Below are 57,671 nucleotides of genomic sequence, written 5' to 3'. Positions count from 1 at the left end.
CGGTTCCCGTACATCCAGCACGACTGCACCATTGGCCAGCAGTCCTTCAGCTTCCTCTGCGTTGACCGGGTTAACGGACACTGAGGCTTCAGACAATAAATCTTCTTTTTTGAGTACCATTGGGTTTCCTCTCGATGATCGATCGTATCAGAACAACATGCCTGCATGGCTATATTGACAGTGTGCCACGTAACGTCAATCGTCACCAACTGGCGTGTGACCCGCTGGCCCAATCTGAGCATGGTTTATCAGTCGTGACATCGTCAGCTGCTCAGAGCAGCCACAGGCCAGCACAGAGACTCATCAATGGCCAACCCGCATAAGGACTGAATAGATAACGCCAAATGCGCAGCACAGGGACATAACCAATACCGTGAACCAAACCCGCCGCAATACCCCACAACCCGAGCGGTAGTAATATGTGCGTCTGTTCATCCGGTGCAACAGCCACCAGTTGCGGCATGGCCAGCCATAATCCAGCCAGTCCCAGCGCTCCCAGGAAGGATAACCCTCGCGCCCAAAAAGCATACAGCGGCCCGTAGGCCGCATAATCCACTGGAGGTTTGTCTGGAACAGGCATTGCCTTACTCCGCATCCCGATCCATATCTTCGTAAAACTCCAGCCACATAGCGTTTATCAGGCCAAATGAGCAGGCCAGTAATACACCGAGAATCCAGGCAAAATACCACATACTATTTTCCTCGTAGTGCGAGCCAGACGTCTGTGTCTGGCTACCTGTTTGGGTTTTGCTGTTTCCGTTTACCGGGTGTGGCCAGGCCAGATCATCCGAGCACTGCTCGGCTGATCTGGACGCTGCCAGCAACAGCCTTGATTCATTAATACGTGCTGTATTTGTTGTCTTCAATAAACTGGTTGGTCAGGCGACCCCACATTTTGTAGTAGCCCCAGATGGTGTAGCTCAACACAATCGGTACAAACACCATGGCGACCCAGAACATGATATTCAGCGTCATTTCACTGGATACCACATCCCATACGGTCAGGCTGTGAGACGGCTCCAGACTGGATGGCATAATGAACGGGAACAGTGAGAACCCAGCAGTCAGAATAATGCCAGTAATCGCCAGCGAGCTGGAGACAAAAGCCATCACACCACGATTCATCATCGACATCAGTACCGTCAGTGCCAGTCCGGCAAAACCCAACAAGGGTGCGATCATCATCCAGGGATGCTGGCCATAGTTGCTCAGCCAGGCCCCTTCTTGCGTTGTCACCACTTTATCCAGAGGGGTCACTGCCGCAGCGGTGCTTTTGATATCCATGATCACATAGCCATCAATACCCATCCAGATCCAGACACCGGCGAGGGCAAACAGCGCCGCCACCAGTACTGCCAGCGCAACTGTAATCCGGCGGGCGCGCTCATGGAGTGCTCCGTCAGTCCGCATTTGCAACCAGGTGCCACCGTGCATCATCAACATTCCCAGACTCACCAGACCGGCCACCAGACCAAAGGGATTCAGCAAGGCCCAAAAAGAACCGGTATAGGTAGAACGCATAAACTCATCCAGACTGAATGGCACTCCCAGAATCAGGTTGCCAAACGCCACACCAAACACCAGGGCAGGCACTGCACCGCCGATGGTCAGGCCCCAGTCCCACAGGCTGCGCCAGCGGGGATCATCCACTTTGGCGCGGTATTCAAACCCGACCGGGCGAAAAAACATGGCAAACAACACCAGTAACATTGCCCAGTAAAAGCCCGAAAATGCCACCGCATAAACCACAGGCCAAGCGGCAAAAATGGCCCCACCGGCAGTAATAAACCAGACCTGGTTACCATCCCAGTGCGGCCCGATGGTGTTCAGCATCACCCGGCGCTCGGTATCGGTACGGCCGATGATTCGCAGCAGCGCACCAACCCCCATATCAAAGCCATCGGTAACAGCAAAGCCGACCAGCAATACGCCAATCAGTACCCACCACACCAGTTTCAATACTTCGTAATCCATAATTCCCCCTTACGCCTGTTCGTTACGGGCTTGCAACGGCTGCGCTTTTGGCCCAGCTGTTGTACCGCCTGTCATGGAGTGACTTGCCTCTTTCTCGAAATGATAACGACCAGTATGCAGAGCAGATGGCCCCAGACGGGCAAACTTGAACATCAGATACACTTCGGCAACCAACAAGGCGGTATAGAACAGTACAAAACCGGCAATACTCATCCACAGCTCTTCAACCGACCGGGTTGAGGTGGATAAATGAGTTGGCAGGACTTCACCAATAGACCAGGGCTGACGACCGTATTCCGCTACAAACCAACCCATTTCACAGGCCAGGAAAGGTAATGGGATCGCCCATAACAAGGCTTTTTGCAGCCAGGTCTGCTTATCGATGGTTTGACGGGCAGAATGCCAGAACGCCAACGCCACCAGCAGGAACATGGTAAAGCCAATAGCCACCATGATACGGAAGGTAAAGAACATGGGGGCAACGCCCGGAATAGTGTCCCGTGCGGCCGACTTGATCTGGTCTTCTGTAGCGTCAATAACGTCCGGAGTATATTTTTTCAGCAGCAGGCCGTACCCCAGATCGTCCTTGACCTCATCGAATGCCGCCATGGTTGCAGGTGATTCATCCCCGGCTTTCAGTTGCGTAAAGAGGTCGTAAGCGCCCATACCATTACGCACGCGCTCCTCGTGTTCGACTAGCAGGTCCTTGATACCCACCACTTGTTCGTCCGTTGATCGGGTCGCAATCAGGCCCAGCACCCAGGGAATCCGAATCGCGTAGTCGGTCTCCATGGTTTCTTCATTAGGCAAACCAAACAGGGTAAAGGCAGCAGGAGCCGGATGGGTTTCCCATTCCGCTTCAATGGCAGCCAGCTTGGTTTTTTGTACATCGCCAATTTCGTAACCCGATTCATCACCCAGCAGAATCACACTCAGAATGGCCGCCAAACCAAAGCTGGAGGCAATGGCAAACGAGCGACGGGCAAAGGGCAGGTCACGTTTTTTCAGCAAATAATAAGAGGAAATCCCCAGTACAAACATGGCACCGGTGACATAACCAGCCGACACGGTATGCACAAATTTGACCTGGGCAACCGGGTTAAACAACACCTCAACAAAGCTGGTCATCTCCATACGCATGGTGTTGTAGTTGAATTCAGCGCCGACCGGGTTTTGCATCCAGCCATTGGCAATCAGAATCCACAAGGCCGACAGGTTCGAACCCAGTGCCACCAGCCAGGTGACGATCATATGCTGTATCCGTGTCAGGCGATCCCAGCCGAAGAAAAACAGGCCGATAAACGTACTTTCAAGGAAGAAAGCCATCAGACCTTCAATCGCCAGCGGTGCGCCAAAAATGTCACCGACATAATGGGAGTAGTAAGCCCAGTTGGTACCGAACTGGAATTCCATCGTCAGGCCTGTCGTCACACCCAAGGCGAAGTTAATACCAAACAGCTTGCCCCAGAACTTCACCATGTCCTGATAGACCTGCTTGCCTGTCATCACATAAGCCGATTCCATGATGGCAAGAATAAACGATAACCCCAACGTCAGGGGTACAAACAAAAAGTGGTACAGCGCGGTCATAGCAAATTGCAGCCGCGACAAGTCCACCATACTTTCACTGATCATGGTTGATCCTCCAAAGGCAGTGCCGTGGAACGTTCAGTTGAGTGTTGTGAAACGAAAATTCAGCGACTGAACCTGGCGGAAATACAACGCTCCGCCATCGCTCAGCGACTGTAACAAAACAGCTTGTGGATCACGCAGATCTCCAAGCTGAGACAAAACCGGTCTTACAAAACAATGATCAATCTGCCCCGCAAACAACCACCAGTACCAGAGATATTCCGGCAGCAGCGAAGCAGCTGTACTAACCCGATGGAGCGCCAGCACAAGCCGGAAGCGGGTCGTAACACAGGGCTTTTTCCTGTGCCACCGAACTGATACACAAAGACCCGATCGCCCGGCCGGGATACAGTACATAGTCATCGGGAAGTTGGAGAAGCGGCAATTTATCAACGTCAGCTTCCGGCTCAGATGCAACAAAGGGACGTAACCCACCGGGAAGCCACCACATACCGCTAAAAATCAGTCCATCACACACATAGGCAACCCGCAGCGCCGCAGGGTCCACCACCACCCGGATGTAGCTTTCCCCCAGTGCCAGTGTGTCTGGAGCGGCCGAGCCTGACAGGGCGCCAGCATCCAACATCTGACCCGGTATATTCATGATCTGGGTCATTTCTCCAGTAAACAGTAAATAGGCATTGGCGACCCCCAACTGCTCCAATGTCTGGATGTAGCAAGACACCAATGCAGGTTGCGGATCAATCAGCGCACCACGGCGAGAAATAGGATCAAACAATAAATAACTAAGCTGTTGGTTAACCCGCCACTGCTTTACTCTAGCCATAGCCTTCCTGCCAATTCCGCCGAATTTGTCACCACAGACATCCGTCTGTACCCCATCAGGGTGAAATAGCAATTCACGGGCCAGTCCGTCCCCACCAGCAAGAATTCATATTAAAAACCCCGAAGTCTTGCCACCAGCCACAACAATCGCGGCTATCATCAGCGTTTCAGGGGTGGCTAACAAGATCACTGCGACAGTTTGCCCCGCCGCCAGTCCTTTGCAAAACGGCCGACATCCACTAATATCATGTCAATATTGACAGCCTGGTGACACCAATGTCAGATCCCCGCAGCTACAACCACTTGCCTGGTATCTCCTCTTTACTGGACGCCATTGCTGCTCCCGCCATTCTGATGGATCGCGAGTATCGTATTTGTGCTGCCAACCAGGCATACCGGGAACACTTTTCCGGCAACAGCGCCCTGCTCGGTCGGCATTGCTACGAGGTCTCCCATGGCTACAAAGTCCCTTGTGACCAGGCCGGAGAAACCTGCCCGCTACAGGGCTGTCTGCGTACCGGCCAGCGCCAGCGTATCCTGCATATTCATAACACCTGCCAGGGCAAGGAACACGTTGATGTGGAGCTGAGCCCGGTACGTAATGACGATGGCCAGATTGAGTTTTTTGTTGAAATCATGTCGCCCGTACGCACTCCGGACACCCCAGGGTCGCGGCCCATGCTGGGGTTCAGTCAGGCCTATACCGACATGCTGGCCATGCTCAGCCGAGCGGCTCCGACCGAGATCAATGTACTGCTGCTGGGTGAATCCGGCACCGGCAAAGAGCTCGCCGCCCGACACATTCATCAGCACAGCAGCCGCGCCAACAAGCCATTTGTAACGGTGGAATGTTCTGGTCTGACCGAAAGCCTGTTTGAAAGTGAACTGTTTGGTCACGAAAAAGGCGCCTTTACCGGAGCCACCCAACGCAAGCCAGGCCTGGTCGAAGCCGCCCGGGGCGGAACGTTGTTTCTGGATGAAGTGGGAGATATTCCGCTTGCCATGCAGGTCAAGCTGCTGCGTCTGATCGAAACCGGCAGCTACCGCCCGGTGGGCAGCGTAACGCTGCAACAGGCCGACTTCCGGTTGGTGTGTGCCACCCATCGGCAACTGACCCAGATGGTTGATGCCGGCACTTTCCGGCAAGATCTCTACTACCGGATATCACCCTTTCCGATTCTGTTGCCCTCGCTGGCAGAGCGGCGGGCCGATATTGTTCCACTGGCCCGCAAACTGCTGCAACAACTGAGTCAGGAACGGCCACACGTACTGTCTGCTGCCGCCTGCGACTGGCTCGAACAACAGCAGTTTCCCGGTAATATTCGCGAACTGAGAAACCGCCTCGAACGAGCCACTATCTTATGTGATGATCGCGAAATCGAACCACGTCACCTGACGTTACCCGATGCCCTGAGACCGGAAGCCACGGAGACTCCCAGCCATTCCGCCACCCGGATACCAACAAAACGGATCACCGGTCTGGCCACCGATCCAGATCAGGCCATGCCACTGGACCAACTCGAAGCCCGCTACCTGCTTGCCATTACCCAACAATTTGATGGCGACAACACCCGTTTAGCCAAACAACTGGGCATCAGTGAGCGTACCCTGTACCGCAAGCTGGCCAATGCCCGAGCCAGTCAAACCAACAACGCCAGTGATTCGTCAACCGACTGAGCCATCAGCAGCAGCAAAACACTGAATTTTGCTGCAATAATGACCACTTCAGGGCGGTTATGACTATTGTTCATTAGATACCAGCGTTCAGGTGTGTACAATTGCGCCAAATTTTTACAAGCACCCGTGACTATGAAACGACTCACTATTGCACTGGCCGCTTTGGCACTGAGTGCCTGCTCGGTTGGCAACCTGCCCAAGAACCTCTCACGCTCGATGATGAACAACGACAATCCGGAAGTCGTGGCCGCGGGAGCACCGGCATATCTGCTTTTGCTCGACGCGCTGGTACTCACCTATCCTCATGACGAAGACTTCTTGCTGTCTGCGTCCCAGCTGTATGGCGCTTACTCAGGTGTCTTTTCCCGCGACCCAAGCCAGGCACAACGGATGGCCGACAAGGCACTGGAATACGCCACCCGCGGCTTGTGTGAATACGATGACGACGCCTGTGAAGCCGTCGAGTTACCGCAGGACGACATGCTGACGGCGCTCGACCGGCACTTTGATGAAGGCGATATTCACGTCTTCTATGCCTATGCCGCCGCCAAGGCCGGCTGGATTCAGGCCAACAGCAGCGACTGGGGTGCCATTGCCGAACTGGGTAAAACCAAGGCTTTGATGCAGTGGGTCGCCAATATCCAGCCGGACTACGACCAGGGAACCTTGCAGGTATATCTCGGCGTCATGGAAACCCAGCTGCCACCATCTCTGGGTGGTCGCCCGGAAATCGGCCGCGAGCATTTTGAAAAGGCCCTGCAATACAGTGATGGCAAACATCTGATGGCCAAGGTGCTGTACGCCAAACAATATGCCCGCTTGATGTTTGATCAGGAACTTCACGACCGTCTGCTCAACGAAGCTATTGCGGCCGACCCGGAAGCCGAAGGTCTGACCCTGATTAATCATCTGGCCCAGAGCCAGGCCACTGAACTGTTGGCAGAATCTGCCGATTTTTTTGAATAATCGCCTTTTGAATACCAGCCAAGAGTAACCACACATGAAAAACAAACTGATTGCCCTGGGTCTGATGCTGCTATGCCTGAGCCCGCTGTCCCAGGCTGCAACATTAAAAATAGCCACCCTCGCTCCCGATGGCACCAACTGGATGAAGCAGATGCGTTCCGCCGCAGCTAACATCAAAAAAGCTACCGATGGCCGCGTCAAAATCAAATACTTTCCTGGCGGTGTGCAAGGCAGTGACAAAAGTGTGCTGCGCAAAATGAAAATCGGCCAGCTGCAAGGTGGCGCCGTTTCGGCAGGGGCGCTCGCGAATATCGCCAACGAAGTGCAGCTGTACAGCTTGCCATTTACCTTTCAGAACCCGGCAGAACTGAGTGCTGTTCGCCCGGAATTTGACCACTACATTATTGATGCGCTGGAAGCCAAGGGTTACGTCGTCCTCGGTCTGACCGAAGGTGGCTTTGCCTATGTCATGGGCAACAAACCCCTGAAAACCACGGCCGACTTCAGTGGCCAGAAAGTCTGGACTCCTGAAGGTGACCTGGTCACCCAGACCGTATTCCAGAAAGCCGGTGTCGAGCCGATTTCGCTGCCGATTTCGGATGTCTACACCAGCTTGCAAACCGGCCTGATCGATACTGTTGGTGTTAACCTGACGGCCTCTATCGCGCTGCAATGGCACAGCAAACTGAGCCACGCAACCGACCTGCCATTACTCTCGCTACTGGGCATGATGGTGGTCGATCAAAAAGCCTTTAACAAACTGTCGGCGGAAGACCAGACCACCGTGCGCAGCATTATGAAATCCACCTACGCCCAGATGGACAAACAGAATCTTGTTGATGAAGCCGGCGCACGTCAGGCACTGGAAAACAGCGGCATGACATTTGTACAACTGACCGATGCCGAAAAAGCTACCTGGCAACAACTGGCCAATGACAGCCTGACCGAACTGGCCAGCCAAGGTGTTTACCCGGTTGAATTGTATCGTCAACTACAGGCACATATTGCCGGAATCCGTGCAGGTCAATAACCTTGAAACACTCCCCTTTGCGGCGTCTGCTCGGCGCCATTCACACCCTGGAAGATGGCATTCTGGTGCTGGTGCTGATGGTCATGGTGTTGCTGGCCGGTATTGATATTGTCGCCCGCAGTGTCTTCGGCGGCGGTATCATGTGGATTCCTCCCGCCCTGAGGGTGATGGTGCTGTGGCTTGGTCTGATCGGAGGCATGGTCGCCACCCGTGGCCGTGAGCATATCGCCATCGACCTGGTTAACCGACTGGCTCCCAAGGTTGTCGCTGACACCATCGCGATTATCACCTCGGCCTTTGCCGCCTTTATTTGCGCAGTTATCGCCTGGTACGGCTATGCCTATATCGAACTGGCCATTGAATTTGGTGATATCGCCTTCGCCAATATTCCTGCCTGGCCCTTACAGTTGATTATCCCCTTCAGCTTTGCCGTGATGGCGTTGCGCTTTGCCATTCAAAGTATTGAATCCTTGCTCAACATACTGGGTAACCATGCTGTAGCCGACGAGGCCCACTCATGAGCGTTCTGGTTCCACTGATTTTATTGGTATTGGCGCTGTCCGGTACGCCGCTGTTTGTGGTTATTGCTGCCAGCGCTATCTGGGGGTTTTACCAGACTGACGTTGATCTGATGGTTATGGCCATCGAGATTTACCGGATTGCCGAAATGCCGGTACTGATCGCCATCCCATTGTTTACCTTTGCCGGTTATTTGCTCGGGGAAAGCAAGGCACCGCAGCGGCTGGTACGTATTACCGATGCCTTCCTTGGCTGGATGCCCGGCGGACTGGCGATCGTTGCCCTGGTGACCTGTGCCCTGTTTACTGCCTTTACCGGTGCCTCCGGCGTTACCATTGTCGCCCTGGGCGCCCTGCTGGTACCAGCGTTACAGAAGTCCGGTTATCCGGAGCGCTTTAATCTTGGTCTGGTCACCACCTCTGGCTCCCTCGGGTTGCTGTTTGCACCGTCGCTGCCCTTGATCCTGTACGGCGTTGTAGCGCAGCAAATGTCGCTCGACATCGCAGTCAGTATCGATGACCTGTTTCTGGCTGGGTTACTGCCCGGCGGCCTGATGCTGGTTGCGCTGTCGCTGTACAGTGGCTGGGTATCCCGTAATGCTGAACGTAATCACCACCCGTTCGACAAGGCCGAGGCCTGGGCTGCACTAAAGGATACCAAGTGGGAAATGCCGCTACCCTTTCTGGTACTGGGAGGTATTTATGGTGGCTGGTTTGCGGTTTCAGAAGCGGCGGCCATTACTGCGTTTTACGTACTGATTGTTTCCACTCTGATTCGACGTGAAATTCCGTTCAAGCAGCTAGTGACCGTGATGCGGGATTCCATGAAGCTGGTTGGCGCAATCTTGCTGATTCTGGCGGTTTCCATGGCATCCACCAATTACATGATTGATGCCGGTGTGCCGGAAAAAATCTTTGGTTTTATTCAGCAGCACGTCAGTGACAGCTTTACCTTCCTGCTGTTACTCACCCTGTTCCTGCTGATACTGGGCATGATGCTGGATATCTTCTCCGCGATTGTGATCATGATTCCCATTATTCTGCCGATTGCGGTGGAATACGGTATTCATCCGATTCATCTGGGGATTTTATTCCTCGCCAATATGCAGCTGGGGTACTTTACTCCACCGGTCGGGATGAACCTGTTTATTGCCAGCTTCCGCTTTAACAAACCGGTGATGGAGTTGTATCGCGCTACCTTGCCGTTCTTCTTTATCCTGCTGGCAACAGTGCTGATCATTACCTTCTGGCCCGGCCTGAGCCTGGCCTTTATCGGGGAATAAACGCCACTCCCGGAGAGTCGTCGAGAATGGCGGCTCTCTTTTTTCTCTCCTCGCTACAAAACCTCTACTCTCTTATCCATACCTTCTGATTCGCACCCTGTTCCCTATCGGCTTGTTATCCGCGTTAGCCAGTCCAGAACCAACGGTCAGGTCGAGATCGACGCCCTTGTTTGTGTACAGAACATCAGCTGCAATCAATCACAACCAGACCTGGCAACCACAAGCAATAGCCGACAGCACTGGCTTGACTGCTGTCTCTGTCTATATTGGTGCGGGTGCGGGTAGCGGAGCAGTTGGTGCAGGGTTAATCCCCACACCAAAACAATTTAATGCGCGTGGCCCCGGCTTTTGCGAATCAGGGCATAGGAGGTTTGGATCTGCTGGGTTTTTTCCTTGGCCAGTCGCAGCATTTCTTCAGGCATACCGCTGGCAGAGAGTTTGTCAGGATGGTTCTGGCTCATTAATCGCCGATAGGTTTTTTTCAGGGTATCGTCATCCACATCGGCCGGGACACCCAGCGTGGCGTAGGCTTGTTCCAGCTGATCACTTTGGCTGACACCGCCGTTACGGGCCTGGAACATGGCTGCTTCAATACGATCCCGTACCCGCTCAATCTGGGTCTGACTGATCCCCAGCACATTACTGAGGCGTTCGATCATCGCCCACTCCAAAGGCGACAACTCACCATCGGAATAACCGATGGTCATCACTACCTCAAGAAACATTTGCGCCATCGGCAAACTCAGTTGTGGTCGTAGCTGTTCCAGGTCGGCATTAAAGTCACAGTCCATATCCTTGCCTTCCTGAAACCAGGCAATCGCCCGTTGGCGGTCATCGCCCTTGAGCTGCATGCGGTCCATCACAAAATTGGCGGCGGCGATTTCTTCTTCGCTGACGCGGCCATCGGCTTTGGCTATCCGCCCCATGCAACGGCATAACGATGAAATATAAAGCAGTCGCACGTTATTGGCTGTACTGGTACGAACCAGAACAGGAAATTGACCGCTCCAGATATTTTCAAGATTCTGGTCAAACATATGACCAACAAATGCGCCTATCATCATGCCAAACGGGCCACCGGTCATCAATCCGACCATGCCGCCCATGGCTTTTCCCATCCATAGCATCAGAACGTCTCTCTGGTGAGTTGCTGTTCCAGTTCAGCCAGACGTTGTGGCGTCCCCACATCCGTCCAGCGGCCATCCAGCAGGCAACCCTTGACTCGCCCACTGTCCATTGCCTGTCGCAGTATCGGAGCCAGTGGCAGCTTTGCCACCGGCAAGGCTGCCAGCAGATCCGGGTGGATCAGGCTGATCCCGGTAAAGGTGAAACCGGGGCCATCAGCCTCTGCCGCAACGTCGGTACCGTCAAGGAAAAAATCACCCGTCGGGTTATGATCAGGATTATCGGTTAACCAAAGCCAGGCCAATGTGTTCCCCGTCACCATTTCGGAAGATGCCACTTGCACAGCTTCCCGGTAATCCCAATCAGTCCAGACATCGCCATTGATCACTAAAAACGGCTGATCACCTAACAATGGTAACGCCTTGCGAATACCACCAGCGGTTTCCAGTGCATCGGTTTCGGCGGAGTAGCGAATGTTGGCGCCAAACTGATGGCCATCCTGCAACCGGGCCTCGATCATCTCCCCCAGCCAGGCGTGGTTGATGACCAGATCGGTCATGCCGGCGGCAACCAGTTTGTCAATATGGTGTTCAATCAGAGGCTTGCCGGCCAGCGCCAGCAGCGGCTTCGGGCAGTGATCCGTGAGCGGCGCCATACGTTGACCTCGCCCGGCTGCCAGTATCATGGCTTTCATCGTGATAACTGCACCAATTCTGGCATCAAACGCTGGTTCAGCCAGTGACTGAAGTCACTCAACTCGTCATACCGTCTGGCGATATCGATCAGGTACTGGCAGGTATTGGGAATATCCGCCAGGTAGGTCGGCTTGTGATCGCGCAGGTTCAGACGGGCAAAAATACCCGCGGCCTTGAGGTGTCGCTGCAATCCCATCCAGTCGACGTCACGCACACACTGTTGCCAGTCGCCGAGGTAATAACCACAGGGCCGCGCCAGCTCCCAATAATAGGCCACCAGCTCATCCACCAGCCCCTGTGGCCAGCGTACGTAACAATCCCGCACCAATGACACCAGATCGTAAGTGGACGGGCCTGCCAGAGCGTCCTGGAAATCAATGATGCCCAACATGCCATCCGGCTTCAGCATCAGGTTGCGGGAATGGTAATCCCGGTGCACGGTGACAACCGGTTGCGCCAAGGCCTGCCGAGCCAGCAAATCAAACACGCGGTCAAACATGGCCCGTTCAACGTCCGTCAACGTCATTTGCAGCTGCTGTTCACATAACCAGTCACGGAACAGCGCCATCTCCTGCAGCAGGAGAGCGTTAGCGTAAGCAGGCAGGTCGCGACAGCTGACACCCTGAAGCTGCACCAGCTGCTCTATCGCCTGGCGATACAGGCCCAGTATCTGTTTTTCGGTCACATCCGGCTCATGCAGGGCAGTCCATAACAGCTGGTCACCAAAGTCTTCCAGTAGCATAAAGCCCTGATCAAGATCGGCGGCCAGCACCTGTGGCACCTCGACCTGCTGGTGACGCCACTGTTTGGCGATACGGATAAAACGCGGATTATCTTCCTTGTCTGGTGGAGCATCGACAAGAATCCAGCTCTTGCCCAGACCGCGCAGGCGGAAGTAACGACGGAAACTGGCATCACCGGATACCGTTTCCAGGCTGGCATTGACGTCCAGATTCGCTTTGCGGCGAATGGTGCTGGACGCCCAGTTGATCAGGTGATCAAGGCGCGGGTCCATGTTGGCCTCACATTTGTTATCGATCTAAAATTGCGCGCATTGAGCGCCCCCCGTATCATCTGCGCGCTAAGATACCACACTTCACTGTACAGGCACCCACGCTCAGCCATGGCGGATCACAGACATTCAGATGCAATATCCCTCCAGCGGCTCCCCATCCGGGTGTCGTTTCTGCCAGCGCGTCTGGCGCTTTTGGGCAGCTCCGAGCGGTTCCTGGCGGTGCTGTGCCTGACCGCGACCAGTATGATCACCAGTGTCTCCGTCCAGGCGGACACACCGGCATTGAACTGGTACCCGCGGGCATTGCTGAGCGATGCCGAGCAGGCCGACCTGCCATCGTTTTGCTCCGGGCGTTATTTGCCCAATACCTTGCAACCTGTACCTGATGGCCGTCTCGAAGCAGAATCCGAGCAAGCCTTTGTTGATCGTCTTGGCAACGCAGAGTTTACTGGCGACGTCATCATGCAGCGGGAAGATTACGTTTTAAAGAGCCGGTCAGCGTACTGGGATGCGGACTTGCGTCAGGCCGAATTTGAAGGCGATGTCAGCTTTTTGAATAATGAAGTGACCGTCCACAGTGACAGCGCCCGTTTTCGCGAGCGTCTGAACGATACGGCAACAAGCCCAGACAGCACCGACAGCACGAATAGCAGCGAGCTGGTCCTGCAAAACGCCCGCTATGCTCTGCCCGCTCGCCATATGCGCGGCACCGCCACCCGCATGATCACCCGCTCGGAAGGGACTATTGAGCTGAATGAAGCCACCGTCACCTGGTGCGAACCCGGGCAGAACGACTGGCGTATTGCCGCCAGCAATATTTATCTGGATCAGGAACGCGGTGTCGGCAGCGCCTGGAATACCCGTCTGGAAGTGATGGACGTACCGGTTTTTTATATTCCCTACTACCGCTTTCCGATTGATGACCGCCGCACCACAGGTTTTCTCGACCCCAGTTTCTCTCTTGGTGGCGACGCCGGGCTGGACGAGCTGAAAATGCCGTTCTACCTGAATCTGGCCAGCAACCTGGATGCCACCATTACGCCCCATTACTTCAATCAGCGTGGCTGGTTGTGGGAAAGCCAGCTGCGTCATAAAACCGGGTTATTCGGCGATGGTGAGCTGAACTACGCCTATATCGATCAGGATGCCACGGAAGATAGTGAACGCTGGCTGATCAATTACCAGCAATCCGGCAAGTTTGGCCAACACTGGCAACATCGCTGGATCTACAACCATGTCAGCGATGACGACTACCTGTCCGACCTGAACTCCTCGGCCACCATCGACCGCACCACCCACTTGCCGCGAATGGGGCTACTGAGCTACCAGAAAGACGCCTGGCAGCTGGATCTCCTGGTCGAAGGGTTCCAGACCATTGACGACAGCATTGACCTCGAAGACCGGCCCTACAAACGCCTGCCGCAAGCCACACTCGATTACCGGCAACAATACGACCGCTGGCAGGTCAGCAGCCGTTTGCAAGCGACCCGTTTTGAGCGGGATAACAGCGCCGTAATCGATGGCACGGAACAAACCCTGACGGATTTCGATTCACTGAATGGCCGTCGACTGGTCAGTGACAACACCATCGCCTGGCGTTTCGAACAGCCGTACAGCTATCTTCAGCCAGAAGCCAGTTATCGCTACCGCTATTACCGTCTCAGCAGTCAAGACAGCTTTGATTACGATGACACGATCAACTACGGCGTTCCCCGTTACAGCCTTGATTCCGGCCTGTTTTTCGAACGGTCGTTACACTGGTTTAATGAACATCAGACACAAACGCTGGAGCCTCGACTGTTTTGGGTCAAAAGCCCTTACCAGTCCGGTCAGGATGACATTCCGGCCTTTGATACCAAGGTCACCAGCGTCACCTACGACAGCCTGTTTGTCGGCGATCGTTTTATCGGCTCTGACCGGCTTGCCGACTTGGAACAGGTCAGCCTCGGCATCACCAGCCGGATTATCGATCAAAGTGGCGACGAATGGCTGCGCTTCAGTCTTGGCCGGGTCTACTTCGGTGACGAACGCCAGGTGCTGCTCGACAGTGACGAAGTCAATGACAGCAATAATACATCCAGCACTATCGCCGAAGTGGAATGGCGGCCCGGTGATCACTGGCGGCTCAATCAGACGCTGGAGTGGGACGCCTACGGCGATTATGCTCGTCAGCACCGTTTTGGCGCAGGCTATACACCGGGCAACAACCGCATGCTGAACCTTTCAGTCAACAAGGTTCAAAGTGAGGATTCCGACAGCGGTGACATTGAAACCGATCTCTATCAGGCCGATGTCAGTGCTTACTGGGCACTGAATGACAGCTGGGCCTTGACCGGGCGCGTACTCAAGGACATGAAAGACTATCCTGCAGACGAGCGTCGCCCGGTCAGCTCCGTACTCGAAGCACTGGCCGGATTTGAATATCAGAATTGTTGCTGGCGTCTGCAAGTGCTGTACAAGGAGTATTCTCCGACAGCCGACGACGACAGCAGCTATAGTACCGAAAAGACCGAGAGTCTGATGTTCAGTATTCAGCTCAAAGGTCTCAGCACGCTGGGGGGTGGCACCGACGCCACCATAAGCAACAGCATCAAGGGTTACTCCAAACGGCAATACCATGACTATTAACAAGCTGATTTTTTTGTTTTTTCTTACCCTCGGCAGCACGCTGAGCCAGGCCCAGCCAGTACTGATTGACCATGTGGTGGCGATTGTCGACGATGACGTCATTATGGCGTCCCAGTTGCAGCAACGTATCCAGAATGTCCGCAACCAGAACCGGGGCGCCAACCTGCCGGAAGACGCCGTGCTGGGCAAACAGGTACTGGATCGCCTGATTGAGGAAAGCATCCAGCTGCAACTGGCCAAGCGGATTGGTATCCGTATCAGCGATGCCCAGTTGAACGACTCCCTGCAACGTATTGCCGCCCAGAACAAGATGAATCTGGAGCAGTTCCGGGTGGCGATGGAAGCCGAAGGTATTCCCTTTGCCACTGCCCGGGCGCAGATTGAAACCGAGATGATCACCAGCCGTTTGCAGCGCATCCGGGTCGGCGAAACCATCCAGATTACCGATCAGGATGTGGATTATTTCCTCGCCTCCGAAGTGGGCAAAATGGCCTCCGCTGCCGAATACCGTCTTGGCCACATACTGGTATCCATCCCTGCTGACGCCAACGCCAGCGACCTGCAAAAAGCCGAGTTGAAAGCCCGCAGCCTGGCGTCCCGCATTCGTGGCGGTGCCAACTTCAGCGATGTCGCCATTGCCGATTCCGACGGCCGCAATGCCCTCAAGGGTGGTGATCTCGGCTGGCGTAAAGAAGGCCAGTTACCCGGTATTTTTGCACCCGTCGTACCAGACCTGGCTATTGGTGATGTCTCCGATCCAATCCGCAGCTCCAGTGGTTATCACCTGGTTGCAGTGCTGGAAAAACGCGGTGGTAACAGCCAGATGATCACCCAGTATCAAGTGCGCCATATTCTCGTCAGCCCGAACGAATTACGCAGTGAAAGCGACACTGAAACCCTGATCAACCAGCTTTATCAGCGCCTGCAACAAGGGCAGGACTTCGCCGTGTTGGCCAAGGAGTTCAGTGATGACCCTGGCAGCGGTGCCGCAGGCGGAGACCTTGGCTGGGTCAGCCCGGGTGCCATGGTGCCAGAGTTCGATACCACCATGCAGCAATCCCAGGTTGGCCATATCAGCGCACCGTTTGAAACCCAGTTCGGCTGGCACATTCTGCAAGTACAGGATCAACGCCAAAGTGATATCGGCAAGGAAATGCAGCGTAATCAGGTACGTCAGTTACTGTACTCGCGCCGCTTTGAAGAAGAGCTGCCCTTGTGGCTACGTAAAATCCGCACCGAAGCGTACGTCGATATCAAGGAGCCGGCATGACCCTGCGCCTGGCTATCACCGCCGGTGAACCCGGTGGCATTGGCCCTGACCTTTGTATTCAGCTGGCCCAACAAGGCAGTGAGCACCAACTGGTCGTGATCGCCGACCCGCAGCTATTGGCCGAACGGGCACAGTTGCTCGGTTTGCCACTGACGCTGGCAACCTTTGATCCGGCCACCGCGGCCACTCCAACGCCCGCGGGCACCCTGTACGTACAGGCCGTTGCCCTGCAACAACCTGCCGTGGCCGGTGAACTTGACCCGGCCAATGCCGCGTACGTTCTGGCCACCCTGACCATGGCCGCACAAGGCTGCCAGCAAGGTCATTGGGACGGCATCGTCACCGCGCCGGTACACAAGGGCATCATCAACGATGCCGGTATTCCGTTCAGTGGCCATACCGAATATTTCCGGGATTTTGCCGGCGTTGAAGAAGTCGTCATGATGTTGGCCACCACCGATTTACGCGTCGCACTGGTGACCACTCACTTGCCGCTGCGCCAAGTGGCGGATGCCATTACCCCGGAACGCCTGAGCCGGGTGATCCATATCCTGGATCATGACCTGAAAACCTTTTTTGGCTGCGTGCGACCTCGTATCCTGGTCGCGGGCCTCAACCCCCATGCCGGAGAAAACGGTCACCTCGGTCACGAAGAGCAAGATATTATCGAGCCAACGCTGGCCCAACTTCGAGCGCAAGGTATCGATCTGGTTGGGCCACTGCCCGCCGATACCCTGTACACCCCCAAACATCTGGCTGGCGCCGATGCCACCCTCGCCATGTATCATGACCAGGGCCTGCCGGTGCTGAAGTTTCATGGCTTTGGCCGCGCCGCCAACATTACGCTGGGCCTGCCCTTTATTCGTACTTCTGTTGACCATGGCACCGCCCTCGACCTGGCCGCCACCGGCAAGGCAGACAGCGGCAGCTTGCACACGGCCATCGCCGTGGCAGCCCACATGGCCAACAGCCGCCACACCGCTGGAGCCAAACCCGCATGAGCCGTCATCCCAAACCCAATAACATGCACGGCCACAAGGCCCGTAAACGCTTTGGGCAGAATTTCCTCCATGATCCTTACGTCATTGGCAAAATCGTTGATGCCATCTACCCCAAGGATGATGACTGCCTGGTCGAAATCGGTCCCGGAATGGGAGCCATTACCGAGCCGTTACTGGAAGCCACAGGCAAGCTGAACGTGGTCGAGCTGGATCGCGACCTGATTCCAATCCTGCGCACCAAGTTTTTCAACTACCCCGGTTTTCAGATTCATGAAGGCGATGCGTTAAAATTCGACTTCAGTCAATTGGTCAACGATGGCCAGCGCCTGCGCATTATTGGCAACCTGCCCTACAATATATCGACGCCTTTGATTTTTCATTTGCTCAGCCACCACACCTTGGTGCAAGACATGCATTTCATGTTGCAAAAGGAAGTCGTCGAGCGTTTGGCAGCCCGACCAGGTACGTCGGACTATGGCCGCTTGAGCATCATGACGCAGTACTACTGCAAGGTAGAACTGCTGTTTGTGGTGGGGCCGGGATCATTTAACCCGCCCCCCAAAGTGGATTCAGCCATTGTCAGAATGACGCCCTACAAAGAACTGCCTCTCGTTGCAAAAGATACAAAAATGCTACAGCGCGTTGTACGTGAAGCCTTTAGCATGCGCCGTAAAACCATACGAAATACATTAAAAAAGCTCATCAGTGCCGAACAGCTTCAAGCACTGGGTATCGACACACAGCTGCGCCCGGAAGTACTGACACTGGAAGAGTACGTTCGTATTTCTGATGCCGTATCGCAGCTGACAGAGCAAGCGGAGAAAGACAATGGAATTGAATGAAACCATCATGGTGAATGTACTGCCAGAATACCTGGAAGAGCAATCCGACCCGGAAGATGAACGTTTTGTCTTCTCCTACAAGGTTTATATCAGCAATATTGGAAAGCAGGGTGCCACGTTAAAAACCCGCCACTGGTTTATTACCAATGGCAATGGTGATGTGCAGGAAGTCAAAGGCGAAGGAGTCATCGGCGAGCAGCCCAACATCGCCCCTGGACAACAGTTCGACTACATATCCGGAGCAGTATTAAGCACTCCGGTGGGGAGCATGCGAGGCTATTACGTTATGGAAGCGGATGATGGCACCCTGTTTCATGCCAATATTCCGGTGTTCACCCTGGCGACCACCTTTGCCCTGAATTAACCCTCTTGGCCCAAACCTGCAGTGATGGACGGCAATACAGGTTGTTTATGCCGTCCCGAATACCGATACAGCACCTGAGACAACACCAGCGACAGCAACCGATACAATCGACAGATATTGAACACAGATTCTGATACCGACCAATAACCAGCCCGGGCAAGACAGGCACACAACACCGGCCAATGCCCACAGACAAGCAGAGAGGCAAATCGTGACCACTTACGCCATTGGTGATATCCAGGGCTGCTATGAACCCCTTCAGCGCTTGCTCGATCGTATTGAGTTTGACCCTCAGCACGATCAGCTCTGGCTCGCCGGAGATCTGGTCAATCGTGGCCCGCAAAGTCTGGAAGTGCTGCGCTGGGCCAAATCCCTCGGCGACCGTGTAGTCGCCGTACTTGGCAACCACGACCTGCACCTGCTGGCGCGTTATTACGGCAACAACCACAAAAGCAAAAAAGACACCCTCGACGCGGTACTGACGGCCCCGGATCGCGACGAACTGATGTACTGGCTCCGGCACCGCCCACTGGTACACCTGAGTGCAGACAAGCAATGGTGCATGAGCCACGCGGGTATTCCACCGCTCTGGTCCGCCGCACACGCCAAGACACTGGCCAGTGAGGTCGAACAGATATTACAGGGCGACCAGTATTCGCAATTGCTGAATTCCTTGTACGGTAACAAGCCAGATCAGTGGGATGAACACCTCACCGGCACGAATCGCTGGCGTGCAATTGTCAATTATTTGACACGTATGCGCTTTATCGATGCCCATAACCGCCTGGATTTCAGCGCCAAAGAAGGACTCGACAGTGCTCCCGCCGGTTTTATGCCCTGGTTTGAGGCAAGCAAGACCCAAACACGCCTTGTTTTTGGTCACTGGGCGGCCCTTAACGGCGAAGTCAACCATACTCGAATTGATGCCCTTGACACCGGCTGTGTCTGGGGTGGTTCTCTTACAGCCATGCGCCTGGACAACCGGCAGCGTTATGCCGTGCCGGCTCACCCCTGAGCCTGATGACAGCAACCACCGATAAAAAGGAGTAACAGATGAGCGGTTTTACCCAAATCAGCGCGGAAGACGCCAAAACCATGATCGCCAATAACGATGTCCAGATTGCCGACATTCGTGACGCAATGAGCTACGAAGTCGGTCATATGACCGCGGCACAGCGGGTCGACAACCAGAACCTCAACGAGTTTATTGCCGCCACCAGCAAGCAGAAACCCCTGATCGTCTGTTGCTACCATGGCAACTCCAGCCAAGGCGTGGCGCAGTTTTTTTCTGAACAAGGCTACGAAGCGGTATACAGCCTGAAAGGCGGTTACGAAATGTGGAAAATCGCCTGCCCGGAATTGTGCCAGCGCAGTTAGTTCGCCACTGCCAATCATGATATGACAACAACAGGCGTTGCCCATGGTCAGCGTCTGCTTGCTCTCGCCTTTTGAATTTGCCGTCCCTCTGTTCTTTACCTCCCTGACCTTCCTGCTCTCTCGCCAACGCTGCTGAAACGCTGTTGTCTCTGCCCTGACGACCGTTTTATTACCACTTGCAGAGCCACCCCTGCCTGCTTGTCAGACGCTTTTTTATGGTCGCAAACCGGCCTGCCGTTCGTGTCAGACCACGCATTTTCAAACAAGTCCACGCTGTTACGGCACACTCGATGCATGACATTTTCTGTATCAACACATCATTCATCAGCCACCACCGCCGGACTGAACCAATCGATTACTGTCTGGCCAAAGTAAAAGATAACCCGTTTTAAAGGCCTGTTTACACGGGTCTTTGCATCTGAAAACCGAATCAAAAAGAGGAACGCCGCCGTTCTGGACATCAACTGAACAACGATATTTATCAGCCGAAGAGGTGCCAAATGAGTGTATTCAGCCGCTATCAAGATCGTTACCAGGCCACTCAGCAAGAAGTCATGAGCCTGCAAGACTACCTCGATCTCTGCAAACAAGACCCGAGTGTGTATGCCACCGCCGCCGAACGTTTGTTATTAGCCATCGGTGAGCCACAACTGGTAGACACGTCCAAGGACCTGCGGCTCAGCCGCATCTTCTCCAACAAGATCATCAAGCGTTATCCAGCCTTTAACGAGTTTTACGGCATGGAAGAAGCGGTCGAAAGCATCGTGTCCTACTTCCGTCATGCCGCCCAGGGCCTCGAAGAACGCAAACAGGTATTGTATTTACTGGGGCCGGTGGGCGGAGGTAAATCCTCGCTGGCAGAACGTCTGAAACTGTTGATCCAGAATGTACCGTTTTACGCCATCAAGGGCTCACCGGTATTTGAATCACCACTGGGGCTGTTCGACCCGGCCGAAGACGCCGAGATTCTGGAAGAAGACTTTGGCATTCCACGTCGCTATCTCGGTCGCGTCATGTCGCCCTGGGCAGTCAAACGCCTGCATGAAATGGGCGGCGACATCAGCAAGTTCGAAGTCGTCAAACTCTACCCCTCCAGCCTCGACCAGGTTGGTGTGGCCAAAACCGAACCCGGCGATGAAAACAACCAGGATATTTCCTCACTGGTCGGCAAGGTCGATATTCGTAAACTGGAAGATTTTCCCCAGGACGATCCAGACGCCTATTCCTACTCCGGCTCCTTGTGCCGCGCCAACCAGGGGATGATGGAATTTGTCGAAATGTTCAAGGCTCCCATCAAGGTGCTGCACCCGCTGCTGACGGCCACCCAGGAAGGTAACTATAACGGCACTGAAGGCATGGGCGCGATTCCCTTCGAAGGCGTGATTCTGGCGCACTCCAACGAATCCGAATGGCAGACCTTCAAGAACAACAAGAACAACGAGGCCTTCCTCGACCGGGTCTATATCGTCAAGGTACCGTACTGCCTGCGCGTCGATGAAGAAGTCAAGATTTACGAAAAACTGCTCGAACACAGCTCTCTGGCCAGCGCTCCCTGCGCCCCCGACACCTTGAAAATGCTGGCCAAATTCACCGTATTGTCACGACTGAAAGAGCCTGAGAATTCCAGCGTCTACTCCAAGATGCGTATCTATAACGGCGAGAATCTCAAGGACACCGATCCGAAAGCCAAGTCGCTGCAGGAATACCGGGATGCCGCGGGTGTCGACGAAGGCATGAACGGCATATCCACCCGTTTTGCCTTCAAGATTTTATCCAAGGTGTTCAACTTCGATGCCACCGAAGTGGCCGCCAATCCGGTGCACCTGATGTATATCCTCGAACAGGCGATAGAACAGGAGCAATACCCGGAAGAAACCCACAACCGCTACCTTAACTACCTGAAAGAATACCTGGCCCAGGATTATGTCGAGTTTATCGGCAAGGAAATCCAGACCGCCTATCTCGAATCCTATTCCGAATACGGCCAGAATATTTTTGACCGTTACGTCACCTACGCCGACTTCTGGATTCAGGATCAGGAGTACCGCGACCCGGAAACAGGTGAAATTCTGGATCGGGTCTCGATCAACGAAGAACTGGAAAAAATCGAGAAATCTGCAGGTATCAGCAATCCAAAAGATTTCCGTAACGAGATCGTCAATTTCGTCTTGCGCGCCAGAGCCAACCATAATGGCAATAATCCATCCTGGCAGTCGTACGAGAAAATGCGCTCGGTGATTGAGAAAAAAATGTTCTCCAACACCGAAGATCTGCTGCCGGTTATTTCCTTTTCTGCCAAATCTTCCCATCAGGATCAGAAAAAGCACAACGACTTTGTCGCCCGCATGACCGAACGAGGCTATACCGAGAAACAGGTTCGCCTGTTATCCGAATGGTACTTGCGTGTACGCAAGTCCCAGTAACCGGTGAACCCCGTGCAGCAGCATAAACGGTTGCTGCGCGGCTGAGTGCCGCAAACGCAGGGCCACGCTTCACGGGGAAGCTTCTGACGAGTGGAGACACTGTATGTCTTATATTATCGATCGACGCCTGAACGGCAAAAACAAGAGCATGGTGAACCGGCAACGGTTTTTACGGCGCTATAACCAGCACATCAAGGAAGCGGTTGCAGATGCAGTAACGCGCCGTTCCATCACCGATATGGAACGCGGCGAGCAGATCAGCATCCCGACCCGCAACACCCACGAACCGGTTATCAGCCATGGTCAGGGCGGCAAGCAGCACCGGGTATTTCCGGGCAACAAGGAATTCAACACCGGCGACCAGCTGGAAAAACCCAAAGGTGGTGGTGGCGGCTCCGGCTCAGGAAAAGCCAGCAATCAGGGGGAAGGTGAAGACGACTTCCGCTTCTTTATTACCAAGGAGGAGTTTCTCAAATACCTGTTCGATGACCTCGAACTGCCCAACATGATCAAGAAAACCCTGTCGCAGTCAAAAGAGTTCAAGACCCGGCGCGGCGGCTTTGTTTCCGAAGGTACCCCCAACAACCTCTCGGTAGTACGGTCACTGCGTAATGCCCACGCCCGTCGTATTGGCATGGGCGCAGGCAAACGCCGCCGGATTCGTGAACTGACCGCCACCATCGATGCCTTGCTGGCCGACGGCGCAGGCGACAGCAACGCCGATCAGATCAACGCCCTGCGAGAAGAAATTCTCTCGCTGGAGAAAAAACTCAAACGGCTGCCGTTTATCGACCAGCTCGACTTGCGCTATCGCAACCAGATCAAGGTGCCCACCCCCACCAGCAAGGCCGTTATGTTTTGCCTGATGGATGTTTCCGGCTCCATGACTCAGGACGTCAAGGATCTGGCCAAGCGTTTTTACCTGCTGCTGTATCTGTTTCTGGAAAAGAACTACGAACACATCGAGATTGTTTTTATTCGTCACCACACCAGCGCCAAGGAAGTCACCGAAGAAGAGTTTTTCTACTCCAGAGAAACCGGCGGCACCATTGTCTCCAGCGCACTGAAGCTGATGAATAACATTGTCCAGGAACGCTACCTCAGTGGCGGCTGGAATATCTATGGCGCCCAGGCATCCGACGGCGACAACTGGGATGACGACTCACCGCTGTGCGCCAGTATTCTTGCCGAACAGCTGTTACCCGCCATTCAGCACTTTGCCTATATCGAAATCACGCCCCATGAACACCAGGCACTCTGGTACGCCTATCAGAGCGTCGCCAAAGCCTATAGCCAACAGTTTGCAACAGCCCAGATCCGCAATCCCGGCGATATTTTTCCGGTCTTCCGGGAGCTGTTCGCCAAAGAGCGTTATAAGGAGGCGGTATGACCCCAAAACCAGCGACAGACCAGCGTGAGTACCTGTCGACCGATTCCGACTGGAGCTTTGCCCTGCTGGAAGACTACGATCGGGAAATCGCCCGCATTGCCAAAAGCTACGGTCTCGATACCTACCCCAACCAGATTGAAATCATCAGTGCCGAACAAATGATGGATGCCTATTCCTCGGTGGGTATGCCGATTGGCTACAACCACTGGTCTTACGGCAAACAGTTTCTCGCCACCCAGAAAAGCTATCAGCGCGGACAAATGGGTCTGGCCTACGAGATCGTTATCAACTCCGATCCTTGTATCGCCTACCTGATGGAAGAAAACACCATGCCGATGCAAGCGCTGGTGATTGCCCACGCCTGTTACGGTCACAACTCCTTTTTCAAGGGTAATTACCTGTTCCAGACCTGGACAGATGCCAGCTCCATTATTGACTACCTGATGTTTGCCAAGCACTACGTCCGCAAGTGTGAAGAACGTTACGGCAACGAAGAAGTCGAACGAGTGTTAGATGCCTGTCATTCCCTGCAAAACTACGGCGTCGATCGTTATCGTCGGCCACGGCCGATCTCCGCCGCCGAAGAAAAGTTGCGCCAGGAAGAACGGGAAGACCAGATGCAACGGCAAATCAACGACCTCTGGCGTACCTTGCCGACCCACAGCACTGATGAAGTCAAAAACAAACCGCGTAAATTCCCGGAAGAACCACAGGAAAACCTGCTGTATTTCCTCGAAAAAAACGCCCCTCTGCTCGCCCCCTGGCAGCGTGAGCTGGTGCGTATCGTACGCAAGATTTCGCAGTACTTTTACCCGCAACGCCAGACTCAGGTGATGAACGAAGGGTGGGCCACCTTCTGGCACTACACATTGCTGAATCACCTGTACGATGAAGGCAAGGTCACCGACGGCTTTATGATGGAAGTGCTGGCGTCACACGCCAATGTGGTGCATCAACCGAGCTTCGATTCTCCACACTATTCCGGCATCAACCCCTACGCCCTCGGCTTCAATATGTTCCGGGACATCAAGCGCATTTGCGAAAACCCCACCGCAGAAGATCGCGACTGGTTTCCGGATATCGCCGGTAAAGACTGGCTGGAAACCCTGCACTTTGCCATGCACAACTTCAAGGATGAAAGTTTTGTCCAGCAGTTCCTGTCGCCGCACTTGATGCGGGAGTTTCATCTCTTCAGTATTTACGACGACGATGAACGAGCCCACTACGAGGTTGAAGCCATTCATAACGACAGCGGCTATCGCAAGGTTCGGGAAATGCTGGCGCGGCAGTACGACTTGTCAGTCCGGGAACCCAATATCCAGGTCTGGGCAGTCGATTTGCAAGGGGATCGCTCGATGACATTACGCCACACCATGCAGGATGGCACCCCACTGTCTGAGGATGTACATGAAGTACTCAAACATCTGAATTATTTATGGGGATTTGATATTCACCTGGAAACCTACAAGGACGGCAAACAAGTCAACAAACAAAGTTGCCCAGCCATGACCGTGGCGCACTGATCCCCACAGCCACTCCACGGGCAGCGTCTCAGCAGAGACGCTGCCCGGTTCCCGCCTACGCACTCTTCTTTGAATAAGTGTCATTTACAAATCACATCTCCGTAATGGTAAATTCATCAAATTTACTTACATTTCTATGCTTTCGACGACCCCTATATACTATTCAGAGGAAAAGGACATGAACCTGTTCAGATTATCCACGCTGGCATTGGCCATTTCATTGGCAGCCTGTGGTAGCGATGGCAGTGATGGCAAAGATGGTGTCGACGGTATCGATGGCACCAATGGTGTTAACGGCGTAGACGGCCAGGATGGTACTGATGGTGTTGACGGCCAGGACGGTACTGATGGTGTTGACGGCCAGGACGGTACTGACGGCCAAGACGGTCAAGATGGTGCCGATGCATCAACTGCCAAAGCCATCGACCTGACCATTCTGCATATGAATGATCACCACTCACACATCGCCGCCGACACCTTTGACTTTGATGTCTCCGGCCTGACTCTGGACACCAGCCTGACAGACGGTTCGGACATTGCCGAAGTAGAGGTCACTTACGGCGGTTTCCCGATGATGGTGACCCTGTTCGACACCCTTGCCAGCCAAAGTGACAATGTCCTGAAGCTGCATGCTGGTGATGCCGTCACCGGAACACTTTACTACTCGCTGTTTAATGGTCTGGCCGATGCCGAAATGATGAACCAGGTGTGCTTCGACGCTTTCGCACTGGGTAATCACGAGTTCGACAATGGTGATGATGGCCTTGCAGTCTTTATCGATGCCTTGAACGCCTCTGCTTGCGAAACCCCGACGCTGGCAGCCAACGTCGTGCCTCACGATGACTCAGCCATCAAGGACAAGATCCAGCCTTACCAGATCTTTGAACGTGACGGCGAGCAAATTGGTGTTATCGGTATCGATATTGCCAATAAAACCAAAAACTCCTCATTCCCTGATGACGGCACCGAATTCCTCGACGAAACCACTACCGCACAGCAATATATTGATGAGCTGGAAGGTATGGGCGTTAACAAAATCGTGCTGATGACCCACTACCAGTACAACAATGACCTGACGCTGGCCGCAGCACTGACCGGTGTTGACGTGATTGTGGGTGGTGATTCCCACACCTTGCTCGGCGATGACACCTTTGCCAGCGTCGGAGTTGGCTCCTCGGTCGCTGAATACCCAACCGTCGTGACCAACGCCGACGGCGAAACTGTCTGTGTGGTACAAGCCTGGGAATACGCCCACCTGCTGGGCAAGCTGACGGTCAGCTTCGACGCCGACGGTGTGGTTAGCGCCTGTGAAGGCCAGCCATACATGCCGATTGCCAACAGCTACCAATATGAAGACAGCACTGGTGAAGATGCCACGCTGAGCGGCAACTCGGCCTTTGCCATCAGCCAGGCTTTGACCGCCCATGACGAAATCGTCCTGACTCAGGAAGATTCTGTTACCGCCGACCTGCTGGCCGTATACGACGAACAGACCTCAATACTGGAACAAACCGTTATCGGCACTATCGCTGAAGATATGTGTTTCGAGCGTATTCCTGGTCAAGGCCGCTCCAACATCTGTGACGTCACAGCCACCAGCGCCCACGGTTCTGATATTACCGGTCAGGTCGCCAAGGGTTTTGTCACCGTCACACCAACCGCGGATATCGGCATTCAGAATGGCGGTGGTGTTCGTGATGATCTGGCTGCTGGCGACGCCACCATTGCCGATGCCTTTACCCTGATGCCTTTTGCCAACACATTGGTAACGCTGGATATGACCGGCCAACAAATTCAGGATGTACTGGAAGACGCGCTGGATTACACACTGGATACCGACGGTTCAACCGGTGCCTACCCTTACGCTTACGGCCTGCGTTTTGATGTCGACCTGACTCAGGAAAAAGGCAGCCGCTTCAGCAATATTGAAGTCAACTCCCGTGGCGCAGGCGACTGGAGCAGTATGGATCTGGCGACCACCTACACCGTCGTAACCAATAACTACATTGCGGCAGGCCAGGATGGCTACACCACATTTGGCACCATCACTGGTGACGCTTATGTGGATACTTTCACTGAGTATGCCCAGAGCTTCGTTGACTATATGACGCTTCTGACCGACAACGGTGAATCCCTGAGCAAGCTGCCGGTTACTGAGTACTCGACTCAAACCTTGATCGATACCAATGGCTGCAACCACAGCACAGAAACCTGTACTGGCTACTAATAAACCGGCCATCAGGCTTCACCGGGCAACGAACGTTGCCTGACTAAAACAAAACCGGCCAACCTGAAACAGGTTGGCCGGTTTTTCTGTTTTTATCCTGCCGTCTTAACCGATCTCACTGCTCTCGCTACTTGCGCGACCAGCAACCAAGCATAAACCACCCATTCCCCCTATTGAACCCGGCAACTATTAACAAGCAGGCGGTAACCATAACCAACCGACTATTGGGACGGCGGATTATAGCCTTCAAGCTGCCGGGCCAGACTGGCGGCAAAGGTGTCGGTCATTCCGGAAATATAATCCAGCGTACGCATATAACTTTCATACAGGGTCCAGCCAGGCTTGGGGGCAGAACCGCCCATCAACGCCAGCAAGCGCGTATTCCGAAACGTGGCGGCCTGACCCAAGGCACATTCCCGCGCCGCACTGAGAAAGGATTCCAGCAGCACCCCCAATGTGGTGTACGAGCCAATTTCAATGGTCAACTTGCGGCCGTCGCGGAAAATACGCTGACGGGCCAGTTCCTTGGCATCCGCCACCACCTGGCGTACCGCTGGCGGGCAATAATCGATAATGCCGCCGGCCAGGTTCCCTTGCAGCAATTGTGCTTCATGGCGTGTAAAACTGGCACTGACAGCCTGCACCATCACCTCCATGGCGTAGCCGCGTAAAATCTGCAGCTTGCGGCGATCGCCGTCTTCATTGGCAATATCTTCCTGCACCTGCTCCCACTGATCCACCAGCAATGGACTGAGCAGGGCTTCAACCTCGTGGTACTGCAGCAGGCCAACTTCCACACCATCTTCCAGATCAATCAGCCCATAACAAATATCATCGGCGGCCTCGACCAGATACACCAGAGGGTGACGACACCAACGATCTTCACCACGCGGCAACAACCCCAACGTCGCGGCGACTTCACGCAAGATCGGCAATTCTGACTGATAACAGCCAAATTTTTTCGCCCGCCCCTCGGTTACTTCCATCACACTCCAGGGGTATTTGAGAAACGTCCCCAAGGTGGCATAGGTCAGCCGCATTCCCCCCTTGAAACGGTTGTATTCCACCTGAGTGACCAGCCGCAGCCCCTGGGCGTTACCTTCAAACGTCATCAGGTCAGCCTGCTGCGCCACCGTCAGGTCTTCCAGAAAATGCCGGTTCTGTGCATCCATAAACCAGTGCCGGATCGCTTCTTCTCCACTGTGGCCGTAAGGAGGGTTGCCGATATCGTGGGCAAGACATGCCGCCTGTACCAAGGCTCCCAGGTCTCCGGCATCCATAAATTCCGGCAGTTGATGCGCCATGGCATTTCCTACCATGCTGCCCAGCGAGCGCCCCACACACCCCACTTCCAATGAATGCGTCAGGCGACTGTGCAAGTGGTCGTTCTCAGTCAGGGGGTGCACCTGGGTTTTACGATTCAGGCGCCGAAACGCCGATGAAAAAATAATACGGTCATAATCCTTGTGAAAAGGCGTTCGACCGATATCCAGCGCCAGCCGGGCCTGGGTTTCGCCATAACGCAGCGGCAACAACAATTGCCGCCAGTTCATACTGCTGCCAGCCATTCCCTCAGTGCCACCATCCGCTTGTTTTGCCATCAATTATTCTCTCCTTGCGCCGGGCCAGGCCTCTGGCTGTTCGACGACACCATGCCGTTATGACTGAATTCTGGTCTTTTAACCGCAGCGGTCATCTTTCCGGTCTCTCCATGCCACCTACGGCAAGGTCGCCAGCGATCACTTGCGACCATGGTATAGCCTTTTAAAAAATATATTTAACTTATTGATTTTATTGAAGTTTTCAAAAAACTTCCGATTTATCCCGAAGCTAATACCAAGGTCTATCTATTGCCCAATCGAACTTAACTGATAGGTTACAACTGACCTATAAAATAACAATTAGGAGGGGTTATGTCTTTCAAGTCTGAAGACGATAAAAAAGCCTACTGGCGCAGAAACATCAACTTGATGAAGGTGCTGCTGGTTATCTGGGCTGTCTGTTCATATGGATTCGGTATTTTGCTACGGCCATTACTCGACAATATCCCGGTGGGTGGTGTCGGCTTGGGGTTCTGGTTTGCACAGCAAGGTTCAATCTACGTGTTCCTAGCAATCGTATTTTATTACGCTAAAAAAATGCGTGATCTCGACCGTGAATTCGGCGTTGACGACTAATAAAAATAAATAGCTGAGGAATCAATAATGGATCTCACGACCTTAACCTACATTGTTGTAGGTCTTACGTTTGCCCTGTATATGGGTATTGCAGTTTGGGCCCGAGCGGGTACTACTGGCGAATTCTACTCTGCTGGCGGCGGTGTTCACCCGGTCGCTAACGGTATGGCAACCGGTGCTGATTGGATGTCTGCTGCTTCTTTTATCGGCATGGCCGGTCTGATTGCATTTAAAGGTTACGACGCGTCTATCTTTCTGATGGGCTGGACCGGTGGTTATGTACTGCTGGCTCTGTGCTTGGCACCTTACCTGCGCAAGTTCGGCAAGTTTACCGTGCCTGATTTTATTGGTGATCGTTACTACTCCAGAACAGCCCGTATCGTTGCGGTTGTCTGCCTGATCGTTGCTTCCCTGACCTATGTAATTGGTCAAATGAAAGGCATCGGCGTGGCTTTCTCCCGCTTCCTCGACGTTGATTATGCAACTGGCCTGTACTCCGGTATGGCGATTGTATTCTTCTACGCCGTACTCGGCGGTATGAAAGGCGTTACCTACACCCAGATCGCGCAATACTGTGTACTGATCTTTGCTTACACCGTACCTGCGGTCTTTATCTCCCTGAACCTGACTGGCAACCCAATCCCACAACTCGGTTTCATGGGTGATACTGCCGACGGCACTCCCCTGCTGATCAAGCTTGACCAGACCCTGGTTGACCTCGGCTTTGCGGAATACACCGCCCAGAAAGGCGGCACCTTCAATATGATGATGTACACCCTGTCACTGATGTTTGGTACAGCCGGTCTGCCTCACGTTATTATCCGCTTCTTCACGGTTCCTAAAGTATCTGATGCGCGTAAGTCTGCAGGCTGGGCATTGCTGTTTATTGCCATCCTGTACACCACGGCCCCTGCGGTTGGCTCCATGGCTCGTCTGAACCTGACCAACACCATCCAGAATCCTGAATTTGCCGTTGGTGATCCACAAGCCAACCTGGAATACTCCGAACGTCCTGACTGGTTCAAAAACTGGGAAACCACTGGTCTGCTGCAGTTTGAAGACAAAAACGGTGATGGCCGCATCCAGTACTACAACGATCAAAACCCTGAATTTGCTGCCAAAGCCGAATCTTATGGCTGGGAAGGTAATGAAATGGTGAAAGTTGACCGTGACATCATGGTACTGGCCAACCCTGAAATCGCTAACCTGCCTAACTGGGTAATCGCTCTGGTTGCTGCCGGTGGTCTGGCTGCAGCACTGTCTACAGCCGCTGGTTTGTTGCTGGCCATTTCCTCTGCTATCTCGCACGATTTGCTGAAAAGCACCTTCATGCCGAATATCACAGAGAAACAGGAACTGCTGGCCGCTCGTGTTGCCATGGCCGGTGCCATTATGGTCGCAGGCTACCTTGGCCTGAACCCTCCTGGCTTCGCCGCTCAGGTAGTTGCCCTGGCCTTTGGTCTGGCTGCCGCGTCTATCTTCCCGGCCTTGATGATGGGTATCTTCAGCAGCAAGATTAACAACACCGGTGCAGTAAGCGGTATGTTGGCAGGCCTGGTTTCAACACTGGTTTATATCTTCGTCTACAAAGGCTGGTTCTTTGTTGCCGGTACCGAGATGTTGCCAAACACTCCAGATAACTGGTTCCTGGGAGTATCCCCTGAGGCCTTCGGTGCTCTGGGTGCGTTGATCAACTTTGTGGTTGCTTTTGTTGTCACCAACATGACAGCACCAGTACCGAAACATATTGAAGAAATGGTTGAAAGCATCCGTGTTCCTAAAGGCGCCAGCGCCGCTCAGGATCACTAAGATGTGATAAACGAACTCTCGTTATAACCCGGCTTCGGCCGGGTTTTTTTATGGCTGTTGTTTGGTGTTGCAGATACAGGCTCAAGCAGCTTGAAAGGTCCCAGCCGCAACAGAGAAAGAGGAAAAGCTGTCGTGAAGGCGGCAATCTCCGCCAAGGTCAGAATAGCCTCGGTATTGTAAACCCTGATAAATTTACAGGGGCGTTTACAGGGACAGGTCACTGGGTATTCAACCAGAACAGAGGTTGCGCGTTTTTTCAGTGGCTGCTAGCTTGAATAGCTGAATGATAAAGCATTGCCTTGGCGTACTGTCGTTTTACGTGTCAAGGCTACTTGAAAAATGCGCATTCGAAGAAACAAAACGGCTAAACAGAAAGGACAAGAAGAATGTCAGAAAACGATAGGTTGGCTGTACTCATTGATGCCGACAATGCCCAGGCTGCAATCTGCGAAGAACTATTGGCGGAAATATCAAAATTTGGTGTAGCCAGTGTGAAACGAGCATATGGAGATTGGACGACAACCAATCTGAAAAGCTGGAAGCCACACCTTCACAAGTACGCGATCCAACCAATACAGCAGTTCAGTTACACACAAGGTAAAAACTCCACGGATTCATCTCTGATTATTGATGCAATGGATCTGTTACACGAGGGAAGGCTTGATGGTTTTTGCCTGATTTCTTCTGATAGTGATTTCACCAGGCTGGCGAACAGGATTCGCGAAAGTGGATTGGTTGTATATGGTTTTGGCGAAAAGAAAACACCAGAGCCATTTGTAGCCGCATGTGACAAATTTGTATATACAGAAGTGTTAAGAAAATCTGAACATCAAAACGCCAAGGATGAATCCGGCAACCCGGAATTAAAAAGAATTATTATCGATGCAGTTAACGCTGTATCCAAAGATGATGGCTGGTCACCGTTATCAGCGGTTGGAGGATATATCAATAAGAAAACACCCTCGTTTGATCCAAGAAATTATGGTTTTGAAAAACTCGGAAAACTGGTTAGATCGTTGATTTACCTGGAGTTTCAGGAACGGAAATTTGGTGATGAATCCTCTAATGTACATATTTATGTTAGAGAAAAAACGGCGTAACAAGTACGGTAACGTCTATTTATTTCCAGAAGATATTTCAGGGTTTTTCTTGGCTACAACAAATACATCCTGAAACACTCTGAAACAACCACATCACAGCAAGGATTTCAGCTGCTGCAGTTTTTCTTGCTGTTGCTGACGCGCCAATGGCCGTTCGCTGGTTTCTGGCAGTGCTTTCTCAATGGTCAGCTGAATATCCTCGCCCTGTTGCAGCCGCTGCAATAGCAGGTCGTAGTTACGTTTGAATACCGGAAAGGCTTTGTATTCCGCATTATTGGCAAGAAAAAACCAGTCACTGGCCCGTCCGGCGAAATACACCACCGGGTGACTCCAGGCGAAGGTTTTTTTCGGCGAAGGCGCCCGGCAGGCTTCAATATACGCGGCATGAGCATCCGGTACGCCCAACTCCCCTGCCAGGTCACAACGAGAAATCACTTCATGGACATTGGGCAAATAGCTGGATTCCTTAACGGCGCGCTCCGCGGCCGCCAGGATCGTACTGGCCGGGTAATCCACCAGCAGCCGGGACCACAAGCGCTTGGCAGTGATCAGGGTCGCGGCATCGGGAAAGGCTTTGAGAAACTGGTTGTGGTAGTTGAAACGAAACAGCTCAAACATTTGGTTCAAGGCCGATTTCTGCTCGGTGTTGGCGGCTTTTTGCCCTTCACCAGCTGGTGTCGTTGAGTCGGCGCAAACTTGCTTCAACTGTTGTGTAGTCCGGTTCAGCAGCTGCTTGTCCATTCTTGCCTCCTGATGTTGTCGACGGGGTCGGTTGTGACAGCTGCCGCGCCCATTGCTGTTTGATGTATTGCAAGAAGCGGCTGTTCCAGCTGTTGTGTACCTGACGGGAATCACGCCAGTAAAGCACAAATTCGGCTACCCGTTCACGGGCAAATTGCGGGTCGATATGTGCCATGGAGAGAATATCGTAACAGTCGCTCGAGGGTTGCCAGTCGCTGGGAATCGGCAAGGGTACGGTCGAATGTTCCACCGCCGCCGAATAACGCGCCCATTGCTGACGAATGTGCTGGATAAACTTGCTGTTCCAGGTTTTTAGCGCATCGCCCCGCTCACGCCAGTACAGGATAAATTCCGCCACGGCATCATCAATAAACTGCTGTTCAATCCCGGAACGTTGCAATATCTGCAAGGCATCTTCACTGGGGCGCCACTGATGGCCAATGGGAGCGGCTTCGTCACTGGCAACACTGAAACCACTGCGGTTCAGCTGGCCTTCTTGCTGCAGCCGTTGACGTTCGGCGTCGTTCTGGGCGTATACCCACTGTTTTTTGACGAAGCGGAAAAAGCGGGTATTCCAGTCGTTCCGGTTAGCCCCTTGCTCTTGCCCTTGTAATAAAAAGACATCCCGCTGGGCCCAAATAAAACTGGCCGGAATACCATGCTGTTGCAGTCGGGTCAGTGTATCCGCACTGGGCTGCCAATCCTGGCCAATGCTGTGGTGAGCATGGGCGGCTGGTATTCCCTGTGCCATCGGTACTGCGCTAGCACCACCCAGAGGTCGGGCCGGTGCTGCAGCGGCCGACTGGCTGTGTTCAAAACTCAGTACCAGTTCAACGCTTTCCGGGTACATCGGGCCATGCAAGCGAATAAGCCCCTTGTCTACCAGGCTTGCCAGCGTACGGCGAATCGTCACATCATCCCAAAAAGGCAGTTGCTGGCGCACGGTATCACGCGCCAGCCGGATACCCTGATGGTGGCTGTCGGGCTGTAATATCGCAGCCTGGTTGATAATCGTCAGTAAGACTGCATCTTCCAGCCCGATCGTGGCGGCCAGCGTCACAGACAAAGGGATGGAATAATCGTTGAACAGAGGGTGATTACTCATGATGCATTGCTTGAATTAACCTGAATCAAAAACGGAAGAATAAAACGAGAGCATTAACCGTAGCGGCTAGTGGCATTGCACCATGCTACCGTCATAGCGCCAGAGAGTCATACGATTCTGTGATGCCAGTGTTTGCTGTTCGGGGCCGGGGCACGATAAAAGCGCATCCGGCTCCTTTACTGCGACATTGTGCCGCCGCTCAAGAGCACCTGCGATCCACGCTCTCCATTAATCCTGAAAAAACCTGTCACCAGAGAAGCGTTTATCGTGTTTAAAATGCTTAAAAAAGCCGCTCAATCAAGCGGCTTGATTTTACCGGCAGGCAGGTGCCGGTATTCTGGAACGAATTACGCCAAACGCTTGTATTTCATACGTTTTGGCGCTGCGTCGGCACCCAGGCGTTTCTTCCGATCGGCTTCGTATTCAGTGTAGTTGCCTTCAAAAAAGCTGACTTTTGAATCACCTTCATACGCCATGATATGAGTGGCGATACGGTCGAGGAACCAGCGATCGTGGGATACCACCATCACGGCTCCGGGGAAGGCCAGTACGGCTTCTTCCAGTGCGCGCAAGGTTTCTACATCGAGGTCGTTGGACGGTTCGTCCAGCAACAGAACGTTGGCTCCCTGTTTCAGGGTATGGGCCAGCTGCAGGCGGCCACGTTCACCACCGGAAAGGTCTCCAACCCGTTTTTGCTGGTCTCCGCCCTTGAAATTAAAGCGGCCAATGTAAGAGCGACTGGGGTATTCCTTGCCATTGATGGTCAGCATATCCAGACCGCCAGAGATGGCTTCCCAGACGCTTTTGCTGTCGTCCAGCTCGTCACGCAGCTGTTCTACAAAGGCCAGTTTGACGCTGTCGCCCATAACCACTTCGCCGCTATCGGGTTGCTCTGTCCCGGCAATCATACGGAACAGGGTGGATTTACCCGCTCCATTACCCCCAACGATCCCGACGATCGCACCCGCGGGTACGGTAAAGCTGAGGTCATCAATCAGAACGCGATCACCGTAAGCCTTGGTCACATTATGGAATTCGATCACCTTGTCACCCAAACGTGGGCCAGGCGGGATGTAGATTTCGTTGGTTTCGTTGCGGGTCTGGAATTCGCGGGAGTTCATTTCCTCGAATCGGGCCAGACGTGCCTTGGATTTGGACTGACGTCCTTTGGCACCTTGTCGCACCCATTCCAGCTCGTGTTTGATGGCCTTGGCATGGGCATCTTCTTCTTTCTTTTCTTGCTCCAGGCGTTTCTCTTTGGCTTCCAGCCAGGTGGTGTAGTTACCTTCGTAAGGAATACCATGGCCGCGATCCAGCTCCAGAATCCATTCGGCACAATTGTCGAGGAAATAACGATCGTGGGTAATTGCTACCACGGTGCCAGGGTATTCTTCCAGGAATTTCTCCAGCCAGCCGACGGATTCTGCATCCAGGTGGTTGGTGGGTTCGTCCAGTAACAGCATGTCGGGTTTTGACATCAACAGACGGCACAGGGCAACACGACGGCGCTCTCCTCCTGACAATTTGGTAACATCAGCATCCCAGGGTGGCAGTCGCAGCGCATCGGCGGCAATTTCCATCTGGCGGTCGCTGTCATGGCCGTCAGCCGCTTCGATCAGGGCTTCAAGCTGGCCCTGTTTTTTGGCCAGGGCGTCAAAGTCGGCATCCGGCTCGGCGTAGGCGGCGTATACGGCATCCAGTTCGGCCTTGGCGTTCATCAGTTCGCTGAGGCCGTCTTCAACATTGCCTCTGACGTCTTTGGCCGGGTCCAGTTCCGGCTCCTGGGGCAGGTAGCCAATATTCAGGTCGGGCTGTGGACGCGCTTCGCCAATAAAATCCTGGTCAATACCTGCCATGATTTTTAACAGGGTCGACTTACCGGAACCATTCAGGCCGAGCACACCAATTTTGGCACCCGGGAAAAAAGATAGTGAGATATCGCGCAGAATCTGACGCTTGGGCGGTACAATCTTGCCCAGACGGTTCATCGTAAATACATACTGTGCCATGGTGAAACCTTTAACTGAAAATGCTGCGCCAAACTACTGAAATCCACCGTGAATGGCAATCAGCGACAACACGATCCACGCACCCAGTGACCGGGTGTGCAGAAACCGCTCCGGTTTCTTATCTGTCAGAATAATGAGCAGAGATCAGATTCATGCAGCATCATGACCCAGCAGGCCATTCCGTGCGACCAGCAACGCGCCTACATTATTTTTTTCTTCCCTCATTGATCATCATGGTGGCGATTGTTGTCTTCAATGTGTTCCAGCATGTGCACGCCGACCGTAAGCGATTACTCACCAATGCCACCACGCTGGTGCAGCAACAAGCCACGGTCATGCATTCGCTGTTGTTGGCGTATACGCCGTTACAATGCAGTGTAAGTGGGCAGATATCTGCCACTCCTCCAACCTCAGCCAGTACCCACAAGACGCTCCCAAATCACAGCACTGACCTCGACCAGCTGACAGCATTAACGCCTTCGCTGGAAGCCATCGCCATGGTGACGACCACGCAGCCGCTGGTTTATGTGCAACAAATGGGGCCGCTACTGGATCACAATCATCTGCTGACATTGGCAGAACAGCCGGACTCGCCCTTGCTGACACAACCCTATCGAGTCGACCAGCAGCTTTATCTGCAGTCCTGGTGCCATCGTTCTGGACAGTCTTATCGGGTTATCAGCCGCCACTCGCTGGACCGTTTCCGTGGTCATATTTTACCCAGCGGCAACCCCGGCATTACGCTCCGGCTGATCGATACCCTGGCGCCGTACGCTGAAAGCCATCGCCAGATCAGCCATCCTCCGACCAGCCCATTGGTACAACAGGCGATTCCCGGCACGCATTGGTCTGTCGTGGCCTTCCCGTTGCCGGAGGATCTGAAGCATCATCTGACCGGCTATTTGCTCGCCCCGCTATTGCTGATTTTGATACTGATTTCTTCGGTATGGGCGTTTCGTCGTTCGGTGCAGCAGGCGGAGCAGGCTGCGACCCAAGCCGATACCCAGCGCCAGCAAGCGGAAGAACGGGCCAATCGGGTACTGCAGTCAATCGAAGATGCCCTGATTTCTACCGATGCCAACGGTGAAGTGAACTATGTCAATCACCGGGCCAGTGAGCTGCTGGCACAAAATGGTTATACCTTGCTTAAAGGCCACACTCTCGCGGCGATCTGGCCACACCCACAAGCCTTGTGGGCCCATGGGCTGAGTGTTCAGGAGCTGGCACACCTGCACGACAAAGGCCGTACCCTGACGGCTAGCCTTGATGGAGAATCACGCATCATGGAGCAGAGCCATTACCCGCTGTATCGCGATCAGCAGCTTGATGGCATCGTCTGGATACTGCGCGACATCAGCACCTCGGTACATACCCGGCGCGAACTGGAACGCAGCCGTCAGCGTTATATGTCACTGTTTGAGGAATCAGGTGTCGCGCATTGGTTGCTGGATATCGCGGAGTTTCACAACAGTCTCGACAGCCTGAGCATTATCAATGTCAATCAAGCGGCCATTGCCCTGGCGGGTGCCAGCAGCCGCTCCCAGCTGCAACGGCAATTCCGCCAGCTGTTTACTGACGACCGTCACGCCTTTCTCGATGCCGTTCAACAAAGCCGCCAGGAACAATCCCGGTTTACCCATACCCAGGTTGCGATTACCCGTTTTGATGGCCAGCAACGGGAGCTGTCGATTCATTTCAGTCCGGGTTTCGAGCACAAGTTGATGGTTTCCCTGATTGATGTCACCGAAGAAAAACGAGCGGCGGAACGGGCAAGGGAACAGGAAAACTTCTGGGCGGCGGTCATGGCCGCCATGCCGGATACCGTTTTTGTCGCCGATCTGGACGATCAGCTGGAGCCTGCCATCATTTACCGCAACCGCTCCGGTTCGGAAACACTGGGGTATCCGGCGCTGGCCGATAACGATGGTTGTTGCGACTGGTTGCTGTATGCCTCGGACGAAGAAAAACAACGCTGCCATCAGGCGCTGACTGTCCTCAGAACCCTGCCACCGGGCAAGGCGCATATCATCTGTTTACAATGCCGCCACCACGATGGCAGCACCCGGCTAATCCGCTTCGAGCTGACGCCATTCCGGTACGATCAGAACGGTAATGTAAACAGCTACATTGGCACCGCCCGAGATGTCACCGACGACCGCGCCAAACAGCAACAAACCATCGAAAGCGAAGCCCGCTATCGCATGGTGGCGGAAAACATGACTGACGTCATCTGGGCCACCGACAGCCATATGAAGCTCAATTTCGTCAGTACTTCCGTACACCGGCTGTTGGGGTATCAACCGGACGAATTGCTGAAGCTGGGAATCGACGTGATTTTCAGCCTCCGCGATATCCGCTCATTACAGCTCGATTTGCGCCAGGCCTTGCAAACAGCAACCAATAACCCCGACCTGCACCACAATCTGTTACAAAAGGATATTCAGGCGACAACCCGGGATGGCGAACGCCGCCTGTTGAATATACAGGCCAGCATGATTCGCAACCCGGACGGCAGCACACAGGGCATCACAGGGATTTGTCGCGACGTCACGGAAGAACGCCGTAACGAGCAAGAACTGCTGCTGGCCGCCGATGTGTTTGAAAACACCAACGAAGCCATTATCGTCGCCGATGACAACTTCCGGGTAGTCAAGGTCAACCGGTCCTTTACCCAGATTACCGGCTTTCCGGCGCATGAAATTATCGGTAAAACCCCGGATCACCTGGTCGCTCCGGAGCATCGCAACAACCACTATATGCACGATATTATCGAAACGCTGGTGGTTGATAATTACTGGCAGGGCGAACTCAAATATCGCTGCATGAGTGGCGAAACGCGCACTTCCTGGACCGGCATCAGCATCATTCGTGATCCACAACACGAGATCCAGAGTCTGACCATCATTATGTCGGACATCACCGAGCGTAAAGCCAACGAAGAGCGTATCCATCACCTCGCCTACTACGACCCTCTCACCGGCCTCGCCAATCGCGCCCAGATGCACGAGCGGCTGGAAGCACTGATGCACAAGACCAGCCATCACAACAGCCATCTGTCACTGCTGTTTATTGACCTTGACCGATTCAAGCCGATCAATGATTCCCTTGGCCACCCGGCGGGAGACAAGGTCTTGATTGAGGTCGCCGAGCGGCTGCGCCAATGTGTCAAAAGTGGCGATATGGTGTGCCGGATGGGCGGTGACGAATTCACCATCGGACTGGCCTTTGATAATACCAATCACGACGTGGTCACCATTCCCCAACGAGTGGCAGAGCGTATTCTCAAAGAACTCAACCAACCCTATTACATTGGCAAGCACCAGTTATTCCTCAGTGCCAGTATCGGTATCGCCACCTACCCGAACGATGGCGACAGTGTTATCGAACTGCTGAAAAACGCCGATATGGCCATGTACCATGCCAAGGACGCTGGCCGTAACAATCTGCAGTTTTATAATGCCGCCATGAACCGCCAGGCGGTGGAACGGATGGAGCTGGAAAATGATCTGCACCAGGTGCTGCAAAAACAGGAACTGTACTTGCTGTTTCAGCCACAGTACGACTCCCGGACCTTGCGCGCCGTGGGTGTCGAAGCCCTGCTGCGCTGGCATCACCCGGTTCGCGGCGAGGTTTTGCCACAGGAGTTTGTACCGATTCTGGAAGATACCGGGCTGATTGGCCCAGTTGGCTGCTGGGTGCTGGAGCAAGCCTGTCTGAAAATGGCGGGCTGGCTTGAGCTGGGGCTGTCGATTCAACTGATTGCGGTCAACGTCTCTGCACGTCAGTTCAAATACCCCGGCTTTGTCGACGAGGTCAAACAGGCACTGCAAAAATCCGGTATTTCTCCACACCATCTGGAGCTGGAGCTGACCGAATCCGCATTGATCGACGATATTGATTTCACCCTGTCGGTGTTGCACGAATTACGGGCGCTGGGCGTACGCATCTCGATTGATGATTTTGGGACTGGCTATTCGTCACTCAATTATCTGAAACAGTTTCCGGTTGATATTCTCAAGGTAGACCGCAGTTTTATCCAGAACCTGCCCACCAACCGTGATGATGCCCAGATTACCCGCACCATTATTGCCATGGCCCATAATCTGGGGCTGGGGGTGATTGCCGAAGGGATCGAGAACTGCGAACAACTGGCATTTTTGATCGAAGCACGTTGTGAAACCCTTCAAGGCTATCTGCTATCGGTTCCTGTCACCGCTGACGAGCTCGAAGCCCGTATGACCGACCAGCCGGTATGCAGCCTCAAAGCAATTGAGCGAGATTCAGTCTGATGGTGAATAACACTCACGTGCCAGAACGCCATAATTTAGGGTAGAATGCTCGCCCTTTTAAATTGCCCGGCGTAGCCACGACCGATGCACCCGCCCACACACCGAGGATCACCTGATGTTTAGCCGCGACATGAACATTGCCGACTTTGACCCGGATCTCTGGTCTGCCATGCAGGCTGAAGATCAGCGTCAGGAACACCATATCGAGCTGATTGCTTCCGAAAACTACACCAGCCCACGGGTGATGGAAGCCCAGGGCTCCCAGCTGACCAACAAATACGCGGAAGGTTATCCGGGCAAACGTTATTACGGCGGCTGTGAGCACGTTGACGTAATTGAACAACTGGCCATCGACCGCGCCAAGGCACTGTTTGGCGCACCTTATGCCAACGTTCAGCCACACTCTGGCTCCCAGGCCAATGCTGCGGTTTTCATGGCACTGGTCAAACCCGGCGATACCGTTCTGGGTATGAGCCTGGCACACGGTGGTCACTTGACCCACGGTGCATCGGTCTCTTTTTCTGGCCGTATCTACAATGCCATCCAGTACGGTCTGAACCCGGAAACCGGCGAAATCGATTACGCAGAAGTCGAGCGTCTGGCCAAAGAACATCAGCCCAAAATGATTATTGCCGGTTTCTCTGCCTATTCCCGAGTGGTTGACTGGCAGCGTTTCCGCGATATCGCCGATGCGGTGGGCGCTTACCTGTTTGTCGATATGGCTCACGTGGCGGGTTTGGTTGCTGCAGGCGTTTACCCGACACCGGTTGGTATTGCCGATGTCGTCACCACCACAACCCACAAAACCCTGCGAGGCCCTCGTGGTGGTCTGATTCTGGCAAAAGAAGACGAAGAGCTGAACAAAAAGCTCAACTTTGCCGTCTTCCCGGAATCCCAGGGTGGCCCACTGATGCACGTGATTGCCGCCAAGGCTGTGTGTTTCAAGGAAGCCATGTCGGATGAATACAAGGCGTATCAGGCCCAGGTGGTCAAAAACGCCCAGGCCATGGCCGCTACCTTTATTGCCCGTGGCATCAATATCGTCTCTGGCGGTACTGACGACCATCTGTTCCTGGTTGATCTGATTGGCAAGGAATACACCGGTAAAGATGCCGACGCCGCCCTCGGTCGCGCCAATATCACGGTGAACAAAAACTCCGTACCAAACGATCCACGTTCACCTTTCGTGACTTCTGGTCTGCGTATCGGTAGCCCAGCGATCACCAGCCGTGGGTTTGGTGAAGCGCAAGCAACAGAACTGGCTGGCTGGATCTGTGACGTACTGGACAGCCTGGAAAACGGCACTTCCGAGCAAGTGGAAGCCGAAGTGAAAGCCAAGGTCATCGCCTTGTGTGATCAGTTCCCGGTTTACCGCTAAGCCCTGCCGGACACCGTCGCCACAGCACATCGTGGCGACGGTGTTTCCAGACTCGACAGCTCGCCTTCACACTCCCCATATTTTCCCGTCTGTTTGCCATCTGACCTGTCCCTGGCCAGCCACCCTGGCGAATTCACATAGACTTTGATCGGATATGGCAATTTTTTATTGCAACCAGACCTCAACGTTCTAGAATCGCAGCGCTCGCGCAAGAAGTTCCGACCGTACTCTTTCGATACTCAGGATGCCTCTCATGACGACGTCGAACCTGCATGCCCACACCCAATGGTCTCCTATTTCCGAGTCCCGCTTACTCAATTTGATCCAGCACACTGAAGCCAGTATGGAGGCGCCGGTCAAAACGCTCTGGCAGCTGATGCGTTTGCCAACCGCCGAAATATGGCAACAGCACCCCTGGGCCGATGAAGGCTGTGGTTTCTGGGTACTGGCTACCTTTGGCCGCCATTGCCTGTACTTTAATGACGTGACCCAGGGGTTTGCCATCAGCCCGTTCCAGCGCTGGGGAAACATCGACCACTTTGATCCAACCCCAACCCCTCTCAATGAACTGATTCAGCGCCTGACCCATACTGTCCTGGCCAATCCCGACTGCGAACGTGCCTGAAAACGTGCCGGAACATGGTTTACCCGGTGATGGCCTGGCCGAAGTCCATGTAAGTCCATGTGTGAAATCATTGCCTGATAATCACGGCAGGAGTACACTGGCGCGCTTTGGCCACCATGGCCGTATCGCTCTTTAGTCAGTTCCGCCTATGCATTGTCCATTCTGCTCACATCCGGAAACCAAGGTGGTCGACTCACGCTTGATGGCTGACGGTGCCCAGGTTCGTCGCCGTCGCGAATGCTCCGGCTGTGGTGAGCGTTTTACCACCTTCGAATGCGTCGAACTGACCTTCCCTCTTGTGATCAAGCAGAACGGTGTCCGGGAAACCTTTCGCGAAAGCAAACTCCGCAGTGGTATCCAACGGGCATTGGAAAAACGCCCGATTCCTGTCGACACGATGGACGCGGCTATCCACCATATCCTGCAAACCATCCGCAACAAAAATGACCGGGAAATATCCAGCCGCCAGATTGGCGAATACGTGATGGCTGAATTACATCAACTGGATCAGGTTGCCTATGTTCGCTTTGCCTCGGTGTATCGCAGCTTCAAGGATCTCGACGAATTCCGCGCCGAAATTGAACGCCTGTCTGCCAGCGTCAGCGCCACGGTTATTACGGAAACCAACCCATGAAGACATATACGCCAACCCATAACCCAGAAGCCCATGGCGATGAGTACTGGATGGCCAGGGCTTTACGTCTGGCAGAGCAAGGACTCTATTCCACCAGCCCCAATCCCCGGGTTGGCTGCGTCATCGTCAAGGATAATGTGCTGGTGGGTGAAGGCTGGCACCAGCAGGCCGGAGGCCCCCACGCAGAAGTCCACGCCTTGCGCATGGCGGGCGATCAGGCTCAAGCGGCCACCGCTTATGTCACCCTCGAACCTTGCAGCCATTTTGGCCGCACGCCACCCTGCGCCCATGCTCTGGCCAACGCCGGTGTTGCCCGGGTTGTTGGTGCCTGTCGCGACCCTAATCCGCAAGTGGCTGGCCGGGGCTTTCAATATCTGCGTGATGCCGGTATCGAGGTGACGGAAACCTGCTTGCAAAATCAGGCTGAATCCCTCAACGCCGGATTTATCCAGCGTATGCGCAGTGGCCTGCCCTGGGTCAGAATCAAGCTGGCCCAAAGCCTCGACGGCCGCACCGCCATGGCCAGTGGCGAAAGCCAATGGATCACTGGCCCCGCGGCCCGCCGCGATGTACAGCGGTTACGAGCGCGCAGCTGCGCAGTGATTACCGGTGCCAGCTCAGTACTGATCGACAATCCTTCCATGACCGTACGGCCAGCCGAAACCGGTATCAAACAACCGGAACATCTCTGGCGTCAGCCTTTACGGGTAGTGATTGACGGCCAACAACGGCTCAGCGGCAACGAAGCTGTTTTTGACCAGCCTGGCGATATCCTCCTGGCGGTTACCAATACCTCCCTGGTCACCGTGCAGCGAGCAGCAAGCTTGGGGCAACTGACGCTCTGGCAAAGCCCGGCAACACAGACAGGCAAGGTTGATTTGCCAGCGCTACTACGGTTTTTGGCCGAACAGGGCCACAATGACATATTGGTCGAAAGTGGTGCCCGGCTGGCGGCGGCGTTTGTAGAAACCGGACTGGTGAATGAACTGGTGTTGTATTGCGCCCCAACCTTGCTGGGCAGTAATGCCCGGCCGTTGCTGGCATTGCCACTGGATAGCATGCAGCAGCAGATTCGCTGGCACTGGCAGGATATTCGTATGGTTGGCCAGGATTTACGCCTGACCTTGCAGCCGGAAGCCGCTCGGCCATAACCCGACCCATCGTCAACAGAGACAGATTGAGAAAGCCATGTTTACAGGAATTATCGAAGCAATCGGCACCGTCGCAAGTGTTACCAGCGTATCCGGTGACTTGCGCCTGACAATCCGCACCGGGGCGCTGGATCTGGCCGATGTCAAACTCGGTGACAGCATCGCCACCAATGGTGTGTGTCTGACCGTCGTGGCACTCCCCGGCGACGGCTTTGTTGCCGATGTGTCACGAGAATCCCTGGCCCATACCCGTATCGGCAGCTGGCAAGCAGGCACCCAAGTCAATCTGGAAAAGGCCCTGCTGCCCACCACTCGCCTTGGTGGCCATATGGTCAGCGGGCATGTGGATGGCGTTGGCCGTATCAGTCAGCGTCAGGCCGATGCCCGCTCGATTCGCTTGACCGTCGAAGCCCCTGCGGAACTGGCTCGTTATATTGCCGCCAAAGGCTCTATCACTGTCGATGGTGTCAGTCTGACAGTGAATGCACTCAGTGATGCCGGGTTTACTCTGAATATTGTGCCCCATACCGCCGCAGAGACAACATTGATTTCCAGCCAGCCAGGTCAGCAGGTTCACCTGGAAGTTGATATGATTGCCCGTTATCTGGAACAACTGGTCAAAGCGCCAGACAATACAGAAAAAACGCCGATGGATGCGGCTTTTCTGGCACAGCATGGATTCTGGAAATAAACCGATTCATCGAGCGCCAGACAATCAGTAATACAACACATACTCACAGATTATTCTGAACAGGCTTATTATGGCACTGAACACCATCGAAGAAATTCTGGCCGACATCCGTGACGGTAAAATGGTCATTCTGATGGATGACGAAGACCGTGAAAACGAAGGCGATATTATTGTTGCCGCAGAAAAAGTAACGCCAGAAATCATCAATTTCATGGCCACCGAAGCGCGTGGCCTGATCTGTCTCCCCTTGTCAGCAGAACGTTGTGATTACCTCGGTTTACCCGCCATGGTAACCGCCAACGGCGCCAGGTTTTACACCCCGTTTACCGTCTCAATTGAAGCCGCAGAAGGTGTCACCACCGGTATTTCTGCCGCCGACCGTGCCGCGACTATCCTGGCGGCAGTCAACCCGATGGGTAAACCAGAAGACATTGTCCAGCCAGGTCACATCTTTCCGTTACGCGCCCGCCCCGGCGGTGTTTTGAGTCGTGCCGGTCATACCGAAGCAGGGAGCGACCTCGCCCGTATGGCAGGTCTGACCCCGGCAGCCGCCATTGTTGAGGTTCTGAACCCTGATGGCACCATGGCCCGACGTCCACAACTGGAAGTGTTTGCCGCCAAGCACGGCCTCAAGATCGGTACCATTGCCGACCTGATCCATTACCGCATGGCCAATGAAAAAACCGTTGAGCTGATCAGCAAAGACAAGATTGCCACCGAATATGGCGATTTTATGCTGCACACGTTCCGCGATACCATCCAGAACGAGACCCACCTGGCCTTGACACTGGGCGACATTCAGCCGGATAGCCCTTGTGTTGTCCGGGTACAGACCAATAATTACCTGCGCGATGTCCTTGGCATAAAACCCAAGTCCGGTGCCAGCTGGTCATCATCCCATGCGCTACAGCGCATTGCCGCAGAGGGCGAAGGTGTACTCGTGCTGTTATCCGCCGGTCAGCACGATGCCATCGAAGACAGCCTCGACGACTTTTTTGGTCGCGCGCGGCCGATTCCCAGCCCCAACACCGATAGCTCTGGTGCCTTTCTCACCATCGGCACCGGCTCCCAAATCTTGCGTGAGCTAGGCGTACAAAAAATGCGTCTGCTCAGCTCGGAAATGAAATACAGCGGCATCTCGGGTTTTGATCTCGAAATCACTGAATACTTGCCGTTTGACGCCTGACACCACCGATTACGAACTGGAAATACACATGAAACAGATCAGAACTATTGAAGGCAACCTCACCCCGAATGACGGCAAATACGCCATTGTGGTTGGCCGCTGGAATGCCTTTGTTGTTGAAAGCCTGCTCGAAGGCGCAGTCGACAGCCTGTTGCGTCACGGCGTTGATGAAGAAAACATCACCATTATTCGTGCGCCCGGTGCGTTCGAGATTCCTCTGGTTGTGCAACGCATCGCATCATCCGAACGCTACGATGCCATTATCGCACTCGGTGCCGTGATTCGTGGTGGCACCCCACACTTTGAATACGTCGCGGGTGAATGCACCAAAGGGCTGTCCAGCGTCTCACTGGAATACAGTGTACCGGTGTCCTTCGGTGTCCTGACCGTCGATAGTATTGAGCAAGCAATTGAACGCTCAGGCACCAAGGCAGGTAACAAAGGGGAAGAAGCTGCGATGTCTGCCTTTGAAATGGTTTCCCTGCTGTCCGCCCTGGAGGCCTGATCCGCATGTCACGTGCTTCTGGCAACCATAAACCCAGTCCCGCTGCCCGCCGCAAAGCACGTGCTTTTGCTTTGCAGGCGCTGTACCAATGGCAAATCGCCGGGGCCAATCTGACCCAGATCGAGTCGGAATTTCGTGCCGATAACGATATGAGCAAGGTCGACCTGGAGTATTTCCACGACATACTCCACGGCGTCCCCCGTGAGCGCTCAGCCCTGGATGAGAAAATTGCGCCGCTGATGGATCGCCGCCTTGATGAGATGACGCCAGTTGAGCTGGCCATTCTGCGCCTTGGGGCTTTCGAAATGTGCCGCCGTCCGGATGTGCCCTACAAGGTCGTTATCAATGAATCGGTCGAGCTGGCCAAAGTCTTTGGCGCTACCGATGGCCACAAGTACATCAATGGCGTCCTCGACAAGCTGGCCCAGCGCGAACGGGGCGTTGAAATCCGAGGTGCCCGTGGTGGCGCCCAACGGCGAGACAACCAGGAGCAGTGAGCAGACAACAGCCCGGCAGTTCTGAATTTGAACTGATACAGCGCTGTTTTACTCAGGGGTATCCGACAGATGCGGCCACTCTGCTTGGTATAGGTGACGATGCCAGCGTCATTGCTCCGCCAGCCGATCAGCATCTGGCGCAAAGCCTGGATACCCAGGTTGCCGATGTTCACTTCCCCGCCAATGCCCCTGCTCATTTGATTGCCCAGCGCGCCTTGCGCTGTGCTGTCAGTGATCTGGCGGCGATGGGGGCCTCCCCGCAAGGTTTTTTACTCGGTCTTACCCTGCCCGACAACCAACCGGACTGGCTTGATGATTTTGCCCGTGGTTTACGGGATGCGGCCACTGCATGCGGTATCACCCTGCTCGGTGGAGATACCACACGCGGGCCAGCGCTGGTGATCAGCCTGCTGGTTCAAGGCTGGGTACCGGCACTCTCATATCCCCGCGGGCTGACTCGTGGTGGGGCCCAACCAGGGGACGATGTCTGGGTCAGTGGTTGTCTTGGGCAAGCGGCATTGGCATTACCCATGGTACTCGCCAATCCGGCCATCCACACCGGCTTGGCCGCCGCCTATTATTACCCAGCGCCACGGTTAACTCTGGGCCAGTCGCTGTTAGGCATCGCGACAGCAGCACTGGATATTTCTGATGGGCTGTTACAAGATGCCCACCATATTGCTACCGCCTCAGCCGTTAACCTGGCATTGACCGGCGAACACATTCCAACAGCTGTTGCACTCGGTCATCCTGGCTGGCCCGACTGCCTGAGCGGTGGTGATGACTACGAATTGTTGTTCACGGCACCGGCGGATCAACAGACACGTATTGCGACACTGTCACAACAGCTGGACGTTCCCTTGACCCGTATCGGCCAGTGCCAGTCGAAGATCAATGATCAGCAGCCGACAGTTACCGTGTTACTACAGGACCAACCAGTGCAATTGACGACGTCCGGCTATCAGCACTTCTAGCTCATTACGGAGTCAGAGACACAGTAAATCTCCAGACGAACATCAAACGAAAAGGAACTCTTATGATACGCCTTACCCGCACCGCCCTGATGTTATGCTTGCCGCTGGCAGCTGTGTTATCCCAACCCGCCCTGGCCGGTGAACCTGCCTACGTCCAGGTGTCTGCCAGTGCTGATATTCAGGCAAATCCGGATTATTTGCTGCTCAATCTCTCAATCAGTGATATCCAGCCCACTCTGGCCGCCGCGAAACGGCAGGTCGATGACAGCTTTCATCAATTGATGGCGGTAACTCGCAAACTGGATATCGCCGAAGAGCATGTCCGTGCGGAACAAATCTCGAACTACCCCCAATACCAGTGGATTGATAAAAGCCGTACCTATACCGGCGAGCAGGTCACCCGCCGGATAGAAATTACCCTGCGTGATCTGGGCAACTACGGTGACCTGGTCCACCAACTGATGCAGAACCCGCTGGTACAAATCAGCCAGAGCCAGTTCCGTTTTGACAATCGTGATGCTCTGGAAAACCAGGCATTACAAAACGCCTTGTTAAAAGCCAAAGACAAAGCTCACTTGATGGCCACTACGCTGAATAGTGAGCTGGGGGATGTACTGGCTATCAGCGAAAGCGGCTCACGTATCAATCAGCCCGTTTATGCCATGCGCGAAATGTCTGTCAGCAGCAAACAAAGCGCTCCAATGCTGGTACAGAAACAAACCATCAGCGCCAGTGTTGATGTCCGGTTTGAACTTGAATAAGGAAGGTAGACATGAGCCAAACGTCAACCGCGAACACAACGTCCCACAAGCCAATCCCGCCAGCCCCTGAACCATTACGTCCTGGGCGCTATCGTCATTACAAGGGTCAGGATTACGAGGTATTTGGGCTGGTTCGCCATAGCGAAAGCAACGAATGGCTGGTGCATTACCGCACGCTTTACGGTGACTTCAGTCACTGGGTACGGCCGTACGAAATGTTTATGGAAACCGTCGAGGTCGCAGGGGAAATACTGGTTCGATTTGACTATCAGGGGCCAATGGAACAAGCAGACTCCACAACAACCAATACCTCGACACAATCAATAGCTCAAACAGAGGATGATTGACGTATGACCCCCGCTGTTAATGCGGCCAAAAAAGCCGCTGTCCGTTTTAGCTTGCATGAATATCAACACGACCCCAAAGCAGCATCCTGGGGTGAAGAAGCCGCTGCAGCTCTCGGCCTCGCCCCGTCACAGGTTTTCAAAACCTTGCTGGTCAGCCTTGGTGGTCACAAAAGTACCCTGGCGGTTGCCATTCTGCCGGTGAACAAAAAGCTGAATCTGAAAGCCATCGCAAAAGCACTGGGGGCCAAAAAAGCCGAGATGGCCGATCCGGCTATCGCAGAAAAAACAACCGGATATGTCGTTGGAGGAATCAGCCCGTTAGGACAGAAAAAGAAACTGCCTACCGTACTCGACAGCTCCGCCGAGCCGCAAACAACAATCAACGTCAGTGCCGGTCGGCGTGGGCTGGAGATTGAGTTGGCTCCGGCTGATTTACTGGCATTAACTCAAGGAACGTTCGCCGCGATTAGTAACTGACGCGGTCGTATTGTCATTATCCACACACAACCAGCACAGCTGACCCAAGGCCGGCGTGACAGTACACTCATCACCGTCAGGCGTTGTTCCATTTACGCTCCGGCCAAGGGCAATATGGCTCACTTGATCATCATAGTACTCGTGAGCCATGGATATGGCTCACTTGATCATCATAGTACTCGTGAGCCATGGATATGGCTTTCCGAACTGGTAATAAATAGCTGCACGCCTCGCTGTCCAACGTCGGTACATATATATCAGCCCAATCAATAGACGAAAGCTATTCCAGCAAGCAACAAGATTTCACTAATTTCCGAGTCGTTCCAATCTGTAATCTCCATTTAATACAGACGACCACCAGTCTTCATTTTCCAGGTACCACTGAACCGTTTTTCGGATTCCGCTTTCGAAGGTTTCCATCGGTTCCCAACCAAGCTCTTTTTGTATTTTAGTGGCATCAATCGCATAACGCTGATCATGTCCAGGCCGGTCTTTTACAAAAGTAATCAGGTCTCGGTAATATTGCACTTCTGCTGGTTTTTCAGGTGCCAGCTCTTCCAGCAAACTGCAGATTGTTTCCACTACAGTCAGATTGGATTTTTCGTTATGACCACCAATATTATAGGTTTCATTAATTTCCCCCTGGGTCGCAACGGTTATTAGAGCTCTCGCATGATCTTCCACATAAAGCCAATCTCTAATTTGAGCCCCTGTTCCATATACAGGCAATGATTTCCCTTGCAATGCATTTAAAATTACATGTGGAATTAATTTTTCAGGAAAATGAAAAGGTCCATAATTATTAGAGCAATTGGTGACAACTACTGGCAAGTTATAGGTACGGCCCCACGCTCTCACCAAATGATCAGATGATGCCTTACTGGCTGAGTATGGAGAGCTGGGAGAGTATGGTGTATTTTCGGTAAACAGGTCATCCGTACCTTCCAGGTCACCATATACTTCATCAGTGGATATGTGATGGAACCGGAACTGTTGCTGCCGTTCCTCTGGGAGTGTTGAATAAAGCTTTCGAGCGGCTTCAAGTAAGTTGAATGTTCCAATAACATTGGTTTGAATAAAGTCATCGGGGCTGTCGATTGAACGATCGACATGACTTTCAGCAGCCAGGTGCATGATGATGTCTGGCTGGTATTTTTCGAGTGTGTCTTTTACCGCGTCGGCATTTCTCAAGTCTACTTTTGTGAATGTGTAACGTTCATTCTGAGATATTGAATCCAGTGAATTCAGATTGCCAGCATAAGTGAGGCAGTCCAGATTAATGACAGTGTGGTCTGTTGCATTGATCAGGTGTCGGACGACGGCACTTCCGATAAAACCGGCTCCGCCAGTGACTAGAAATTTCATTGTGCTTGACTCAAGTTAGGTATATATTTTGCTGTTTTAAGGCGTTGTCTTTTTTGATCTTCTCTGCTTTCCATTATCCGAAAACAATCATACAAGTTAAAGATACTGCATCGGCTAGTCAATTTCATCTTGATTGGTCTGCCAATAAATGTAGCATACATGCTCATAAAATACATTTGGAGAGAAAATGAGTTCATATAAAGGCATTATCTTGGCTGGAGGTTCCGGGACACGATTGCACCCCATCACACGAGGTGTCTCCAAACAATTGTTACCAATCTATGACAAACCAATGATTTTTTACCCCATCTCTGTACTTATGTTGGCAGGTATCAGAGAGATTCTTATTATTTCCACCCCAGAAGATATGCCATCTTTCCAGCGCATGCTAGGGTCTGGTGAAGCATACGGAGTGCGTTTTAGCTACGCGGTGCAGCCATCCCCTGATGGATTGGCCCAGGCATTCCTGATCGGGGAAGAATTTCTGGCTGGAGCACCGGCTGCATTGGTGTTGGGCGACAACATTTTTTATGGTCAGCACTTTAGTGACAATCTTATCAATGCTGCCGAGCGTAAAGATGGAGCCACTGTTTTTGGCTATCACGTAAGTGATCCTGAGCGCTTTGGGGTGGTCGAGTTTGATAGTAATGGCAAGGCACTTTCCATTGAAGAAAAACCAATCAAGCCAAAGTCCAGCTATGCCGTTACCGGTTTGTATTTCTACGATAACAATATCGTCGATGTCGCCAAAGCCGTGAAGCCTTCTCCTCGTGGTGAGCTTGAGATCACAGATATCAATAACATGTATCTGGAAGCCGGCAAGCTGAATGTTGAAGTATTGGGCCGAGGCTTTGCCTGGCTGGATACTGGTACTCATGACTCCTTGATTGAAGCTGGTATGTTTGTGAATACCATTGAACAGCGCCAAGGCTTCAAAATAGCATGCCTGGAAGAAATTGCATTTGATCATGGCTGGATCACCGCAGAACAACTGGAAGCCGAAGCTACTGCTTTGAAAAAAACAGGTTATGGTCAATACCTATTCAAAATTCTGAAGGAGGCACAAGCCTGATGAATGTGATTCAAACCTCGATTGACGGTGTTGTTGTGATTGAGCCTAAAGTTTTTGGGGATGAGAGAGGCTTTTTCCTGGAGACATTTCAGGACAATCGTTACCGTGATATGGCAGGTATCAATGCAACCTTTGTACAGGACAATCATTCCCGGTCCCGAAAAGGGGTATTACGAGGGCTTCATTTTCAGAAGTCAAAGCCTCAAGGCAAGCTCGTACGGGTTATTCGCGGATCAGTCTTCGATGTAGCCGTTGATATACGCCCAGGTTCTCCCACGTTTGGGCAGTGGGAAGGCGTTATTTTGAGCGAGGAAAACAAGCGCCAATTCTGGGTTCCACCTGGATTGGCTCATGGCTTTCTGGTGCTTTCAGACGCTGCAGACTTTGAATACAAATGCACCGACTACTATGATCCTGCCGATGAAGGCAGTCTTATATGGAACGACCCGGAGGTCGCTATTGAATGGCCTTTGAACGAGCTGGGTGATGTAGAAGTCCAGCTGTCTGGTAAAGATGCAGTTGCCCCTACGCTGGCTCAGCTAGCAGCAACAAGGAGTGTTTGATGCGCTGGTTGATTACTGGAGCCAATGGTCAATTGGGGCAGAGTATGTCCCGCTTATTGACAAGCCATGGTGAAGAGTTTCATGCCTTGTCATCGTCAGAACTGGATATATCCGATGAGGCAGCTGTCAATAACGTACTAAGTGCCATAAAGCCCGATGTTGTTGTTAATGCCGCGGCCTATACCGCAGTTGATAAAGCAGAATCAGAACATGATTCAGCCTACAAGGTTAATGAAACCGGCCCTGCTTTATTGGCTTCCTGGTGTGCCGGCAATACTGCTCATTTTATACATGTGTCCACCGATTATGTGTTTTCTGGCGAAGGACGCATTGCATGGAAAGAGACTGACGCAGTCGACCCTCAGTCTGTCTATGGCGCATCCAAGCTAGCTGGCGAGCAGGCGGTGTTCAAGATTTGTCCGGAAGCGATCATTCTCAGAACAGCTTGGGTATTCAGTGAGTACGGAAATAACTTTGTCAAAACCATGGTCAAGTTAGCCCAGCAACGAGACCAATTGTCGGTGGTGGCAGATCAAATAGGTTGCCCTACCTATGCCGGTGATATAGCCCGGGCAATTTACTCACTGATGCAACAACGTGAGAAAAAAGGGAAGGTTGAAGTGAAAGGCCTTTATCATTTTGCCGGTGATATCGCAGTGTCATGGTGGGCATTTGCCAGAGAAATTCATCAACAGGCTTTGACTGTCGGCTTGATTGAGCGATGCCCTACCTTGGGAGCGATTCCCTCTTCCGAATACCCGACTCCGGCGACCAGACCCGTATTTTCGGTACTTGATTGCTCTAAAGTGGTGGCAGCAGGCGTCGAGCCGTCAAACTGGAAAGCTGGGTTACAAGCAGTGCTTGAAAGTATTAAAGCGGAAGGGGTGAGATAACATCTTGTTACTCAAGCAGTACCGTTAGACCCAATTACTTTTTCGGCACAGCGTACCCTACGTTTGAAACTCGCCGTATGCAGACCAAAGCTCAGGAGTCTTTAGCCTTTGCGGATCGGATCATAAAGCCTTTTATGATCCGTTCGGTCTCGCTCAGGAAGCATCAACAACCAGCACAGCTGACCCAAGGCCGGCGTGACAGTACACTCATCTAGAAAGCGACGCTGTGTACCCATTGCAGCTGCGTTCTTGGTAATGCCAAAGCATCCGCCAGCGGCACGTTATATTGCAAACGCAGCTTGCTGCCAGGCAAGGGCAGATGCCAGGCCACCAGCATATTCAGGTAACTTGGGCTACGGTCTTCGTGATTCAGAATCGAGTCTTCAAGGTCATCACTGGATAATTCGCTCAGCGCAACATCACTGCCTATCATCTGCCAACGCAGGCCCGCTTCCAATGTGCGTTGTTGCCATGACAAATCCAGATAGGCCCCCCAACTGCGTAAATCCAGCGCCGCACTGGCATCCGTGGTTTGTCCGTCAGCACTACTGAGATCACCTTCTTCCTGTCGCTGCTGATACTCGCCCTGCAACTGCCACACACCCAGGGTGTTTTTCCATTCACCGCTCCAGCCAAGAGCAATATGGCTCACTTGACCATCAAAGTATTCGGTCGCCGTTGAGCCATGGGTATGGCTTTCCGAACTGGTGGCAAATAGCTGCATGCCTCGCTGACCAACCTCAGCACCATAGACATCCAGCTTGAACAGGTGTTGCCATTGGCCGTAACGCGTACCGACTTGAGCGGTGATCATGGCAGCACTACCATCATCGGTGGTAGCCATCTGGCTGGTACCCAACACACTGGCGGTAGTTCGCCACTGCCAATGCTCCGACCACTGCCCCTGATAAGCCAACCGGGCTTCGCCTTCTGACCACTCACCACCCCACAATGCCTGATACACCAGAGGTAACTCGGCGAACCGGCGCGAATGGCCATGTAATCGATTCAACCAACCGATATCCACCAGCTGCTGCCCTGCCCGCATCTCCCAGTTACCAGCTTGATGACCAAGCCAGGCTTCATGCACCTCGGTACTGCTGCTGTGATATGACAACACTGCTCGCCCATACAGATGCTGATCCGGCAATTGGAAAGACCGACCAATATCCACATGCTGCAAGCTGACCCCAGCACTGAGATAATGTGTGTCATAGGGCAAAAAACCGGCAATGACTGGAGAAGACATATTCTGATAGCCCATCATCACATCCAGCTGCCACGGCGTAGCATTATCCCCGCTCTCGCTGGCAGCAGCATGTCCGTGCTGATGACCGCTGTCGGCGACTGCCGGGAGAACCACCAGGCCGGTAACTGCCATAACGCAGCAGATATTATTCAAACGGGTTGGAAAAACGCTCATCGCTAATAAATTCCTGGTCAGTCAGGCTGTGAAGAAAATTGATCAGATCTGTTTTGTCATCGTCCGACAGGTCAAATCCGCTGACAAAACTGCTTTTATACGGGTTATCACGTCCATCTCCGCTGTACTCACCAGAGGTGATATTACGTCCACCATCAGCATAAAATTCCAGAACTTCTTCCAGTGTTTCCATGGAACCGTCGTGCATATAAGGCGCTGTCAGCTCGATATTGCGTAACGTCGGTGGCCGGAAAGCACCCATATCATTCCAGTCCCCGGTAACCTGATATTTGCCGGTATTGTCCTCAGGGTAACTGCCCTGATTATCGATATTGTACAAACCGGTATTAAAAAATGGTCGTTCCGGGAAGCGGGTATTGGTGGTAATGGTTGAACTGGAGAAATTGAAACCATTATGGCAGTGGAAACATTCCAGCTCTTCCGAGAAGAACAGGGTCTCTCCCCGACGAGCCGAATCGGACAGCTCATTATTGTCGTAAGGTGAGCGGTCAGACACCATCGTCCGGGTAAAAGAAGCCAATGCGTAGGTTATATTGGTCAGGGTAAAGGGGTCACTTTCCGATGGAAAGGCATCGGCAAACAGGGTCTGGTAGTCTTCATCATTACGGAAGCGATCCAGCACTTCCGTCAGATTGGCGTCGTTAATCCCCAACTCTTCCGGTGTATCACCCGTCAGAGGAATAGCCAGTTGCAGCTCGATACTGGTAAAAATCGAGTTCCACCAGGTGTAGGTGCCGTTGTACGCCACGTTCGTCAAGGTCTGGGAATTACGCACCAGATCATCACCGGTCGATCCGGTCGGCACGACCTTGCCATCCGTAAAGGCCAGTTCCTGAAAGTGACAGCTTTCACAACTCTGGGTCTGGTTGCCCGACAGTCGGGTATCGTAAAACAAATAACGTCCAAGGGTGATCTTGGCATCCGTCAGTGGGTTGTCATCCGGAATCGCGGGCAGTACAAAGCCACCCTCACTGCTGAGTTGCAGCAGGGTAACCCCTTCGGCTTCCTGCTCCAGCTGCAGATCAAAATCGGATGACTGGCAACCCACCAGAAGTAGCCCACAGGCTCCCAGCACCCCGGCATACCAATGACTCAGTGCCATTTATTCAACCGTAACCCAGGTTTGTGAATCACAGTCATCATCCAGGCATTGGCCCGTGGTGACATCCAGCCCCAGATTGGTGAAGATCTCGGCACACTCAGGGTCGGTAGCGCTCGACATACAGCCCGTTGCACCACCTTCATCGGTTGTGATATCCGAGTCAGCAACCAGCGCAGCATAATCAAAGTTGATGATGCTGCTTGCCAGCGTCACATTCGAAAAGGTGTAGGTCGGGCGGTTGGGACGTGAGTCGGTACAATCCAGATTGTCGTTATTTTCATCCAGTGTGCAACCGGTGGTACCCAGGTGAATATTCCAGTCAACCACATCCAGGCGGGCATGTTTGTAGCCGCCAGCCCAACTCCAGTGCAGGCCGCTGATATTCAGTGGTGAAACCGCTGTGTCACTATCCAGGTGGTTCAAATCTTCTGGTACACCCACGGTAAAGCGCACCCGGCTATAGTCGGCTTCAGGAGCTGTCCCTGTGATCACACTGTTCATGGCAGTGGTGGATGAAGTACAGGTATCACTACCATCTTCAAAGTCCAGCAGAGCTACGTTTTCATACTGCCAGTCACTGCTATCCAGCGTCAGGCTGACAAACTCACCATCGTCAGTCGCAACTTGAACATCCGAGACATACAAACGAAAATCCTTGATTGAAGGCAGGCTGCCGTTGCCATCGTCTGCGGTACCAACCAGAGTTGTATGCTCCCCACACGCCATCTCTTCAGCACCGACTGACGCCGAAAACTGCAAGCTGTAGCTGACGGTCTCGGCACTGGCGTCCGAGTCGCTATCACTGCTACTGTCGCTACCGCAACTGGCCAGTAGTACGCTGGTAGCCATAACGCTTAGAGTGGTTAGAAGTCTGGTGCCAGGAGTTGTGGAGATAATGCGCATAAATGTGTCCTTACCGGATAAGATTTATAATTTGGTGCTGGTATGCTCCAGGGGACATCTATTTAATCCTGCACGGCTCTGCGCGAGTGTTGCCGTTGTTCAGGGCAAGGCGACGAATGCAGCGAAA

52 protein-coding genes (1 of these 52 running past the window's edge) are annotated in these 57,671 nt (G+C 53.4%); 35 read left to right on the top strand and 17 right to left on the bottom strand.

Annotated elements, in window-relative coordinates; all coding sequences use genetic code 11:
- The 6 genes from Q8W22_RS12785 to Q8W22_RS12760 all read right to left on the bottom strand — a co-directional run.
- Positions 1-120 carry the start of a rhodanese-like domain-containing protein gene (locus tag Q8W22_RS12785; protein WP_303432605.1) on the bottom strand. It extends 261 nt beyond the left edge of the window, so only the first 120 of its 381 coding nucleotides appear in the window; it begins with the start codon at positions 118-120; the stop codon falls past the left edge of the window.
- Between the two features lie 151 nt (positions 121-271).
- Positions 272-580: a cyd operon YbgE family protein gene (locus Q8W22_RS12780; RefSeq protein WP_303605453.1), complete on the bottom strand. Its 309-nt coding sequence runs from the start codon at positions 578-580 to the stop codon at positions 272-274.
- A gap of 4 nt (positions 581-584) precedes the next feature.
- Entirely contained in the window at positions 585-692 is a 108-nt protein-coding gene (gene cydX, locus Q8W22_RS12775) for a cytochrome bd-I oxidase subunit CydX (RefSeq protein WP_303432607.1), read from the bottom strand.
- Between the two features lie 145 nt (positions 693-837).
- Positions 838-1,977 (bottom strand): cytochrome d ubiquinol oxidase subunit II, encoded by a 1,140-nt coding sequence (cydB, locus tag Q8W22_RS12770; protein WP_368501372.1) that lies wholly within the window; start codon positions 1,975-1,977, stop codon positions 838-840.
- 6 nt (positions 1,978-1,983) lie between these two features.
- Positions 1,984-3,609, bottom strand: a complete 1,626-nt coding sequence (locus Q8W22_RS12765) for a cytochrome ubiquinol oxidase subunit I (protein ID WP_305452589.1) — start codon at positions 3,607-3,609, stop codon at positions 1,984-1,986.
- A gap of 241 nt (positions 3,610-3,850) precedes the next feature.
- Entirely contained in the window at positions 3,851-4,393 is a 543-nt protein-coding gene (locus Q8W22_RS12760) for a hypothetical protein (RefSeq protein WP_303432610.1), read from the bottom strand.
- Between the two features lie 275 nt (positions 4,394-4,668).
- On the opposite strand from Q8W22_RS12760, the gene Q8W22_RS12755 reads away from it, so the two are divergent.
- The 5 genes from Q8W22_RS12755 to Q8W22_RS12735 all read left to right on the top strand — a co-directional run bounded on the left by Q8W22_RS12755 (position 4,669) and on the right by Q8W22_RS12735 (position 9,866).
- Positions 4,669-6,069, top strand: a complete 1,401-nt coding sequence (locus tag Q8W22_RS12755; protein ID WP_303432611.1) for a sigma-54-dependent Fis family transcriptional regulator — start codon at positions 4,669-4,671, stop codon at positions 6,067-6,069.
- 132 nt (positions 6,070-6,201) lie between these two features.
- Positions 6,202-7,035 carry a TRAP transporter TatT component family protein gene (locus tag Q8W22_RS12750; protein ID WP_305452587.1) on the top strand — a complete coding sequence of 278 codons (834 nt, stop codon included), beginning with the start codon at positions 6,202-6,204 and terminating at the stop codon, positions 7,033-7,035.
- Between the two features lie 34 nt (positions 7,036-7,069).
- Entirely contained in the window at positions 7,070-8,065 is a 996-nt protein-coding gene (gene dctP / locus Q8W22_RS12745) for a TRAP transporter substrate-binding protein DctP (RefSeq protein WP_305452585.1), read from the top strand.
- A gap of 2 nt (positions 8,066-8,067) precedes the next feature.
- The gene (locus tag Q8W22_RS12740) at positions 8,068-8,586 is read left to right on the top strand and encodes a TRAP transporter small permease (protein ID WP_305414174.1); all 519 of its coding nucleotides are present in this window, start codon (positions 8,068-8,070) and stop codon (positions 8,584-8,586) included.
- Positions 8,583-9,866, top strand: coding sequence for a TRAP transporter large permease (locus tag Q8W22_RS12735; protein WP_305452582.1), 1,284 nt, complete (start codon positions 8,583-8,585; stop codon positions 9,864-9,866). Before Q8W22_RS12740 ends, Q8W22_RS12735 begins: the two co-directional genes overlap by 4 nt.
- A gap of 326 nt (positions 9,867-10,192) precedes the next feature.
- Here the strand turns inward: Q8W22_RS12735 and djlA are convergent, their stop codons facing one another.
- Genes djlA through Q8W22_RS12720 form a run of 3 tightly spaced genes read right to left on the bottom strand, consistent with a single transcriptional unit; the run spans position 10,193 to position 12,701 of the window.
- Positions 10,193-10,993, bottom strand: a complete 801-nt coding sequence (djlA, locus tag Q8W22_RS12730; RefSeq protein WP_303432616.1) for a co-chaperone DjlA — start codon at positions 10,991-10,993, stop codon at positions 10,193-10,195.
- The gene (gene murU, locus Q8W22_RS12725; RefSeq protein ID WP_305452579.1) at positions 10,993-11,685 is read right to left on the bottom strand and encodes an N-acetylmuramate alpha-1-phosphate uridylyltransferase MurU; all 693 of its coding nucleotides are present in this window, start codon (positions 11,683-11,685) and stop codon (positions 10,993-10,995) included. The genes djlA and murU overlap by 1 nt, the downstream gene beginning before the upstream one ends.
- On the bottom strand, positions 11,682-12,701 hold the full coding sequence (locus Q8W22_RS12720; protein ID WP_305452576.1) for an aminoglycoside phosphotransferase family protein: 1,020 nt from the start codon (positions 12,699-12,701) through the stop codon (positions 11,682-11,684). The genes murU and Q8W22_RS12720 overlap by 4 nt, the downstream gene beginning before the upstream one ends.
- Before the next feature lie 162 nt (positions 12,702-12,863).
- Here Q8W22_RS12720 and Q8W22_RS12715 point away from each other — a divergent pair, with 162 nt between their 5' ends.
- The 11 genes from Q8W22_RS12715 (at position 12,864) to nadN (ending at position 27,746) form a co-directional block, all read left to right on the top strand.
- Complete coding sequence (locus Q8W22_RS12715) at positions 12,864-15,329, top strand: LPS-assembly protein LptD (protein WP_305452573.1); 2,466 nt, start codon at positions 12,864-12,866, stop codon at positions 15,327-15,329.
- Complete coding sequence (locus tag Q8W22_RS12710) at positions 15,319-16,599, top strand: peptidylprolyl isomerase (RefSeq protein ID WP_303432620.1); 1,281 nt, start codon at positions 15,319-15,321, stop codon at positions 16,597-16,599. The genes Q8W22_RS12715 and Q8W22_RS12710 overlap by 11 nt, the downstream gene beginning before the upstream one ends.
- On the top strand, positions 16,596-17,600 hold the full coding sequence (gene pdxA, locus Q8W22_RS12705) for a 4-hydroxythreonine-4-phosphate dehydrogenase PdxA (RefSeq protein ID WP_305452571.1): 1,005 nt from the start codon (positions 16,596-16,598) through the stop codon (positions 17,598-17,600). The genes Q8W22_RS12710 and pdxA overlap by 4 nt, the downstream gene beginning before the upstream one ends.
- Positions 17,597-18,442, top strand: a complete 846-nt coding sequence (rsmA, locus tag Q8W22_RS12700) for a 16S rRNA (adenine(1518)-N(6)/adenine(1519)-N(6))-dimethyltransferase RsmA (protein ID WP_303432622.1) — start codon at positions 17,597-17,599, stop codon at positions 18,440-18,442. The genes pdxA and rsmA overlap by 4 nt, the downstream gene beginning before the upstream one ends.
- On the top strand, positions 18,429-18,806 hold the full coding sequence (gene apaG / locus Q8W22_RS12695) for a Co2+/Mg2+ efflux protein ApaG (RefSeq protein ID WP_303432623.1): 378 nt from the start codon (positions 18,429-18,431) through the stop codon (positions 18,804-18,806). Before rsmA ends, apaG begins: the two co-directional genes overlap by 14 nt.
- 211 nt (positions 18,807-19,017) lie before the next feature.
- The gene (locus tag Q8W22_RS12690; protein WP_305452569.1) at positions 19,018-19,821 is read left to right on the top strand and encodes a symmetrical bis(5'-nucleosyl)-tetraphosphatase; all 804 of its coding nucleotides are present in this window, start codon (positions 19,018-19,020) and stop codon (positions 19,819-19,821) included.
- 38 nt (positions 19,822-19,859) lie between these two features.
- Entirely contained in the window at positions 19,860-20,183 is a 324-nt protein-coding gene (gene glpE / locus Q8W22_RS12685) for a thiosulfate sulfurtransferase GlpE (protein ID WP_303432625.1), read from the top strand.
- 500 nt (positions 20,184-20,683) lie between these two features.
- Positions 20,684-22,606, top strand: coding sequence for a PrkA family serine protein kinase (locus Q8W22_RS12680; RefSeq protein WP_303432626.1), 1,923 nt, complete (start codon positions 20,684-20,686; stop codon positions 22,604-22,606).
- 103 nt (positions 22,607-22,709) lie between these two features.
- Positions 22,710-23,996, top strand: coding sequence for a YeaH/YhbH family protein (locus tag Q8W22_RS12675; protein WP_303432627.1), 1,287 nt, complete (start codon positions 22,710-22,712; stop codon positions 23,994-23,996).
- Positions 23,993-25,519, top strand: a complete 1,527-nt coding sequence (locus Q8W22_RS12670) for a SpoVR family protein (RefSeq protein WP_303432628.1) — start codon at positions 23,993-23,995, stop codon at positions 25,517-25,519. The genes Q8W22_RS12675 and Q8W22_RS12670 overlap by 4 nt, the downstream gene beginning before the upstream one ends.
- Positions 25,520-25,697: 178 nt before the next feature.
- On the top strand, positions 25,698-27,746 hold the full coding sequence (nadN, locus tag Q8W22_RS12665; protein ID WP_305452566.1) for an NAD nucleotidase: 2,049 nt from the start codon (positions 25,698-25,700) through the stop codon (positions 27,744-27,746).
- 221 nt (positions 27,747-27,967) lie between these two features.
- Here nadN and Q8W22_RS12660 read toward each other — a convergent pair whose 3' ends face one another.
- Positions 27,968-29,347 carry a deoxyguanosinetriphosphate triphosphohydrolase gene (locus Q8W22_RS12660; RefSeq protein WP_303432630.1) on the bottom strand — a complete coding sequence of 460 codons (1,380 nt, stop codon included), beginning with the start codon at positions 29,345-29,347 and terminating at the stop codon, positions 27,968-27,970.
- Between the two features lie 312 nt (positions 29,348-29,659).
- Between Q8W22_RS12660 and Q8W22_RS12655 the strand changes: the two genes are divergently transcribed.
- The 3 genes from Q8W22_RS12655 to Q8W22_RS12645 all read left to right on the top strand — a co-directional run bounded on the left by Q8W22_RS12655 (position 29,660) and on the right by Q8W22_RS12645 (position 32,832).
- Positions 29,660-29,923: a DUF4212 domain-containing protein gene (locus tag Q8W22_RS12655; RefSeq protein WP_303432632.1), complete on the top strand. Its 264-nt coding sequence runs from the start codon at positions 29,660-29,662 to the stop codon at positions 29,921-29,923.
- A 27-nt stretch (positions 29,924-29,950) separates the two neighbouring features.
- The gene (locus Q8W22_RS12650; protein ID WP_305414182.1) at positions 29,951-31,732 is read left to right on the top strand and encodes a sodium:solute symporter family protein; all 1,782 of its coding nucleotides are present in this window, start codon (positions 29,951-29,953) and stop codon (positions 31,730-31,732) included.
- 386 nt (positions 31,733-32,118) lie between these two features.
- Positions 32,119-32,832: an NYN domain-containing protein gene (locus Q8W22_RS12645; RefSeq protein WP_305452564.1), complete on the top strand. Its 714-nt coding sequence runs from the start codon at positions 32,119-32,121 to the stop codon at positions 32,830-32,832.
- 93 nt (positions 32,833-32,925) lie between these two features.
- Here Q8W22_RS12645 and Q8W22_RS12640 read toward each other — a convergent pair whose 3' ends face one another.
- The 3 genes from Q8W22_RS12640 to ettA all read right to left on the bottom strand — a co-directional run bounded on the left by Q8W22_RS12640 (position 32,926) and on the right by ettA (position 36,687).
- Entirely contained in the window at positions 32,926-33,573 is a 648-nt protein-coding gene (locus Q8W22_RS12640; protein WP_303432638.1) for a replication protein P, read from the bottom strand.
- Complete coding sequence (locus tag Q8W22_RS12635) at positions 33,497-34,678, bottom strand: DnaT-like ssDNA-binding domain-containing protein (RefSeq protein WP_303432640.1); 1,182 nt, start codon at positions 34,676-34,678, stop codon at positions 33,497-33,499. The genes Q8W22_RS12640 and Q8W22_RS12635 overlap by 77 nt, the downstream gene beginning before the upstream one ends.
- A 347-nt stretch (positions 34,679-35,025) precedes the next feature.
- The gene (ettA, locus tag Q8W22_RS12630; RefSeq protein ID WP_303432642.1) at positions 35,026-36,687 is read right to left on the bottom strand and encodes an energy-dependent translational throttle protein EttA; all 1,662 of its coding nucleotides are present in this window, start codon (positions 36,685-36,687) and stop codon (positions 35,026-35,028) included.
- A gap of 152 nt (positions 36,688-36,839) precedes the next feature.
- On the opposite strand from ettA, the gene Q8W22_RS12625 reads away from it, so the two are divergent.
- The 13 genes from Q8W22_RS12625 to ybaK all read left to right on the top strand — a co-directional run bounded on the left by Q8W22_RS12625 (position 36,840) and on the right by ybaK (position 50,202).
- Positions 36,840-40,976, top strand: a complete 4,137-nt coding sequence (locus Q8W22_RS12625) for an EAL domain-containing protein (RefSeq protein WP_305452562.1) — start codon at positions 36,840-36,842, stop codon at positions 40,974-40,976.
- Between the two features lie 115 nt (positions 40,977-41,091).
- Positions 41,092-42,354 carry a serine hydroxymethyltransferase gene (gene glyA / locus Q8W22_RS12620; protein ID WP_303432644.1) on the top strand — a complete coding sequence of 421 codons (1,263 nt, stop codon included), beginning with the start codon at positions 41,092-41,094 and terminating at the stop codon, positions 42,352-42,354.
- Between the two features lie 253 nt (positions 42,355-42,607).
- Entirely contained in the window at positions 42,608-42,979 is a 372-nt protein-coding gene (locus Q8W22_RS12615; RefSeq protein ID WP_303432646.1) for a hypothetical protein, read from the top strand.
- A 148-nt stretch (positions 42,980-43,127) separates the two neighbouring features.
- Positions 43,128-43,613 (top strand): transcriptional regulator NrdR, encoded by a 486-nt coding sequence (nrdR, locus tag Q8W22_RS12610; RefSeq protein ID WP_303432647.1) that lies wholly within the window; start codon positions 43,128-43,130, stop codon positions 43,611-43,613.
- Positions 43,610-44,764 carry a bifunctional diaminohydroxyphosphoribosylaminopyrimidine deaminase/5-amino-6-(5-phosphoribosylamino)uracil reductase RibD gene (gene ribD / locus Q8W22_RS12605; RefSeq protein WP_305452559.1) on the top strand — a complete coding sequence of 385 codons (1,155 nt, stop codon included), beginning with the start codon at positions 43,610-43,612 and terminating at the stop codon, positions 44,762-44,764. Before nrdR ends, ribD begins: the two co-directional genes overlap by 4 nt.
- A 37-nt stretch (positions 44,765-44,801) precedes the next feature.
- On the top strand, positions 44,802-45,455 hold the full coding sequence (locus Q8W22_RS12600) for a riboflavin synthase (RefSeq protein WP_305452557.1): 654 nt from the start codon (positions 44,802-44,804) through the stop codon (positions 45,453-45,455).
- Between the two features lie 70 nt (positions 45,456-45,525).
- Positions 45,526-46,641 carry a 3,4-dihydroxy-2-butanone-4-phosphate synthase gene (ribB, locus tag Q8W22_RS12595; protein ID WP_303432650.1) on the top strand — a complete coding sequence of 372 codons (1,116 nt, stop codon included), beginning with the start codon at positions 45,526-45,528 and terminating at the stop codon, positions 46,639-46,641.
- 28 nt (positions 46,642-46,669) lie between these two features.
- Entirely contained in the window at positions 46,670-47,146 is a 477-nt protein-coding gene (gene ribE, locus Q8W22_RS12590) for a 6,7-dimethyl-8-ribityllumazine synthase (protein WP_303432652.1), read from the top strand.
- Positions 47,147-47,151: 5 nt separating this feature from the next.
- On the top strand, positions 47,152-47,643 hold the full coding sequence (gene nusB, locus Q8W22_RS12585; protein WP_303432654.1) for a transcription antitermination factor NusB: 492 nt from the start codon (positions 47,152-47,154) through the stop codon (positions 47,641-47,643).
- On the top strand, positions 47,640-48,617 hold the full coding sequence (thiL, locus tag Q8W22_RS12580; protein ID WP_305452549.1) for a thiamine-phosphate kinase: 978 nt from the start codon (positions 47,640-47,642) through the stop codon (positions 48,615-48,617). Before nusB ends, thiL begins: the two co-directional genes overlap by 4 nt.
- A gap of 62 nt (positions 48,618-48,679) precedes the next feature.
- Positions 48,680-49,378: an SIMPL domain-containing protein gene (locus Q8W22_RS12575; protein WP_305452547.1), complete on the top strand. Its 699-nt coding sequence runs from the start codon at positions 48,680-48,682 to the stop codon at positions 49,376-49,378.
- 11 nt (positions 49,379-49,389) lie between these two features.
- On the top strand, positions 49,390-49,725 hold the full coding sequence (locus tag Q8W22_RS12570; RefSeq protein WP_305452545.1) for a DUF1653 domain-containing protein: 336 nt from the start codon (positions 49,390-49,392) through the stop codon (positions 49,723-49,725).
- A 3-nt stretch (positions 49,726-49,728) separates the two neighbouring features.
- On the top strand, positions 49,729-50,202 hold the full coding sequence (gene ybaK, locus Q8W22_RS12565; protein ID WP_305452543.1) for a Cys-tRNA(Pro) deacylase: 474 nt from the start codon (positions 49,729-49,731) through the stop codon (positions 50,200-50,202).
- 306 nt (positions 50,203-50,508) lie between these two features.
- Here ybaK and rfbB read toward each other — a convergent pair whose 3' ends face one another.
- Entirely contained in the window at positions 50,509-51,567 is a 1,059-nt protein-coding gene (gene rfbB / locus Q8W22_RS12560) for a dTDP-glucose 4,6-dehydratase (RefSeq protein WP_303432660.1), read from the bottom strand.
- A 187-nt stretch (positions 51,568-51,754) separates the two neighbouring features.
- On the opposite strand from rfbB, the gene rfbA reads away from it, so the two are divergent.
- From rfbA to rfbD, 3 genes are read left to right on the top strand one after another with little or no spacing between them, the layout of a single operon-like run.
- On the top strand, positions 51,755-52,639 hold the full coding sequence (gene rfbA, locus Q8W22_RS12555; RefSeq protein WP_305452541.1) for a glucose-1-phosphate thymidylyltransferase RfbA: 885 nt from the start codon (positions 51,755-51,757) through the stop codon (positions 52,637-52,639).
- Entirely contained in the window at positions 52,639-53,202 is a 564-nt protein-coding gene (gene rfbC / locus Q8W22_RS12550; protein WP_305452539.1) for a dTDP-4-dehydrorhamnose 3,5-epimerase, read from the top strand. The genes rfbA and rfbC overlap by 1 nt, the downstream gene beginning before the upstream one ends.
- The gene (gene rfbD / locus Q8W22_RS12545; protein ID WP_305452538.1) at positions 53,202-54,095 is read left to right on the top strand and encodes a dTDP-4-dehydrorhamnose reductase; all 894 of its coding nucleotides are present in this window, start codon (positions 53,202-53,204) and stop codon (positions 54,093-54,095) included. Before rfbC ends, rfbD begins: the two co-directional genes overlap by 1 nt.
- A gap of 211 nt (positions 54,096-54,306) precedes the next feature.
- Here the strand turns inward: rfbD and Q8W22_RS12540 are convergent, their stop codons facing one another.
- The 3 genes from Q8W22_RS12540 to Q8W22_RS12530 are packed head-to-tail and all read right to left on the bottom strand — an operon-like array spanning position 54,307 to position 57,544.
- Entirely contained in the window at positions 54,307-55,518 is a 1,212-nt protein-coding gene (locus Q8W22_RS12540; protein WP_305452537.1) for a hypothetical protein, read from the bottom strand.
- The gene (locus Q8W22_RS12535; protein WP_303432667.1) at positions 55,490-56,641 is read right to left on the bottom strand and encodes a methanobactin export MATE transporter MbnM; all 1,152 of its coding nucleotides are present in this window, start codon (positions 56,639-56,641) and stop codon (positions 55,490-55,492) included. Before Q8W22_RS12535 ends, Q8W22_RS12540 begins: the two co-directional genes overlap by 29 nt.
- The gene (locus Q8W22_RS12530; protein ID WP_305452535.1) at positions 56,642-57,544 is read right to left on the bottom strand and encodes an MbnP family copper-binding protein; all 903 of its coding nucleotides are present in this window, start codon (positions 57,542-57,544) and stop codon (positions 56,642-56,644) included. It abuts the gene before it with no gap.
- Between the last annotated feature and the right edge of the window lie 127 nt (positions 57,545-57,671).

The sequence above is a fragment of the Oceanobacter sp. 1_MG-2023 genome, from assembly GCF_030689025.1.
GTDB lineage: Bacteria > Pseudomonadota > Gammaproteobacteria > Pseudomonadales > Oceanobacteraceae > Oceanobacter.
The sequence above is the reverse complement of the archived record's forward strand: the minus strand, read 5'-3'. Positions and strand labels throughout refer to the sequence as shown.

What these genes read in the sequence shown, in the direction of transcription:
- glyA (WP_303432644.1), top strand. Translation starts at nt 41,092, where the DNA reads ATGTTTAGCCGCGACATGAACATTGCCGACTTTGACCCGGATCTCTGG.
- murU (WP_305452579.1), bottom strand. Translation starts at nt 11,685, where the DNA reads ATGAAAGCCATGATACTGGCAGCCGGGCGAGGTCAACGTATGGCGCCG.
- Q8W22_RS12735 (WP_305452582.1), top strand. Translation starts at nt 8,583, where the DNA reads ATGAGCGTTCTGGTTCCACTGATTTTATTGGTATTGGCGCTGTCCGGT.
- Q8W22_RS12670 (WP_303432628.1), top strand. Translation starts at nt 23,993, where the DNA reads ATGACCCCAAAACCAGCGACAGACCAGCGTGAGTACCTGTCGACCGAT.
- Q8W22_RS12760 (WP_303432610.1), bottom strand. Translation starts at nt 4,393, where the DNA reads ATGGCTAGAGTAAAGCAGTGGCGGGTTAACCAACAGCTTAGTTATTTA.
- dctP (WP_305452585.1), top strand. Translation starts at nt 7,070, where the DNA reads ATGAAAAACAAACTGATTGCCCTGGGTCTGATGCTGCTATGCCTGAGC.
- Q8W22_RS12780 (WP_303605453.1), bottom strand. Translation starts at nt 580, where the DNA reads ATGCCTGTTCCAGACAAACCTCCAGTGGATTATGCGGCCTACGGGCCG.
- pdxA (WP_305452571.1), top strand. Translation starts at nt 16,596, where the DNA reads ATGACCCTGCGCCTGGCTATCACCGCCGGTGAACCCGGTGGCATTGGC.
- ribB (WP_303432650.1), top strand. Translation starts at nt 45,526, where the DNA reads ATGGCACTGAACACCATCGAAGAAATTCTGGCCGACATCCGTGACGGT.
- rfbD (WP_305452538.1), top strand. Translation starts at nt 53,202, where the DNA reads ATGCGCTGGTTGATTACTGGAGCCAATGGTCAATTGGGGCAGAGTATG.
- Q8W22_RS12755 (WP_303432611.1), top strand. Translation starts at nt 4,669, where the DNA reads ATGTCAGATCCCCGCAGCTACAACCACTTGCCTGGTATCTCCTCTTTA.
- nadN (WP_305452566.1), top strand. Translation starts at nt 25,698, where the DNA reads ATGAACCTGTTCAGATTATCCACGCTGGCATTGGCCATTTCATTGGCA.
- nusB (WP_303432654.1), top strand. Translation starts at nt 47,152, where the DNA reads ATGTCACGTGCTTCTGGCAACCATAAACCCAGTCCCGCTGCCCGCCGC.
- ybaK (WP_305452543.1), top strand. Translation starts at nt 49,729, where the DNA reads ATGACCCCCGCTGTTAATGCGGCCAAAAAAGCCGCTGTCCGTTTTAGC.
- ettA (WP_303432642.1), bottom strand. Translation starts at nt 36,687, where the DNA reads ATGGCACAGTATGTATTTACGATGAACCGTCTGGGCAAGATTGTACCG.
- rfbB (WP_303432660.1), bottom strand. Translation starts at nt 51,567, where the DNA reads ATGAAATTTCTAGTCACTGGCGGAGCCGGTTTTATCGGAAGTGCCGTC.
- Q8W22_RS12710 (WP_303432620.1), top strand. Translation starts at nt 15,319, where the DNA reads ATGACTATTAACAAGCTGATTTTTTTGTTTTTTCTTACCCTCGGCAGC.
- Q8W22_RS12540 (WP_305452537.1), bottom strand. Translation starts at nt 55,518, where the DNA reads ATGAGCGTTTTTCCAACCCGTTTGAATAATATCTGCTGCGTTATGGCA.
- Q8W22_RS12600 (WP_305452557.1), top strand. Translation starts at nt 44,802, where the DNA reads ATGTTTACAGGAATTATCGAAGCAATCGGCACCGTCGCAAGTGTTACC.
- cydX (WP_303432607.1), bottom strand. Translation starts at nt 692, where the DNA reads ATGTGGTATTTTGCCTGGATTCTCGGTGTATTACTGGCCTGCTCATTT.
- rfbC (WP_305452539.1), top strand. Translation starts at nt 52,639, where the DNA reads ATGAATGTGATTCAAACCTCGATTGACGGTGTTGTTGTGATTGAGCCT.
- Q8W22_RS12635 (WP_303432640.1), bottom strand. Translation starts at nt 34,678, where the DNA reads ATGAGTAATCACCCTCTGTTCAACGATTATTCCATCCCTTTGTCTGTG.
- Q8W22_RS12625 (WP_305452562.1), top strand. Translation starts at nt 36,840, where the DNA reads ATGCAGCATCATGACCCAGCAGGCCATTCCGTGCGACCAGCAACGCGC.
- Q8W22_RS12535 (WP_303432667.1), bottom strand. Translation starts at nt 56,641, where the DNA reads ATGGCACTGAGTCATTGGTATGCCGGGGTGCTGGGAGCCTGTGGGCTA.
- Q8W22_RS12660 (WP_303432630.1), bottom strand. Translation starts at nt 29,347, where the DNA reads ATGGCAAAACAAGCGGATGGTGGCACTGAGGGAATGGCTGGCAGCAGT.
- Q8W22_RS12680 (WP_303432626.1), top strand. Translation starts at nt 20,684, where the DNA reads ATGAGTGTATTCAGCCGCTATCAAGATCGTTACCAGGCCACTCAGCAA.
- Q8W22_RS12765 (WP_305452589.1), bottom strand. Translation starts at nt 3,609, where the DNA reads ATGATCAGTGAAAGTATGGTGGACTTGTCGCGGCTGCAATTTGCTATG.
- ribE (WP_303432652.1), top strand. Translation starts at nt 46,670, where the DNA reads ATGAAACAGATCAGAACTATTGAAGGCAACCTCACCCCGAATGACGGC.
- ribD (WP_305452559.1), top strand. Translation starts at nt 43,610, where the DNA reads ATGAAGACATATACGCCAACCCATAACCCAGAAGCCCATGGCGATGAG.
- Q8W22_RS12615 (WP_303432646.1), top strand. Translation starts at nt 42,608, where the DNA reads ATGACGACGTCGAACCTGCATGCCCACACCCAATGGTCTCCTATTTCC.
- apaG (WP_303432623.1), top strand. Translation starts at nt 18,429, where the DNA reads ATGGAATTGAATGAAACCATCATGGTGAATGTACTGCCAGAATACCTG.
- Q8W22_RS12675 (WP_303432627.1), top strand. Translation starts at nt 22,710, where the DNA reads ATGTCTTATATTATCGATCGACGCCTGAACGGCAAAAACAAGAGCATG.
- Q8W22_RS12570 (WP_305452545.1), top strand. Translation starts at nt 49,390, where the DNA reads ATGAGCCAAACGTCAACCGCGAACACAACGTCCCACAAGCCAATCCCG.
- Q8W22_RS12575 (WP_305452547.1), top strand. Translation starts at nt 48,680, where the DNA reads ATGATACGCCTTACCCGCACCGCCCTGATGTTATGCTTGCCGCTGGCA.
- Q8W22_RS12750 (WP_305452587.1), top strand. Translation starts at nt 6,202, where the DNA reads ATGAAACGACTCACTATTGCACTGGCCGCTTTGGCACTGAGTGCCTGC.
- Q8W22_RS12650 (WP_305414182.1), top strand. Translation starts at nt 29,951, where the DNA reads ATGGATCTCACGACCTTAACCTACATTGTTGTAGGTCTTACGTTTGCC.
- rsmA (WP_303432622.1), top strand. Translation starts at nt 17,597, where the DNA reads ATGAGCCGTCATCCCAAACCCAATAACATGCACGGCCACAAGGCCCGT.
- djlA (WP_303432616.1), bottom strand. Translation starts at nt 10,993, where the DNA reads ATGCTATGGATGGGAAAAGCCATGGGCGGCATGGTCGGATTGATGACC.
- Q8W22_RS12530 (WP_305452535.1), bottom strand. Translation starts at nt 57,544, where the DNA reads ATGCGCATTATCTCCACAACTCCTGGCACCAGACTTCTAACCACTCTA.
- rfbA (WP_305452541.1), top strand. Translation starts at nt 51,755, where the DNA reads ATGAGTTCATATAAAGGCATTATCTTGGCTGGAGGTTCCGGGACACGA.
- Q8W22_RS12645 (WP_305452564.1), top strand. Translation starts at nt 32,119, where the DNA reads ATGTCAGAAAACGATAGGTTGGCTGTACTCATTGATGCCGACAATGCC.
- Q8W22_RS12720 (WP_305452576.1), bottom strand. Translation starts at nt 12,701, where the DNA reads ATGGACCCGCGCCTTGATCACCTGATCAACTGGGCGTCCAGCACCATT.
- glpE (WP_303432625.1), top strand. Translation starts at nt 19,860, where the DNA reads ATGAGCGGTTTTACCCAAATCAGCGCGGAAGACGCCAAAACCATGATC.
- nrdR (WP_303432647.1), top strand. Translation starts at nt 43,128, where the DNA reads ATGCATTGTCCATTCTGCTCACATCCGGAAACCAAGGTGGTCGACTCA.
- Q8W22_RS12640 (WP_303432638.1), bottom strand. Translation starts at nt 33,573, where the DNA reads ATGGACAAGCAGCTGCTGAACCGGACTACACAACAGTTGAAGCAAGTT.
- Q8W22_RS12655 (WP_303432632.1), top strand. Translation starts at nt 29,660, where the DNA reads ATGTCTTTCAAGTCTGAAGACGATAAAAAAGCCTACTGGCGCAGAAAC.